47 protein-coding genes (1 of these 47 cut by a window edge) are annotated in these 53,125 nt (G+C 59.1%); 38 read left to right on the plus strand and 9 right to left on the minus strand.

The window, feature by feature from the left end; genetic code table 11:
- A protein-coding gene (locus J3364_RS15760) for a penicillin-binding protein 1A (protein ID WP_502882522.1) crosses the window boundary here: on the minus strand, positions 1-396 show its 5' end (the start). 2,058 nt of this gene lie to the left of the window's left edge; only the first 396 of its 2,454 coding nucleotides appear in the window; its start codon is at positions 394-396; its stop codon lies off the left edge, out of view.
- Positions 397-581: 185 nt separating this feature from the next.
- Between J3364_RS15760 and J3364_RS15765 the strand changes: the two genes are divergently transcribed.
- The 12 genes from J3364_RS15765 to J3364_RS15820 all read left to right on the plus strand — a co-directional run bounded on the left by J3364_RS15765 (position 582) and on the right by J3364_RS15820 (position 16,852).
- The gene (locus J3364_RS15765) at positions 582-1,649 is read left to right on the plus strand and encodes a pilus assembly protein PilM (RefSeq protein WP_203143898.1); all 1,068 of its coding nucleotides are present in this window, start codon (positions 582-584) and stop codon (positions 1,647-1,649) included.
- On the plus strand, positions 1,649-2,218 hold the full coding sequence (locus J3364_RS15770) for a PilN domain-containing protein (protein WP_349559222.1): 570 nt from the start codon (positions 1,649-1,651) through the stop codon (positions 2,216-2,218). The genes J3364_RS15765 and J3364_RS15770 overlap by 1 nt, the downstream gene beginning before the upstream one ends.
- A complete protein-coding gene (locus J3364_RS15775; RefSeq protein ID WP_349559223.1) occupies positions 2,215-2,829 on the plus strand; it encodes a type IV pilus inner membrane component PilO in 615 nt (204 codons plus the stop codon). The genes J3364_RS15770 and J3364_RS15775 overlap by 4 nt, the downstream gene beginning before the upstream one ends.
- A gap of 2 nt (positions 2,830-2,831) precedes the next feature.
- Positions 2,832-3,392 (plus strand): pilus assembly protein PilP, encoded by a 561-nt coding sequence (locus J3364_RS15780; RefSeq protein ID WP_349559224.1) that lies wholly within the window; start codon positions 2,832-2,834, stop codon positions 3,390-3,392.
- 65 nt (positions 3,393-3,457) lie between these two features.
- On the plus strand, positions 3,458-5,518 hold the full coding sequence (locus J3364_RS15785; protein ID WP_349559225.1) for a type IV pilus secretin PilQ: 2,061 nt from the start codon (positions 3,458-3,460) through the stop codon (positions 5,516-5,518).
- A gap of 129 nt (positions 5,519-5,647) precedes the next feature.
- On the plus strand, positions 5,648-6,214 hold the full coding sequence (gene aroK / locus J3364_RS15790; protein WP_203143910.1) for a shikimate kinase AroK: 567 nt from the start codon (positions 5,648-5,650) through the stop codon (positions 6,212-6,214).
- Complete coding sequence (aroB, locus tag J3364_RS15795) at positions 6,207-7,295, plus strand: 3-dehydroquinate synthase (RefSeq protein WP_349559226.1); 1,089 nt, start codon at positions 6,207-6,209, stop codon at positions 7,293-7,295. Before aroK ends, aroB begins: the two co-directional genes overlap by 8 nt.
- A gap of 30 nt (positions 7,296-7,325) precedes the next feature.
- Complete coding sequence (locus tag J3364_RS15800; protein WP_349559227.1) at positions 7,326-9,014, plus strand: AAA family ATPase; 1,689 nt, start codon at positions 7,326-7,328, stop codon at positions 9,012-9,014.
- A gap of 277 nt (positions 9,015-9,291) precedes the next feature.
- Complete coding sequence (gene gltB, locus J3364_RS15805; RefSeq protein WP_203143920.1) at positions 9,292-13,740, plus strand: glutamate synthase large subunit; 4,449 nt, start codon at positions 9,292-9,294, stop codon at positions 13,738-13,740.
- Positions 13,741-13,810: 70 nt separating this feature from the next.
- Positions 13,811-15,229, plus strand: a complete 1,419-nt coding sequence (locus J3364_RS15810) for a glutamate synthase small subunit GltD family protein (protein WP_349559228.1) — start codon at positions 13,811-13,813, stop codon at positions 15,227-15,229.
- Between the two features lie 49 nt (positions 15,230-15,278).
- Positions 15,279-16,349 carry a uroporphyrinogen decarboxylase gene (gene hemE / locus J3364_RS15815; protein WP_349559229.1) on the plus strand — a complete coding sequence of 357 codons (1,071 nt, stop codon included), beginning with the start codon at positions 15,279-15,281 and terminating at the stop codon, positions 16,347-16,349.
- A 131-nt stretch (positions 16,350-16,480) separates the two neighbouring features.
- On the plus strand, positions 16,481-16,852 hold the full coding sequence (locus J3364_RS15820) for a PilZ domain-containing protein (RefSeq protein WP_349559230.1): 372 nt from the start codon (positions 16,481-16,483) through the stop codon (positions 16,850-16,852).
- Between the two features lie 13 nt (positions 16,853-16,865).
- Here J3364_RS15820 and radA read toward each other — a convergent pair whose 3' ends face one another.
- Positions 16,866-18,251 carry a DNA repair protein RadA gene (radA, locus tag J3364_RS15825; protein ID WP_349559231.1) on the minus strand — a complete coding sequence of 462 codons (1,386 nt, stop codon included), beginning with the start codon at positions 18,249-18,251 and terminating at the stop codon, positions 16,866-16,868.
- 64 nt (positions 18,252-18,315) lie between these two features.
- Entirely contained in the window at positions 18,316-19,977 is a 1,662-nt protein-coding gene (gene ettA / locus J3364_RS15830) for an energy-dependent translational throttle protein EttA (protein ID WP_349559232.1), read from the minus strand.
- Between the two features lie 253 nt (positions 19,978-20,230).
- Here ettA and glyA point away from each other — a divergent pair, with 253 nt between their 5' ends.
- The 8 genes from glyA to J3364_RS15870 all read left to right on the plus strand — a co-directional run bounded on the left by glyA (position 20,231) and on the right by J3364_RS15870 (position 26,898).
- Entirely contained in the window at positions 20,231-21,487 is a 1,257-nt protein-coding gene (gene glyA, locus J3364_RS15835) for a serine hydroxymethyltransferase (RefSeq protein WP_203143929.1), read from the plus strand.
- 57 nt (positions 21,488-21,544) lie between these two features.
- Positions 21,545-22,063 carry a transcriptional regulator NrdR gene (gene nrdR, locus J3364_RS15840; protein WP_123634189.1) on the plus strand — a complete coding sequence of 173 codons (519 nt, stop codon included), beginning with the start codon at positions 21,545-21,547 and terminating at the stop codon, positions 22,061-22,063.
- 51 nt (positions 22,064-22,114) lie between these two features.
- Positions 22,115-23,218, plus strand: coding sequence for a bifunctional diaminohydroxyphosphoribosylaminopyrimidine deaminase/5-amino-6-(5-phosphoribosylamino)uracil reductase RibD (gene ribD, locus J3364_RS15845; protein WP_349559257.1), 1,104 nt, complete (start codon positions 22,115-22,117; stop codon positions 23,216-23,218).
- A gap of 64 nt (positions 23,219-23,282) precedes the next feature.
- A complete protein-coding gene (gene ribBA / locus J3364_RS15850; RefSeq protein WP_123634190.1) occupies positions 23,283-24,395 on the plus strand; it encodes a bifunctional 3,4-dihydroxy-2-butanone-4-phosphate synthase/GTP cyclohydrolase II in 1,113 nt (370 codons plus the stop codon).
- A 45-nt stretch (positions 24,396-24,440) separates the two neighbouring features.
- Positions 24,441-24,917: a 6,7-dimethyl-8-ribityllumazine synthase gene (gene ribH, locus J3364_RS15855; RefSeq protein WP_349559233.1), complete on the plus strand. Its 477-nt coding sequence runs from the start codon at positions 24,441-24,443 to the stop codon at positions 24,915-24,917.
- The gene (gene nusB, locus J3364_RS15860) at positions 24,917-25,393 is read left to right on the plus strand and encodes a transcription antitermination factor NusB (protein WP_123634192.1); all 477 of its coding nucleotides are present in this window, start codon (positions 24,917-24,919) and stop codon (positions 25,391-25,393) included. The genes ribH and nusB overlap by 1 nt, the downstream gene beginning before the upstream one ends.
- 25 nt (positions 25,394-25,418) lie before the next feature.
- The gene (gene thiL, locus J3364_RS15865; RefSeq protein ID WP_349559235.1) at positions 25,419-26,378 is read left to right on the plus strand and encodes a thiamine-phosphate kinase; all 960 of its coding nucleotides are present in this window, start codon (positions 25,419-25,421) and stop codon (positions 26,376-26,378) included.
- Entirely contained in the window at positions 26,371-26,898 is a 528-nt protein-coding gene (locus J3364_RS15870) for a phosphatidylglycerophosphatase A family protein (protein WP_123634193.1), read from the plus strand. The genes thiL and J3364_RS15870 overlap by 8 nt, the downstream gene beginning before the upstream one ends.
- 15 nt (positions 26,899-26,913) lie before the next feature.
- Here the strand turns inward: J3364_RS15870 and J3364_RS15875 are convergent, their stop codons facing one another.
- Positions 26,914-27,111, minus strand: a complete 198-nt coding sequence (locus J3364_RS15875; protein ID WP_123634194.1) for a DUF6316 family protein — start codon at positions 27,109-27,111, stop codon at positions 26,914-26,916.
- Between the two features lie 291 nt (positions 27,112-27,402).
- On the opposite strand from J3364_RS15875, the gene J3364_RS15880 reads away from it, so the two are divergent.
- Positions 27,403-28,095, plus strand: a complete 693-nt coding sequence (locus J3364_RS15880; RefSeq protein WP_349559236.1) for a DUF2057 family protein — start codon at positions 27,403-27,405, stop codon at positions 28,093-28,095.
- A gap of 88 nt (positions 28,096-28,183) precedes the next feature.
- Here J3364_RS15880 and J3364_RS15885 read toward each other — a convergent pair whose 3' ends face one another.
- Together J3364_RS15885 and J3364_RS15890 are read right to left on the minus strand one after the other, a co-directional pair.
- Positions 28,184-29,722: a WS/DGAT/MGAT family O-acyltransferase gene (locus J3364_RS15885; RefSeq protein WP_349559237.1), complete on the minus strand. Its 1,539-nt coding sequence runs from the start codon at positions 29,720-29,722 to the stop codon at positions 28,184-28,186.
- Positions 29,723-29,847: 125 nt separating this feature from the next.
- Positions 29,848-30,789: a LysR family transcriptional regulator gene (locus tag J3364_RS15890; protein ID WP_349559238.1), complete on the minus strand. Its 942-nt coding sequence runs from the start codon at positions 30,787-30,789 to the stop codon at positions 29,848-29,850.
- Between the two features lie 136 nt (positions 30,790-30,925).
- Between J3364_RS15890 and J3364_RS15895 the strand changes: the two genes are divergently transcribed.
- Positions 30,926-31,927 (plus strand): glutathione S-transferase family protein, encoded by a 1,002-nt coding sequence (locus J3364_RS15895; RefSeq protein WP_349559239.1) that lies wholly within the window; start codon positions 30,926-30,928, stop codon positions 31,925-31,927.
- Here the strand turns inward: J3364_RS15895 and ispB are convergent, their stop codons facing one another.
- On the minus strand, positions 31,928-32,896 hold the full coding sequence (ispB, locus tag J3364_RS15900; protein WP_349559240.1) for an octaprenyl diphosphate synthase: 969 nt from the start codon (positions 32,894-32,896) through the stop codon (positions 31,928-31,930).
- 319 nt (positions 32,897-33,215) lie between these two features.
- Here ispB and rplU point away from each other — a divergent pair, with 319 nt between their 5' ends.
- From rplU to proB, 4 genes are all read left to right on the plus strand, one after another.
- Positions 33,216-33,527: a 50S ribosomal protein L21 gene (gene rplU, locus J3364_RS15905; RefSeq protein ID WP_123634200.1), complete on the plus strand. Its 312-nt coding sequence runs from the start codon at positions 33,216-33,218 to the stop codon at positions 33,525-33,527.
- A 31-nt stretch (positions 33,528-33,558) separates the two neighbouring features.
- Positions 33,559-33,819, plus strand: coding sequence for a 50S ribosomal protein L27 (gene rpmA, locus J3364_RS15910; protein ID WP_123634201.1), 261 nt, complete (start codon positions 33,559-33,561; stop codon positions 33,817-33,819).
- A gap of 161 nt (positions 33,820-33,980) precedes the next feature.
- Positions 33,981-35,171, plus strand: a complete 1,191-nt coding sequence (cgtA, locus tag J3364_RS15915) for an Obg family GTPase CgtA (protein WP_349559241.1) — start codon at positions 33,981-33,983, stop codon at positions 35,169-35,171.
- An 80-nt stretch (positions 35,172-35,251) separates the two neighbouring features.
- Positions 35,252-36,376 (plus strand): glutamate 5-kinase, encoded by a 1,125-nt coding sequence (gene proB / locus J3364_RS15920; protein WP_349559242.1) that lies wholly within the window; start codon positions 35,252-35,254, stop codon positions 36,374-36,376.
- 75 nt (positions 36,377-36,451) lie between these two features.
- Here proB and rpsT read toward each other — a convergent pair whose 3' ends face one another.
- Positions 36,452-36,721, minus strand: coding sequence for a 30S ribosomal protein S20 (gene rpsT / locus J3364_RS15925; RefSeq protein ID WP_123634204.1), 270 nt, complete (start codon positions 36,719-36,721; stop codon positions 36,452-36,454).
- Between the two features lie 241 nt (positions 36,722-36,962).
- Here rpsT and murJ point away from each other — a divergent pair, with 241 nt between their 5' ends.
- From murJ to J3364_RS15980, 12 genes are all read left to right on the plus strand, one after another.
- Positions 36,963-38,543 (plus strand): murein biosynthesis integral membrane protein MurJ, encoded by a 1,581-nt coding sequence (murJ, locus tag J3364_RS15930; RefSeq protein WP_349559243.1) that lies wholly within the window; start codon positions 36,963-36,965, stop codon positions 38,541-38,543.
- Between the two features lie 98 nt (positions 38,544-38,641).
- Positions 38,642-39,592: a bifunctional riboflavin kinase/FAD synthetase gene (gene ribF, locus J3364_RS15935; RefSeq protein ID WP_349559244.1), complete on the plus strand. Its 951-nt coding sequence runs from the start codon at positions 38,642-38,644 to the stop codon at positions 39,590-39,592.
- A 54-nt stretch (positions 39,593-39,646) separates the two neighbouring features.
- The gene (ileS, locus tag J3364_RS15940) at positions 39,647-42,466 is read left to right on the plus strand and encodes an isoleucine--tRNA ligase (protein ID WP_349559245.1); all 2,820 of its coding nucleotides are present in this window, start codon (positions 39,647-39,649) and stop codon (positions 42,464-42,466) included.
- A 2-nt stretch (positions 42,467-42,468) separates the two neighbouring features.
- A complete protein-coding gene (lspA, locus tag J3364_RS15945; protein WP_349559258.1) occupies positions 42,469-42,987 on the plus strand; it encodes a signal peptidase II in 519 nt (172 codons plus the stop codon).
- A gap of 2 nt (positions 42,988-42,989) precedes the next feature.
- Entirely contained in the window at positions 42,990-43,442 is a 453-nt protein-coding gene (gene fkpB, locus J3364_RS15950) for an FKBP-type peptidyl-prolyl cis-trans isomerase (RefSeq protein WP_349559246.1), read from the plus strand.
- Positions 43,442-44,413, plus strand: a complete 972-nt coding sequence (gene ispH / locus J3364_RS15955) for a 4-hydroxy-3-methylbut-2-enyl diphosphate reductase (protein WP_349559259.1) — start codon at positions 43,442-43,444, stop codon at positions 44,411-44,413. The genes fkpB and ispH overlap by 1 nt, the downstream gene beginning before the upstream one ends.
- A gap of 173 nt (positions 44,414-44,586) precedes the next feature.
- On the plus strand, positions 44,587-45,129 hold the full coding sequence (locus J3364_RS15960) for a GspH/FimT family pseudopilin (RefSeq protein WP_349559247.1): 543 nt from the start codon (positions 44,587-44,589) through the stop codon (positions 45,127-45,129).
- Positions 45,126-45,647 carry a type IV pilus modification protein PilV gene (gene pilV, locus J3364_RS22620; protein ID WP_502882524.1) on the plus strand — a complete coding sequence of 174 codons (522 nt, stop codon included), beginning with the start codon at positions 45,126-45,128 and terminating at the stop codon, positions 45,645-45,647. Before J3364_RS15960 ends, pilV begins: the two co-directional genes overlap by 4 nt.
- Before the next feature lie 7 nt (positions 45,648-45,654).
- Positions 45,655-46,431 carry a PilW family protein gene (locus J3364_RS15965; protein WP_349559248.1) on the plus strand — a complete coding sequence of 259 codons (777 nt, stop codon included), beginning with the start codon at positions 45,655-45,657 and terminating at the stop codon, positions 46,429-46,431.
- Between the two features lie 10 nt (positions 46,432-46,441).
- Positions 46,442-47,014, plus strand: a complete 573-nt coding sequence (locus J3364_RS15970; RefSeq protein ID WP_349559249.1) for a pilus assembly PilX family protein — start codon at positions 46,442-46,444, stop codon at positions 47,012-47,014.
- A gap of 37 nt (positions 47,015-47,051) precedes the next feature.
- The gene (locus J3364_RS15975) at positions 47,052-52,274 is read left to right on the plus strand and encodes a PilC/PilY family type IV pilus protein (RefSeq protein ID WP_349559250.1); all 5,223 of its coding nucleotides are present in this window, start codon (positions 47,052-47,054) and stop codon (positions 52,272-52,274) included.
- Positions 52,275-52,285: 11 nt separating this feature from the next.
- Positions 52,286-52,741 carry a type IV pilin protein gene (locus tag J3364_RS15980; protein WP_349559251.1) on the plus strand — a complete coding sequence of 152 codons (456 nt, stop codon included), beginning with the start codon at positions 52,286-52,288 and terminating at the stop codon, positions 52,739-52,741.
- A 5-nt stretch (positions 52,742-52,746) separates the two neighbouring features.
- On the opposite strand, the gene J3364_RS15985 is transcribed toward J3364_RS15980, so the two are convergent.
- On the minus strand, positions 52,747-53,125 hold a 379-nt coding region (locus J3364_RS15985), incomplete at its 5' end, for a hypothetical protein (RefSeq protein ID WP_349559252.1).

A 53,125-nucleotide genomic window follows, 5' to 3' on the forward strand; every position in this document is an offset into this window, starting at 1 on the left:
ATTTTTTGCAACCTGCATTGTGATGGTACTGCCCCCGGAGCGGATCGAACCGGTGGTTACCAGTTCCACTGCAGCCCGCACCAGGCCTTTGATGTCGACCCCATTGTGCTCGTAGAATCGCGAATCCTCGGCGGCCAGGAAGGCATGTAACTGAAGGTTGGGGATCTGTTCGATTGTGATCGGAGCCCTTCTCTTTTCACCGAATTCTGCTATTAATCTCTTGTCGCTGGAATAGACCCGAAGCGGTGTCTGGAGCCGGATGTCGACAAGTTGATCGACAGATGGCAAACCCGGGCGCAGGTAAAGATAGAAACTTGAAAGCAGCATGGCGCCGATCGAAAGGCCGAAAAAAAACAGCCATGTACTAATGCGAGTAAAGCGGATCATTCGGGACATTTTTTCTGACAACTGTTAGATATAGGTCTATCATCTGAGAAATTGCTTTAGAAGGATAAGGCATCCTCAAAGTTCACTTTGCCTTTCTTCCAAGAAGAAATCGCATTGTAGACGCAAAGCAAAACAAATTCTCTTAAATAAAAAAGTCGTAACCGGGTGCATTAAACCAGGTATAGGGTGAGCGCGTGTTCGGATTGTTCGGTAAAAAGTCCAGTGCTGTGCTGGGTATCGACATCAGTTCAAGCTCGGTCAAGCTTCTGGAACTCTCCAGGCAGAGTGGCGAGCGGTACAGGGTTGAGAGCTATGCGGTAGAACCGCTGCCTGCCAACGCTGTTGTCGAGAAAAATATCACGGATGTGGAGGCCGTCGGTGACGCGTTGCGCAAGGTGGTGAGCAAGGCTCGCGCCAGCGCAAAGCAAACCGCGGTGGCTGTGTCTGGGTCGGCGGTCATTACCAAACTGATTCAGATGAATGCCGGCCTCAATGAATTTGAAATGGAAGACCAGATCGCGCTGGAAGCCGATCAGTACATTCCCTATCCGCTGGACGAGGTCGCCATCGACTTTGAAGTCCAGGGCCCTTCGGAAACCAATCCCGATCAGGTCGACGTCCTGCTGGCAGCCTGCCGCAAGGAAAACGTCGATATCCGGGAAGATGCGCTTTCCATCGCGGGGCTTTCCGCCAAAGTGGTCGATGTCGAGGCGTATGCCCTTGAGCGGGCCTACACGCTGGTCGAGCCGCAATTGGACTCACAGGGTGAGGAGTTGGTGGTCGCGATTGTCGATGTGGGCGCCACCATGACCACGCTGAGCGTTCTGGCTGACGGCAAGACTGTTTACACGCGTGAGCAGATCTTCGGTGGTAAGCAGCTGACCGAGGAAATCCAGCGCCGCTACGGCCTGTCCCTGGAAGAAGCCGGGCTGGCCAAGAAGCAGGGCGGATTGCCGGACGACTACGAGGTGGAAGTGCTGTCCCCGTTCCGGGAGGCGGTCGTCCAGCAGGTGGCCCGTGCGCTGCAGTTCTTCTTCGGCGCCAGCCAGTATAACGCGGTTGACTATGTCGTCCTCGCCGGTGGTACAGCGTCCATTCAGGGACTGACCGAGATGGTTGAGGAGAAAACGGGCACCGCTACATTGGTGGCTAACCCGTTCGCCGATATGGCCGTGGGCTCCCGGGTCAATGCGTCCGCGCTGAGCAACGATGCGCCGTCGCTGATGATTGCCTGTGGTCTGGCGATGAGGAGTTTTGACTGATGGCGAAGATTAACCTCAGACCCTGGCGCGAGGAACTGCGGGCGGAGAAGCAACAGCAGTTCGTCGTCATGATTGTGGGCGCGGGCATCATTGCTGCTGGCCTGGGCTTCCTGTGGAAGGGGCACGTGGACGACCAGATTTCCTACCAGGAATCCCGTAACGCCTACGTCCAGAATGCGATGAAGTCCCTGGACTCCCAGATCAAGGAAATTGAAGACCTGCGTCGCAAACGCGACGAGCTGATCGCCCGGATGAAGGTGATTCAGGACCTGCAGGGCAAGCGCCCTGTGATCGTCCGGGTGTTCGACGAACTGGTTAAAACCCTGCCCGACGGGCTTTTCTACACCGACCTCAAGAAAACCGGCGACAAGTTGCAGATTACGGGCATGGCGGAATCCAACAACCGGATCTCCAACCTGATGCGTCAGTTCGAGGATTCCGAGTGGTTCGCGAATCCCAACCTGACCAACGTGTCGTCCGCTGACAGCCGCCGCGCCGGCTACAGCCAGTTCAATCTTTCGGTGGACCAGAAAACGCCGGAGCCCGAAGAGGAGGGCAAGAAAAAATGAGCCTCGCGGACTCTCTGAAAAGCCTGAACGAATTTGACGTCAATGACCTCGATCTGAATAACGCCGGCATCTGGCCGATGCCGATCAAGATCATTGTCATGCTGTTGGTCTTTGGCCTGATCCTCGGTGGCGGCTACTGGTTCTTCGTCAAGGACGAATACAGCCAGCTCAGCCGGGTCGAAAAGAAAGAGGTAGAGCTCAAGGACCAATACGAGCAGAAGGCCTACAAGGTGGCCAACCTGGCGGTCTTCAAGAAGCAGATGGTCGAAATGGAAGAGACCTTTGGTGCGCTGGTCAAACAGTTGCCCAGTGATACCGAAGTGCCCGGTCTTCTGGAAGACATCACCAATACCGCCGTAGGCAATGGTCTTGAGCTTGATGAGATCAAGCTGCAGCCGGAGCAGAAGAAGGATTTCTACATCGAGCTGCCGATCAACCTCAAGGTACGCGGTACCTATCACGAGCTGGCTTCTTTTGTGAGCAGCATTGCCGGATTGCCGCGAATCGTGACCTTGCACGACTTTACCATCAAACCAACGGGAGGGGCCGACAGCCAGGTGCTTGAAATGCAGGTGCAGGCTCGGACCTACCGTTACCGGGCTGGGGAGTAAGCATGATGAGCAAGCATGCCTGTAAAGCCTGGACAACGGTCTGTTTGGCGACACTGTTAACGGCCTGTTCCCAGGGCAATGGCTTTTCCGATCTGGATCAGTTCATGTCGGAAGCGCGGTCCAAGCCGCGCGGTCACGTTGAGCCGCTGCCTGAGTTCAAGGCCTATGAGGCTTTCACCTATTCGGCGGCCGATCGCCGCTCACCGTTTGAGGTGCCGGTGGAAGTCCAGCTCACCATGGTGGATGAAAAGCCGCAGAGCGATATCAAACCGGATTTCGATCGTCCCAAGGAAGTTCTGGAAAACTTCCAGCTGACGAATCTGCGGATGGTCGGCACGTTGAAGCGGGCGGACAACAGTGGTGATCTGTATGCGCTGGTCAAGGACAACACCGGTGGGATTCATCGTGTCCACAAAGGCAACCATATGGGAGAGAACTACGGCCGTGTAGTCGGCGTCAACGAGACCCGTATCGAGCTGGTGGAAATTGTGCCCAATGGCAGCGGTGGTTGGGTTAAGCGGCCGCGAACCCTTGAACTGGACCAGGGCCTGGATCAGGGCTAAGGAGCGGCGACATGAATAATTCAAGAAATCTGTGTGTACAAAATAGGTTGGGGTCGAGGCTAACGATGTTCAGAAAAACTGTATTGATAATCGGCATGGCTGCTCTCGGCATGATGTCCGGCTTGGCGAACGCCGTCAGCCTGAATGATGTCGAATTCACGGCACTCCCGGGCGACGGGACTGAGGTGGTTCTGAAGTTCGATGGGACTCCGCCGCAGCCGACCGGCTATACGATCGAGCGTCCGGCCCGAATCGCGGTGGATCTCAAAGGGGTGGACAGTGCCCTGCAGAGCCGCAGCATCTCTTTGGGTAGCGGTAATGCCCAGAGCATGACGGTTGTCGATACCAAGGACCGGACCCGCCTGATCTTCAATCTGGTGGACCTGGTTCCCTACACCACGAACGTGGCCGGTAATACCATCACCATGAAGATTGGCGGTGGTGAAGATCAGGCGGCGACGTCCCAGACGACGCCTAGCACCCCGGTACAGTCCGCCGTTTCGTCGGCGTCGTCTCAGGACGCCATTTCCAACGTCGATTTTCATCGTGGCGCGGATGGCGAAGGTCAGATTGTCGTCAGTCTGTCCAACCCGAAAACGTCTGTGGACCTGTCCGAAACCGGCGGTCGAATCCGTCTGGTGATGGATGGCACGCAGGTCCCTGAATCGCTGCGCCGTCGTCTGGACGTCACCGATTTCGCGACTCCGGTCACGCGTGTGGACACGTTCATGCAGGGCGGTGATGCAGTTGTCGAGATTCGCCCGAAAGGCAACTACGACTATCTGGCCTACCAGGCCGGCAACGAGTTTACGGTGAGCGTTGAACCGTTGTCTGACGAAGAGGCGGAGAATCGTCGCGAAGAGAAGTTCCCGTACACCGGCGAGAAGCTGTCCCTGAACTTCCAGGACATCGAAGTTCGCTCGGTCCTGCAGTTGATCGCCGATTTCACGGGTCTGAACCTGGTGGCCAGTGACACGGTCAGCGGCAGCATTACGCTGCGTCTGCAAAACGTGCCCTGGGACCAGGCTCTGGATCTGATCCTGAAGACCAAAGGTCTGGACAAGCGTCAGATCGGTAACGTCCTGCTGGTGGCGCCGGCGGACGAGATTGCCGCCCGCGAGCGTCTGGAACTGGAAACGTCCAAGCAGATTGCCGAGCTGGCGCCGGTTCGTCTGGACATCATCCAGGTCAACTACGCCAAGGCGGCGGATATCGTGGCTCTCATTCAAGCTGACGAGGAACTGATTTCCGAAAGAGGGTTCGTTTCATCTGATCCGCGTACGAATACTATCAGTGTGCGAGAAACTGCCGATAAACTCGAGCAAATTCGGCGTTTAGTCTCAACTTGGGATGTGCCAGTCCGTCAGGTGCTTATTGAGGCGCGTATTGTTCGGGCTTCGACCGATTTGGCTGAGGAGCTCGGTGTGCAATGGGGGGTTGAAGGGCGAGGTAACGCCAATGGCGGTGATAACAATGTGGTGGTAGGTGGTACCCAGAGCGGTATCAGCAACATTTCTTCCGGTTCGCTGACCCTGCCGTCTGACAGTCTGAATGTTAATTTGGGGGTCGCGGACTCCAACGCCTCATCTATTGCCTTTGGCTACATCGGTACGGACTTCCTTGTGGATCTGGAGCTGTCTGCTTATGCCAGCGATGGCCAGGCGGAAATCGTAGCCCAGCCGAAGGTGGTGACAGCGGACCGCCAGACGGCGAAAATCAAGTCGGGCGAAGAAATTCCCTATCAGGAAGCCTCGTCCAGTGGCGCAACCTCCGTTTCCTTCAAAGAAGCGGCGCTGTCGCTGGAGGTGACGCCGCAGATTACGCCGGACGACAAGATCATCATGGATCTGGCGGTGAATCAGGATTCACGTGGACAAGAAACAGCCGGTGTACCGAGTATCGATACCAACGAAGTCACCACACAGGTACTGGTCCGCAACGGTGAAACAGTGGTTCTTGGCGGTATCTTCCAGTCCGAAAAATCCACCACCATTACCAAGACACCGTTCCTGGGCGATATTCCCTACCTTGGAGCGCTGTTCCGCAACAAGTCGGTGGTTGATGAGCGCAGCGAGCTGCTGGTCTTCATCACGCCGAAGATCCTGAAAGGCGACCTGATCGACTGATCACTGCCAGGATCCCAAAAGCCGTCTCGGATGAGGCGGCTTTTTTGTTTGTACCGAGGCGAACGGGCGCTTATCGCGGTATTGGCGCCTGTGCTATGCTCACCGCCCTGTATTGGATTGAGCAGAACTATGCCGTTGCCGGAACGTATTGTGCTCGTGGGCCCTATGGGAGCCGGGAAAAGCACGATTGGACGCCTGTTGGCCAGAGAACTGGGCTATCGCTTTATCGACTCCGACCGTCTGATCGAAGAGCGTTGTGGGGCCAATATTCCGTGGATCTTCGATGTCGAGGGCGAGAGCGGCTTTCGAACCCGGGAGAGCAATATCCTGGAGGAGCTGTCCCATGAAACCGGTGCTGTGATCGCGACTGGCGGCGGCGCGGTCATGCGCGAAGAAAACCACGCCAGTTTGCGTCGGGCTGCGTTGATCGTTTACCTCAAGACCTCTGTGGACCAGCAGTTTGAGCGCACCCGGCGTGATCGAAACCGCCCGCTGCTCCAGCATGACGATCCCCGCGCCGTATTGCAGGATCTGTTTGATCGACGGAATCCGATTTACAGCCAGCTTGCCGATATCGTGATGATGACGGATAAAAAGAGCCCGAGACTCGTCGTGCGCCAACTTATTAATCGCATCAAGCCACGGACGTCCCGCAAGAAACGGCACCTGAGGAAGGAAGGACACAAACATGCCTGACGTCGCACGCACGCTAACGGTCGATCTTGGTGAGCGCAGCTACCCGATCCTGATTGGCCAGGGGCTGCTTGGATCCGTGGACCTGTCTTCCCATGTCCGGGGTGATCGTGTCCTGATCGTGACGAATGAGACCGTGGCACCACTTTATCTGGAGCGCGCGACCGGATCGTTCCCCGGTAAGACGGTCGACAGCGTCGTTCTTCCGGATGGCGAGCGGTATAAGAACTGGGAAACGCTGAACCTTATTTTCGACGCCCTGCTGGAGAATCGGCATACCCGGAAAACGACGCTGGTTGCTCTGGGTGGTGGCGTGATTGGCGATATGACCGGCTTCGCGGCGGCCTGCTATCAGCGTGGCGTGCACTTCATACAGATTCCGACATCGTTGTTGTCGCAGGTGGATTCCTCGGTCGGCGGCAAGACGGGTATAAACCATCCGCTTGGCAAAAACATGATCGGCGCGTTTCATCAGCCGGAAGTCGTGCTGATCGATACGGATACCCTGGGCACCTTGCCGCCGCGGGAGCTGCCTGCGGGATTGGCGGAAGTCATCAAATATGGCCTGATTCGTGAGCCAGCCTTTCTGGAATGGCTGGAAGCCAATATGGCCGCCCTCCGGTCACTGGACGCCACCGCGATGGTTGAAGCGATTTACCAGTCCTGTGCCTGCAAGGCGGAGGTGGTCGCAGTGGATGAGAAGGAGGGCGGGTTACGTGCCATTCTCAATCTTGGCCACACGTTTGGCCACGCTATCGAAACCTTTACCGGGTATGGCACCTGGTTACACGGCGAGGCCGTCGGAACCGGCATGTTGATGGCGGCTGACCTGTCCTGCCGTCTTGGTTATCTCAGTGATGACGATTTGGAGCGTGTTGCCCGCATCCTGCAACGTGGCGATCTGCCGCTTGAGCCGCCCGCTGGAATGACGCCGGACGATTTTCTGGGGCTGATGGCGGTCGACAAGAAGAATGTCGATGGGGCGCTGCGGCTGGTTCTGCTGGAATCGCTGGGCAAAGCGGTCGTGACCTCGGACTTCCCCGCACAAAAGCTGGACGAAACGCTCGCCCGGTTTTGCAACTGAGTATCGCGAATTACGAACACGGAAGATGCCATGGCAGTTGACGAACAGTTGACCAGCGACCCCGGTGGTCTGTTTCAACGACTCCAGTCCCGCTATGGGCTGGGCCAGGATCCGCTTGCCATGGACGTGCCTTTCTACCCCGGAGGGCAGCGCGAGTATTCGCTGGAAACCCTGCGTCACCTGGCGGCATTCGGAGATATGGCCATCCTGGTCACCGGCGCCCGGGGTGCCGGCAAAACCCGCGTGCTGGCCGAACTGGTCCGTCACGAGTCCGATCGCCTCGATTTTCAGCGTCTGAGCACCACCGATCTGGCCAGCGAACAGGCTCTGGCCGATTGCCTGCTGGCGATTGCCCATCAGGGGCTGGCTACCGGGCGCACGGTCCGCGACGCGATTTACAACTTCTTCAAGTGGAGTGAGAAGGCGACTCTCCGGGGCCGCCGTATCATCCTGCTGGTCGATGACGCGGATCATATGGCGGCGCCGATGTTGCGGATGCTGGTGGCGGCGTTTACGCATGCGGATCGGGGGCAGGCGGCCGTCCCCGTGCTCTCCGGCTCGGATACCTTGCTCGATATGCTGGACAGCGAAGGGGGCGGTCTGCAGCATCAGGCTCACCAGATTCATCTGCGACCTCTGAATCGCGATGAAATTGCCGATTACCTTCGGCCAAGAATCGCCAAGGCCGGGGGTGATCCGGATGTGCTGTTAGCGGCGAGCCACCTGAAAAAACTGCATGAGTTGGGGCAGGGCAGTTTCGGTCGTCTCAAGCGAACCGCGCCCGCCGTCTGGCTGGACATGGCTGGCCATCAGCCGGCGGCAAGACGAAACCGCATGAGTCCGCGAAAACTGGTCATTCCGCTAGCGGTGTTGCTCTTGCTGGGCGGCTCATGGCTTATGGTGTCCTGGCAGTACGATGATGTGGTTGCACACCAGAACGACCAGCCGGCGCCCGTTGAGCGCAAAACCATAAGATTGGGGCCCGATGAGGAGTCCTGGCACCCAGAGGCTGAAACGACGTCTTCTCCACAACGATCGGCTCCCGATGTGTCGCTGAACGATCCGATATCGGCTTCCGAGGCCAAGGCCAATGAGGTTCCTACAGATGCGCCAGCCGGCGATGGGGCGCACGATCAATCGCCAGTCGCCGGGGACGAAGCGCTTGCGGCTGACGAGCCAAAGGCGGACGAGGTGGCTGCAGCGGACTCTGTCGCGGCGATAGCGCAACCATCCGAGGCTGAGTCAAAGGAAGTGCCGCAGCCGACCCCGGCTGATCAGGCCAATGTGGTGGCTGAGCCGGAGGCAGCACCGGCGGAGACATCCAACGAGAACAATCAACCACAACCGAATGCATCGACAGCTCAGGCTGACACAGAGGCAGCGGTCTCCGCCGACCAAACCGCCGATGAGACTCCCGGGCGGGCTTTCAAGCCGCAGGCACCTGATCGTTTCACGCCTGTCGAAGCACTTCGGGCCGGCGCAGGCCTGACAGCGCAGTTTATCGCAGGTTACGAGGAAAAGACGGCTCTCGACTTCCTGAGTGAGCACCCGGACATTGAGGGCATGGTCTACACCCGCTCTACAAGAAAGGGCAAACCGTGGTATGTTGTGGTGTACGGGCAATTCTCCAGTCGTAACGAGGCCCGTCAGGCCGTGAGCGATCTGCCACAGGGGTTGGCCGAGCACGACGTCTGGATTCGCTCGCAGTCCGGCCTTTGATGATGTGCCAGGGCCGTCAGGTCTGATTCGCAACTGGCGCAGCGTCGTTGCCAGGAAGTAAGCCGTCCCGGCACTTACGGTGCGGTTTTTATTCTTTTTTGTTCCAATCTCATCAATTTTATATTCCGTCAGTGCGTTAAAAATCGCTCAACGATTTGAGTACGTATTACTGCGCATGTAAAATGGCCAGCCCCCATTTTCAGTGTCAGTGGGTAATGTGCCTGGGCTCGGCACCTATCCTGTTGATTGAAAAGAATATTTTAGTGAGAGAACGCTTATGATGACAGGTTTGTATCATCCCGGTGAGTTCAGGGACAACTGTGGATTCGGCCTGATTGCCCATATGAAGGGCGATGCCAGCCACAAGTTGCTGCAAACTGCCATCGAGTCGCTGACCTGCATGACCCACCGTGGTGGGATTGCGGCGGACGGCAAGACCGGTGACGGCTGTGGCTTGTTGCTGCAGAAACCTGACGCATTCCTGCGCAAGGCCGCCAAGGCAAGTCTGGGCAAGACGCTCGGCGACCTGTACGGCGTTGGCATGATTTTCCTCGATCAGGACGAGAAGAAAGCCGAACGGGGCCGCAAGACCCTCGAAAAGCATCTTGTCGACCAGGGGCTGGAGATCGTCGGGTGGCGTGAAGTGCCGACGGACAGCAGTTGCCTCGGCCCCATGGCGATGGACTGTTTGCCGCGTATAGAGCAGGTGTTCGTTGAGCCGGCGGGCAAGGATGAGCCGGCATTCGGTATCAGTCTGTTCCTGGGGCGCCGCCACGCCGAGCGCGAGATGGCGGATGATCCCGAATTCTACATCTGCAGCCTGTCGCACAAGACGATCTCCTACAAAGGCCTGATGATGCCGGTGGATCTGCCCACCTTCTATCAGGATCTGGGCGACCCGGACCTGCATACGGCCATCTGTGTCTTCCACCAGCGCTTCTCCACCAACACCATGCCGCGCTGGCCGCTGGCGCAGCCATTCCGCTTCCTGGCGCACAATGGCGAGATCAATACCGTCGAGGGCAACCGGAACTGGGCGATCGCCCGTGCCTCCAAGTTCAAGTCGCCGGATCTGCCGGATCTGCAGACCCTGCAGCCGCTGGTCAACCGGACCGGTTCCGACTCCTCCAGTATGGATAACATGCTGGAAATCCTGCTGGCCGGTGGTGTCGACCTGTTCCGTGCGGTGCGGATGATGATTCCGCCCGCTTGGCAGAACGTCGACACCATGGATTCCGATCTGCGGGCCTTCTACGAATACAACTCCATGCACATGGAGCCGTGGGATGGTCCGGCTGGTCTGGTGCTGTCCGACGGTCGTCATGCCGTATGTATGCTGGACCGGAACGGTCTGCGCCCGGCGCGCTGGGTTATCACCAAGGATGACTTCATCACACTGGCGTCCGAAATCGGCACCTACAGCTACAAACCGGAAGACGTCGTGGCCAAGGGCCGTGTTGGACCGGGCCAGATGCTGGCGATCGATACCGAATCCGGCGAAGTCCTGCACACCAAGGATATCGACCAGCGCCTGAAGAGCGCACAGCCCTACAAGCGCTGGCTGCGCGAGAACGCCCTGCGGGTCGAGGCGACGCTGAACCAGGACACCCCGGAATTCAAACTGATGGAAAGCGACGAGCTGAAAATCCATCAGAAGATGTTCCATGTGTCCTTCGAAGAGCGGGACCAGGTGCTGCGCCCGCTGGCCGAAAGTGGCCAGGAAGCTGTGGGCTCCATGGGCGACGATACGCCGATGGCTGTGCTGTCCAGCAAGGTTCGCCACGCAGCTGACTTTTTCCGTCAGAAGTTCGCCCAGGTGACCAACCCGGCGATCGACCCGCTGCGGGAATCCATCGTCATGTCGCTGGAGACCTGCTTGGGGGCTGAGCGCAACGTGTTCGAGGAAACGCCGGATCACGCCAACCGGATTATCCTGTCCACACCGGTGCTGTCGCCGGCCAAATTCCTGCGCATCGAGAGCAACGACCGGCCGGGCTTTGAAGTCGAGCGGATCCGCCTGAGCTACCGTCCTGAGCTGGGGCTCAAGCAGGCCATTGAAGCCGTCTGTGACGAGGCCGAGCAGGCCGTGCGCAACGGCAAGGTGTTGTTGATCCTGAGCGACAAGGACCTCAAGGAAGGCGAACTGCCCGTCAACGCGATGATGGCAACCGGCGCCGTGCACCACCATCTGGTCCGCAAAGGCCTGCGTTCGGACTCCAACCTGATCATCGAAACCGGCTGGGCGCGGGATCCGCACCACTTTGCCGTGCTGTTCGGCTTTGGCGCGACGGCGGTTTACCCGTACCTGTCGTACCAGATCCTCAATGACCTGATCCGCACCGGTGAAGTCATGATGGATCCGATCGAGGCCAAGAATAACTACCGCAAAGGCATCAACAAGGGCCTGCTCAAGATCCTGTCCAAGATGGGCATCTCGACGATCACGTCTTACCGTGGTGCCCAGCTGTTTGAAGCCATTGGTCTGGCCGACGAAGTGGTCGACCTGTGCTTTTGTGAAGTGCCGAGCCGCATCCAGGGTGCCGGTTTCTACGATTTCCAGCAGGATCAGGAGCTGCTCGCCAGTAACGCCTGGAAGCAGCGTAAGCCCATCGCCCAGGGCGGTGTCCTGAAATACGTCCACGGGCAGGAATACCACGCGTTCAATCCGGACGTTGTGAACACCCTGCAGCGTGCGGTCATCGACGGTAACTACGGCACCTATCGTGAATACGCCGGCCTGGTAAACGAGCGTCCGGTGGCGACCCTGCGCGACCTGCTGACCTTCCGCAAGGACATCAAGGCGGTGGATCTGGACAGCGTTGAGCCGGTGGAAGCCATTTTCCCGCGCTTCGACTCTGCGGCCATGTCCCTGGGCGCGCTGTCGCCGGAAGCCCACGAGGCACTGGCGGTAGCGATGAACACCCTGGGCGGCCGTTCCAACTCCGGTGAGGGCGGTGAAGATCCCGCCCGTTACGGCACCGAGAAACGCTCCAAGATCAAACAGGTGGCCTCCGGCCGCTTTGGTGTGACCGCGGAATACCTGCGCAGCGCCGACGTCATGCAGATCAAGGTGGCTCAGGGCGCCAAGCCCGGTGAGGGCGGCCAGCTGCCGGGTGGCAAGGTCAACGAACTGATCGCCCGTCTGCGCTATTCCGTACCGGGAGTCACCCTGATTTCACCGCCGCCGCACCACGATATCTACTCCATCGAGGATCTGGCGCAGCTGATCTTTGACCTCAAACAGGTCAACCCGAAAGCGCTGGTGTCGGTCAAGCTGGTATCCGAGCCGGGTGTCGGTACCATCGCGGCCGGTGTCGCCAAGGCCTACGCCGATCTGATCACCGTCTCCGGTTACGACGGCGGTACCGCAGCCAGCCCGCTGACTTCGATCCGCTACGCCGGCTCCCCATGGGAATTGGGGCTGAGCGAAGCGCATCAGGCGCTGCGCGGTAATGACCTGCGCGGCAAGATTCGCCTGCAGACGGACGGCGGTCTGAAGACCGGTCTGGACGTGGTCAAGGCAGCCATCCTGGGTGCGGAAAGCTTCGGCTTTGGCACCACCCCGATGGTGGCGCTCGGCTGTAAATACCTGCGGATCTGTCACCTGAACAACTGCGCGACCGGTGTCGCCACCCAGAACGATCAGCTGCGTGAAGATCACTTCAAGGGCACCGTCGAAATGGCGATGAACTTCTTCCGCTTCGTGGCGGCGGAAACCCGGGAATGGATGGCCAAGCTGGGTGTCACCAGCCTGGAAGAGCTGGTGGGCCGGACCGATCTGTTGGAAGTCCTGCCGGGCGACACGCCGCGTCAGCAGAAGTTGAACCTGAATCCGCTGCTGCAGAACGATCACATTCCGGCGGACAAACCGCATACCTGTCAGGTGGAGCGCAACACGCCTTTCGATAAAGGTACGCTGGCTGAGCAGATGGTCAGTGACGTGAGCGAAGCGATCACCAATAAGGCCGGTGGCACCTGGCAATACCGCGTCACCAACTGCGATCGCTCCATCGGTGCCCGGATCTCGGGTGAAATCGCCCAGTTGCACGGCAACCAGGGGATGGTCGGCGCGCCGATCACGCTGGAGCTGACCGGCACGGCCGGGCAGAGCTTCGGCGTCTGGAACGTCGGTGGCCTGAACCTGATCCTCGAAGGCGATGCCAACGACTACGTCGGTAAAGGCATGACCGGCGGCAAACTGGTTATCCGTCCGCCGCGGGAAAGCAGCTTCAAGACCCAGGATACGTCGATCATCGGCAACACCTGTCTCTACGGGGCGACCGGCGGCAAACTCTACGCCGCGGGCACCACGGGTGAGCGTTTCGGTGTCCGGAATTCCGGGGCGCATGCCGTCGTTGAAGGCGTGGGTGACCACTGCTGTGAGTACATGACCGGCGGTCTGGTGACCGTACTGGGCAATACCGGCCACAACTTCGGGGCCGGTATGACGGGCGGTTTCGCCTACGTCCTGGACCAGCAGAACACCTTCGTGGACAAGTACAACCACGAGCTGGTGGAAATCCAGCGTATTTCCAGCGAAGACATGGAGCCGTACCGCAACCATCTTCGCAGCGTAATCCGTGAGCATGTGACGGAGACCCAGAGCGAATGGGCGGAGCACATCCTCGACAATTTCGATGACTATATTGGCCGGTTCTGGCTGGTAAAGCCCAAGGCGGCAAGCCTGCGCACCCTGCTGGCCAGCACTCGGGCGCGACCGGAATAACGGCCGCACGCGCCACATCGGCGGCGCCACCTGAACCCCGCATCGAAATTGAATACTTGAGAGTCGCGTGATGAAAGAGAGACTGAATAACGATTTCCAGTTTATCGAGGTTGGCCGTGTCGACCCGAAGAAGGTTCCGGCCAGTAAACGGAAAAAGGAATTCCAGGAAATCTACCACCCGTTCAAGCAGGAAGACGCTGCCAGTCAGGCGCATCGCTGCCTGCACTGTGGTAACCCGTACTGCGAGTGGAAGTGCCCGGTACACAACTACATCCCGAACTGGCTGAAGCTGGTGTCCGAGGGCAACATCCTGGAGGCGGCCGAGCTGTGCCACCAGACCAACTCCCTGCCGGAAGTCTGCGGCCGGGTTTGCCCGCAGGACCGTCTGTGTGAAGGGGCCTGTACCCTGAACGACGGTTATGGCGCGGTCACCATCGGCTCAGTCGAGAAGTACATTACCGACACCGCCTTTGCCCTGGGCTGGCGCCCGGACCTGTCTCACGTCAAGTGGACCGACAAGAAGGTCGCGGTGATCGGCGCCGGTCCGGCCGGCCTCGGCTGTGCCGACATCCTGGCCCGCAACGGCGTTAAACCGGTGGTCTTTGACCGCTACCCGGAAATCGGTGGTCTGCTGACCTTCGGTATCCCCGAGTTCAAGTTGGAAAAGAGCGTCATGGCGCGCCGCCGTGAGATTTTCGAATCCATGGGCGTCGAGTTCCGCCTGTCTACGGACGTGGGCACTGATGTGCTTCTGGAAGACATCATCGACGAATACGATGCCGTCTTCATGGGCATGGGCACCTACACCTACATGAAAGGTGGCTTCCCGGGCGAAGACCTGCCGGGTGTCTACGACGCGCTGCCGTACCTGGTGTCCAACGTCGACCGCCGTCTGGGCTTTTCCGCGACGGACAGCGAGTTCATCGATATGAAAGGCCAGCGCGTGGTGGTCCTCGGCGGTGGTGACACGGCGATGGACTGCAACCGCACCGCGATTCGTCAGCAGGCAGCCAGCGTGACATGTGCCTATCGTCGGGACGAGGCGAATATGCCAGGCTCCCGTCGCGAGGTGGCCAACGCCAAGGAAGAAGGCGTCAAGTTCATGTTCAACCGTCAGCCGATCGCCATCATTGGCGAGGACCGGGTCGAAGGCATCAAGGTCATCCAGACTCGCCTGGGCGAGCCGGACGAGAACGGTCGCCGTCGTCCGGAAGTGGTGCCGGGCAGTGAAGAGGTGATCCCGGCCGACGCCGTCCTGGTGGCTTTCGGTTTCCGTCCGAGTCCGGCGGAATGGTTCAACAAGCTGGATGTGAGCATCGACGATTCCGGCCGTGTGGCGGCACCGGAAGAGGCGGAGTACCCGTTCCAGACGTCCAATGCGAAGATCTTCGCCGGCGGCGACATGGTCCGCGGTTCGGATCTGGTCGTAACGGCTATCTGGGAAGGGCGCCAGGCGGCCGAAGGTATCCTCGATTACCTGGATGTCTAACGAGAGCAGCCGCAATACAACGGCACAGACAGATTGAATAAGGGGCATTATGTCAGCACTCATGAATGACCGGTTCCTGCGCGCACTTCAGCGCCAGCCGGTGGATCGCACACCGGTCTGGATGATGCGCCAGGCAGGACGTTACCTGCCGGAGTACCGGGCGACTCGCGCCAAGGCCGGCGATTTCATGAGTCTGTGTCGGAATGCCGAACTCGCCTGTGAGGTGACGCTGCAGCCCCTCGAGCGGTATCCATTGGATGCCGCCATCCTGTTTTCCGACATCCTGACCATTCCGGACGCCATGGGTCTGGGCCTGTATTTCGAGACGGGCGAAGGGCCCAAGTTCCGCAATACGGTGCGTTCGGCGGCCGACGTCGAAGCGCTGCCCACCCTGACGGCGGACACCGACCTGGACTATGTGGTCTCTGCGGTGGCTACCATTCGCAAGGCCCTGAACGGCAGCGTGCCGTTGATCGGGTTCTCCGGCAGTCCGTGGACGCTGGCCACCTATATGGTCGAAGGCGGCTCCTCCAAGGACTTCCGCGAAGCCAAGCGGTTGCTCTACAGCGAACCGGCGGTGATGCATGCGCTGCTCGGCAAGCTGGCGGATGCGGTGACCGACTACCTCAATGCCCAGATTCGTGCCGGCGCCCAGGCCGTGCAGATTTTCGATACCTGGGGCGGCGTGCTGCCGAGTTGGGCCTACACCGAGTTCTCACTGGCCTACATGAAACAGATCGTGGACGGCCTCATCCGCGAGCACGAAGGCCGCCACGTGCCGGTCATCCTGTTCACCAAGAACGGTGGGCAGTGGCTGGAGTCGATGGCGGAGTCCGGTGCTGACGCCCTGGGTCTGGACTGGACCACGGACATTCGCGAGGCCCGTGCCCGGGTCGGCGACCGTGTCGCGCTGCAGGGCAATATGGACCCGACCATGCTGTACGCACCGCCTGAGCGGATTCGCGAAGAAGTGGCGCACATCCTGGCGCGTTTCGGCGAGGGATCCGGCCATATCTTCAACCTTGGGCATGGCATCACGCCGGATGTCGATCCGAGCCACGCGGATGCCTTCATTCGCGCGGTCTGCGAGCTGAGTCCGCCTTACCACGGCGGCAAGTAGCCCGCGATCGAGGTGATTGGGTTGGTTGCCCCCGTATGCGGGGCTATAGTGATAGGTGAGCGTCGTTGAAGTGAACGTTAAAGTGCTTCAGCGGCCCTTGCCCTTGCTTGCAATAACAAGAGACTGTCACGGTGAGCCAATCGACTGAACGTCGCCGCTTTGAACGCATCCTGTTCGATGCACCCTGCGATATCCACGCCGGAGAGGACGTCTGGCACAGTGAAGTGCTGGATATCTCCATGAAAGGCGTGCTGGTGCGCCGTCCCGCAAACTGGACGGCCAAGCTGAAGCATCCGTTCGAAATCACCATCCACCTGAACGATCTGGACAGCGGTATTGTCATGGCCGTGGCGTTGCGCCATGTGGAAGGTGATCATCTGGGCTTCCAATGCCAGTACATCGACCTGGACAGTGCCTCTCATCTCAAGCGTCTGGTCGAACTCAACCTGGGCGACCCGTCGTTGCTGGATCGAGAACTGCGTCATCTGATCGAGAGAGACTGAGCGCTCGCTGCAGTCAGTTGGCGAGTTCGAGCAGGGCGTCCAGGGCTTCGCTCAGCTTGGTCACCGCGATCACCCGCATGTTTTCCAGCGGCTTGCGCGGCACGTTCGTCTTGGGCACCACGGCACGGATAAAGCCGTGCTTGGCGGCTTCGTAGATGCGTTCCTGGCCGCTGGGTACCGGGCGGATTTCGCCGGACAGACCCACCTCGCCAAAAATCACCAGATCCTGCGGTAATGCCTTGTCCCGGAATGACGACACGATCGCCGCCAGGATGGCCAGGTCGGCGCTGGTTTCGCTGACTTTGACGCCGCCCACCACGTTGACGAACACGTCCTGATCGGCCACGTGCATGCCGCCATGGCGATGCAGCACGGCCAGCAACATAGCGAGTCGGTTCTGGTCGGTGCCGACGGCGACCCGTCTTGGGTAGCTGCCCTGCGACAGGTCCACCAGAGCCTGAACCTCCACCAGCATCGGCCGGGTGCCTTCCCAGACCACCATGACCACACTGCCGGGTGCGGCATCCTCCCCGCGATTGAGGAAAATGGCACTGGGGTTTTTCACCTCTTTCAGGCCCTGTTCCAGCATGGCGAACACCCCCAGCTCGTTGACCGCGCCGAAGCGGTTCTTGATGCCGCGCAGGGTACGGAACCGGCTGTCACTGGAGCCTTCCAGCAGGATCGAGCAGTCGATCATGTGTTCCAGCACCTTCGGGCCGGCGAGGCTGCCGTCCTTGGTGACGTGGCCCACCAAAAACAGGATGGTGCCGGTCTGCTTGGCGAAGCGGGTCAGGTAGGCGGCGCTTTCACGCACCTGCGACACGCTGCCGGGCGCGGATTCCACGTCGCTAACGTGCATCACCTGGATCGAGTCCACCACCAGGATGCGTGGTTTTTCAGTCTCAGCCACCTGGATGATGCGCTCGACACTCGTTTCGGACAGCATCTTGAGGTCACTGGTCGGGACGCCCAGGCGCTTGGCCCGCAGAGCCACCTGTTGCATGGATTCCTCACCGGTGACGTAGAGCGCCGGGTACTGGCCCGCCAGATTGCACACCGTCTGCAGCAACAGGGTACTCTTGCCCGCCCCGGGATGGCCGCCCATCAGAATCGCCGAGCCTTCCACGAGACCGCCGCCCAGCACCCGGTCCAGCTCCTTCATGCCGGAGCTGATGCGGGATTGTTCGGTCAGGCTGACCGAATCCAGCGACTGGACGCCGGACAGGCTGCCGGCAAAGCCCTCGAAGCGTGATCCCCGATTGCCGCCGCCGCTCGAGCTGCTGACGCCGCGGACTTCGCTGATGGTGTTCCAGGCGGAGCAGGCGGAACACTGGCCCTGCCACTTGGAGTAATCCGCACCGCATTCGGTGCACACGTAGGCGGTCTTGGTCTTGGCCATGGTTGCTCGATCGTCGGGAAAAGGGGAGGGCAGCCGGTCGGGCGACCGGCTGCCGGCGCTGGGATCAGGCCAGCTTCTTGTACTTCATGCGCTGGGGCACCATCGCGGAGTCGCCCTTGCGCTGCTTGTGGTCTTCGTCGTATTCGGTGAAGTTGCCTTCGAAGAATACGGCTTCACTGTCGCCCTCAAAGGCGAGAATGTGGGTGGCCACACGGTCCAGGAACCAGCGGTCGTGCGAGATCACCAGCGCGGCGCCCGGGAAATTGAGCAGCGCCTCTTCCAGCGCCCGCAGGGTTTCCACGTCCAGGTCGTTGGTCGGTTCGTCCAGCAGGAGGACGTTGCCGCCTTCCTTCAGCAGCTTGGCCAGGTGCAGTCGGTTACGCTCGCCGCCTGACAGGTCGCCGACCCGCTTCTGCTGGTCGCTGCCCTTGAAGTTGAAACGGCCCACGTAGGCGCGGGATGGCGTCTGGTAGTTGCCCACCTGGATGATGTCCTGGCCGTCGCTCAGCTCTTCCCAGACGGTCTTGTCGCCGTCCAGGTCGCGCATCTGATCGACGTAGGCCAGCTTGACGGTTTCGCCAACGGTGATGGTGCCGGCATCCGGCTGGTCCACGCCGGCGATCATGCGGAACAGGGTGGATTTACCCGCACCGTTACCCCCGATGATGCCGACAATGGCGCCCGGCGGTACCCGGAAATCCAGGTTTTCATAGAGCAGGCGACCTTCAAAGGCCTTGCTCACGCCGTCGACCTCGATCACCTTGTCGCCCAGGCGCGGTCCGGGCGGAATGTACAGTTCGTTGGTCTCGTTGCGCTTCTGGAAATCCTGGGAGCTCATCTCCTCGAAACGGGCCAGGCGGGCCTTGCTCTTGGACTGGCGGCCCTTGGCGTTGCTGCGCACCCACTCCAGCTCGTGCTTGATGGTCTTCTGGCGGGCCACTTCCTGCTTGGCCTCGATTTCCAGTCGCTTCTCCTTGGCTTCCAGCCATTGGCTGTAGTTGCCTTCGAAAGGAATACCCTGGCCGCGGTCCAGTTCCAGGATCCAGCCGGCGACATTGTCGAGGAAGTAACGATCGTGAGTGATCGCTACCACGGTGCCGCTGAAGTCGTGCAGGAAGCGTTCGAGCCAGGCCACGGATTCGGCATCCAGGTGGTTGGTGGGCTCGTCCAGCAGCAGCATGTCCGGGCTGGACAGCAGCAGACGGCACAGGGCGACACGGCGGCGCTCACCACCGGACAGGTTGACCACCTTGGCGTCCCAGGCCGGCAGACGCAGCGCGTCGGCGGCGACTTCCAGTTTGCGCTCGATGTCGTGACCGTCGGCAGCCTGGATGAAGCTTTCCAGCTCGCCCTGCTTCTTGGCCAGGGCGTCGAAATCCGCGTCCGGCTCGGCATAGGCGGCATAGACCTGGTCCAGTTCCGCCAAGGCGTCGTGAACGCCTGAAACCGCTTCGTCGACGATTTCCTTTACGGTCTTGCTGTCGTCCAGTTCCGGCTCCTGCGGCAGGTAGCCGACGTTGATGCCGGGCTGCGGACGGGCTTCGCCGATGTAGTCCTGGTCGATGCCGGCCATGATACGCAGCAGCGTCGACTTACCGGCGCCGTTCAGACCCAGTACGCCGATCTTGGCGCCGGGGAAGAAGCTCAGGGAAATGTCCTTGAGGATTTCGCGCTTGGGCGGGACGACTTTGCCCACGCGATTCATGGTGTAGACGTATTGAGCCATTTTTAGGCAGTGTCCTCTGGTTGAATTGGGGACGGCCGGGGTGTGGATAACCGCGTCGGGACCCCGGAAAAGATCAGTTCTAGAAGGCGTACTACGGTAGCGAAACGGGGTGGTTTTGGCAATTCGGCTAGGCCTGTAACGTCGCCCGCGAAAAACCCGTATCATGCGGGTTAAAAGATGATTTAAGGCGGGCTTTTGGGCTAGAATACGGGCCCTCCAAATTTCTGATCAGCCATACAGGGGCAGCGCATCCATGTTTAACCGTGATATGAAAATCGCCGGCTTCGATGATGATGTCTGGAACGCCATCCAGGCAGAAACCGAACGGCAGGAAGCTCACATCGAGCTGATTGCGTCCGAGAACTACACCAGCCCGCGAGTCATGGAAGCGCAGGGCAGCGTCCTGACCAACAAGTATGCTGAAGGCTATCCCGGCAAGCGTTACTACGGCGGCTGCGAGCACGTCGACGTGGTCGAGGAACTGGCCATCGAACGCGCCAAGAAGCTGTTCGGCGCCGCGTACGCCAACGTCCAGCCGCACTCCGGCTCCCAGGCCAACAGTGCCGTGTACATGGCGTTGGTCAAGCCGGGCGACACCGTACTGGGCATGAGTCTGGCCCACGGCGGCCACCTGACCCACGGGGCTTCCGTCAACTTCTCCGGCAAGATCTACAAGGCCGTCCAGTATGGCCTGAACCCGGAAACCGGTCTGATCGACTACGACGAAGTCGAGCGTCTGGCTGATGAGCACAAACCGAAGATGATCGTGGCCGGCTTCTCAGCCTATTCACAGCACCTGGATTTTGCCCGCTTCCGCGCGATTGCGGACAAAGTCGGTGCCTACCTGTTCGTGGACATGGCCCACGTAGCCGGCCTGGTCGCCGCCGGCGTTTATCCGGACCCGATGCCCCACGCCCACGTGGTCGCCACCACCACCCACAAGACCCTGCGCGGTCCCCGTGGTGGTCTGATCCTGGCCTGTGCCGACGAAGACATCCAGAAGAAGCTGAATTCCGCCGTCTTCCCGGGTGGCCAGGGCGGTCCGCTGATGCACGTGATCGCTGCCAAGGCCGTGTGCTTCAAGGAAGCCATGGGCGATGAGTTCCGGGACTACCAGAAGCAGGTCATCAAGAACGCCCAGGCAATGGCCAGTGTCTTCGTCGAGCGTGGTTTCGATGTGGTCTCCGGCGGTACCGAGAACCACCTGTTCCTGCTGAGCCTGATCAAGCAGGACATTACCGGTAAGGACGCGGATGCCGCGCTGGGCAAGGCTCACATCACCGTCAACAAGAACGCCGTGCCGAACGACCCGCGTTCACCGTTTGTCACGTCCGGTCTGCGCATCGGGACTCCGGCGGTCACTACCCGTGGCTTCGGGGAAGGCGAGTGCCGTGACCTGGCCGGCTGGATCTGTGACATCCTGGATGACCTGGACAACGAGTCGACGATCAACCGCGTACGCGAACAGGTCGAAGATCTGTGCAAGCGTTTCCCGGTGTACGCCGGCTGAGCGTCGATACACTGAGCGGGCGCCTGCAGGCGCCCTGACGGGCTGGGAGTAGCCACCATGCATTGTCCGTTTTGCGGCGAAGCAGATACCAAGGTGATCGACTCGCGACTGGTTGCCGAGGGCGACCAGGTGCGGCGTCGCCGTGAGTGCCTGTCCTGCAAGGAGCGTTTCACGACCTTCGAGTCGGCGGAACTGGTCATGCCCCGCGTGGTCAAGCAGGACGGCACGCGCCAGCCTTTCGATGAGGACAAGCTGCGCTCCGGCATCATGAAAGCGCTGGAGAAGCGGCCGGTCAGTATTGAGGAAATCGAAGCGTCGCTGAACCGCATCAAGTTCCGGCTGCGTGCCCGGGGCGAGCGGGAGATCAAATCCATGGAGCTGGGTGAGGAAGTGATGACCGAGCTGCGCCAGCTGGATCAGGTCGCTTACGTCCGCTTTGCCTCCGTCTATCGCAGTTTCCAGGATATCAACGAATTCAAGGAAGAGATTGAACGTCTGACCGTCCACATGGGCGACAAGGCGGATGCGGTCGACGTCGCCAAGGCGCTGACGGCGCCCGACAAATCCAAAGACTGAAGGGCCGCTGCATTGAACTCCCGTGATGAGCAGGCCCGGACCGATGCCGCCATGATGGCTCGTGCCATTCAGCTGGCCTGGCGTGGACGTTTTTCCACCCATCCCAATCCCCGTGTGGGCTGCGTCATCTGCGTAGGCGACGAAGTCGTCGGTGAGGGCTGGCACGAACGGGCCGGCGAACCCCACGCCGAAGTACATGCCCTGCGCGCTGCAGGCGAGCGAGCCCGCGGGGCCACGGTCTATGTCACCCTCGAGCCTTGCAGCCATTATGGGCGTACGCCCCCTTGTGCCGATGCGCTGGTGAAAGCCGGTGTGAGCCGGGTTGTGGTAGCCATGACGGATCCCAATCCTTCGGTGGCCGGACGAGGCCTCAAGCGGTTGGGCGACGCCGGTATCGAGGTGGCGGAAGGTGTCCTGTCTACCGAAGCCGAATCGCTCAATCCGGGCTACCTTTACCGGATGCGCAGCGGCCGGCCGCTTTTCCGGGTGAAAGTGGCGGCCAGTCTGGATGGACGGACCGCCATGGCTTCGGGTGAAAGCCAATGGATCACCGGGCCCGCCGCCCGCCGTGACGTCCAGCGCCTGCGTGCCATGAGCGATGCCATACTGACCGGCGTGGGGACGATCCTCGCCGATGACCCATCGCTGACGGTGCGTCCCGATGACATGGGCGATCTGCACGAAGCGGTGCCTCCGGGGCCGCAGCCGCAGCGGATTATCCTGGATAGCCAGCTGCGCACGCCGCCGACCGCGCGGGTGCTGACTACCGGTCCGGTCTGGATTTTCTGCAGCGACGCGGTGGCCGACAGCGAAGCGGCCCGCAAACTGACCGCTCGTGGAGCTCGTATACAACCGCTGCCGTGTGTCACCGGGCGAGTGGATCTGTTGAATGTGGCCCGGGCTGTCGCCGAGGCGGGCATCAATGAGGTTCTGGTGGAAGCTGGACCAACGCTGGCCGGCGCCGTGGTGGCGGCGCAACTGGCGGATGAATTCTGGCTGTACCAGGCGCCGGTGTTCCTGGGCAGTGACGGTCGACCGACGGTGGATCTGCCACTGACCCGGATGGCCGACCGCAAATTCTGGAAGGTCCGTGACCGTCGCCAGATCGGTGATGATCTACGCTTGATCCTGACGCCGGCCGCTGTGGTTGCCTGAGGCCGCACAGTGGCCGGCGTCGGGTGACCGTGACCTGTTTTCTGAGCAAAGGGTGCAATCTGTTATGGCACTGAACACGATCGAAGAGATTATTGAGGACATCCGTCAGGGCAAGATGGTCATCCTGATGGACGACGAGGACCGGGAGAACGAAGGCGATCTGGTGATGGCGGCGGAATTCTGCACGCCGGAGGCCATCAACTTCATGGCTCGCCATGGTCGCGGCCTGATCTGCATGCCCATGACGCGCCAGCGTTGCGAACAGCTGGACCTGCCCCTGATGGTGCAGAAGAACGCGTCCGGCTTCGGCACCAAGTTCACGCTGTCGATCGAGGCGGCGGAAGGTGTCAGTACCGGTATTTCTGCGGCCGATCGTGCGCGCACCGTGCTCGCGGCAGCGGCGAAAGATGCGAAGCCCTCTGACATTGTGCAGCCGGGGCACATTTTTCCGCTGATGAGCGATCCGGGCGGCGTGCTCAGCCGGGCCGGGCATACCGAGGCGTCCTGTGATCTGGCGGCCCTGGCGGGTGCTGAGCCGACTGGCGTGATCTGCGAGATCATGAACGACGACGGTTCCATGGCCCGCCGCGAGGATCTGGAAACCTTTGCCCAGGAGCATGGCCTGAAAATCGGCACCATCGCCGACCTGATCCACTACCGCACCCTGCACGAGCGCACCATCGAGTGCATCGAGGAGCATGAGCTGGATACGGAGTACGGCGTATTCCAGCTGCACACCTATCGTGACACCATTCAGGGCGGCACCCATCTGGCGCTGACCATGGGCAATGTTCAGGAGGGCGAGCCGGTCCTGGTGCGAGTCCATATCACCGACACCCTGCGCGATCTGCTGGGCGCGCGGCGCACCGGTTCCCACAGCTGGCCCCTGCACCGGGCGCTGGAGAAAGTGGGTGCGGAAGGCCGCGGTGTCGTGGTCATCCTGAACAGTGGCGAAGACAGCTACAATCTGGACGACCGCATTCACGAATTTTTTGACGAAGGGCCCCGATCGGCCGCCAAGGGCAGTTCCGGTGTCTACTTCACCGTCGGCACGGGCTCCCAGATCCTGCGTGACCTGGGCGTGGGCAAGATGCGCCTGCTGAGTGCACCGATCAAGTTCTCCGCGATTTCCGGCTTCGACCTGGAAGTTGTGGAATACCTGCCCTTCAACCCATAAACCGCCGGCGTCCGTGGTGACGGGTCCGGGAAACAGGAGTTAGACATGTCTGGAATCAAGACGCTGGAAGGTGATTTCACCCAGTGCAGCGGGCGTTATGCGCTCGTCGTTGGCCGCTTCAATGCGTTCGTCGTAGAAAGTCTGGTCGACGGCGCGATCGACACGCTGCGCCGCTATGGCATCGCGGAGAGCGATATCACGGTCGTCCGGGTGCCCGGCGCCTATGAAATGCCGCTGGCGGTCAAGCGGGTCGCTGAAACCGGCGAGTACGATGCGATCATCGCCCTGGGCGCCGTGATTCGTGGGGGTACGCCGCATTTCGATTATGTGGCCGGTGAGGCCTCCAGCGGTCTGGGCGCGGTCAGTCTGGACACCGACGTACCGGTGGCCTTTGGCGTATTGACCGTCGATTCCATCGAACAGGCGATTGAGCGTTCCGGCACCAAGGCCGGTAACAAGGGCGCTGAAGCTGCCGTGACCGCGCTGGAAATGGTCAGCCTGTTCAAGAAGATAGGTGAGTGATGAGCGACCAGGAACCAACCGCGCCGGAAAGCCCCGGCAGCAGCGCCCCGAAAGCCGGTGAGCGCCGCCGTGCGCGCGCCCTCGTGATGCAGGCGCTCTACCATCGCCATTATTCGAAGAGCTCGATCAGCGACATCGAGGCGGAATTCATGGTGGACAACGACATGTCCAAGGTGGACTCCGCCTATTTCCGGGATCTGCTGCGCGGCATTCACCGCGAGCAGGACGATCTGGATCGCACCTTCGAACCGTTCCTCGACCGGCCGCTGGGTGAGGTGGATCCGATCGAGCTGGCGATCCTGCGCCTGGGCACCTACGAGCTCAAGCACCGCATCGACGTGCCTTACCGGGTCGTGATCAATGAGGGGATCGAGCTGGCCAAACGCTTTGGCGGTACCGAAGGCCACAAGTTCGTTAACAGCGTGCTCGACAAATTGAGTCGTCGCCTGCGACTGGCGGAGACCCGGCCACGCTGATCCGGCCGGGGCACTGGAGTTGATGATGGGCGAGTTCGAGTTGATCCGGCAGTATTTCCAGCCGGTAGCCCAGCGTACGGTGCATCCGGAGGTGGTGCTCGGAATTGGCGATGACTGTGCGATTCAGCGCATCAAGCCGGGGCAGGTTCTGGTGTTTTCGATGGACACCCTGGTGGATGGTATCCATTTCCCCCGGGGGTACGCCCCGGACCGGCTTGCCCGGCGCGCCCTGGCCGTGGCGGCCAGTGATCTTGCCGCGATGGGTGCTGAGCCGGTGTGTTTCACGCTGGGACTCACGTTGCCAGAGGCGAATCCCGACTGGCTGGATCCGTTTGCCGCAGCGCTGGCGCAAGCCGCTGAGGATTTCGGTCTGGCGCTGGCTGGCGGTGATACGACCCGCGGCCCCCTGACACTGACACTCCAGGTGCATGGCTCCGTGCCGGATGGCGAGGCGTTGTTACGCAGCGGCGCCCGGCCTGGCGACTTGGTGGCGGTCTCCGGCACCCTGGGGGATGCCGCTGCAGCCCTCGACTGTTTGAATAAGTCTGCTCCCAGCGAACAGCAGCAAGCACTTCTGCAAAAATATCATCAGCCGGAGCCCCGTCTGGATTTGGGGCAGGCCCTGCGTGGTCGTGCCAGTGCGGCGATCGATATATCCGACGGCTTGTTGGCCGATCTGGGGCACATTCTGCAGGCCTCCGGCTGTGGCGCCGTCATCGATGCCGCTCGAATTCCGTTGTCTCCCGCTTTGAATGCATTAGCCGGCGAGCAGGCGATCAACCACGCGTTGCGGGGCGGTGACGACTATGAACTATGCTTTGCGCTGCCTGCCCGACACTGGGATGCGGTGAAACAGAAAAGTCCCGTTCCCGTTCAGGTGATCGGGGAAATCGTTGCCGAGCCGGGCCTGACACTGACGAACGCCGACCAGGATGCGTCTCCGCTGCGGTCCGGTTATGAGCATTTCGGAGTCGCTAATGACTGATCCCTCGTTGCCCGAGGAGCCAGAACAGATCGAGCCCTTACTGCCACCGCATTTTCTGCGAGATCCGGTGCATCTGCTGGCCTTTGGTTTTGGGAGTGGCGCGATCAACCGGGCGCCGGGAACCTGGGGCAGTCTGGCCGCCATTCCGCTTTACTGGCTGCTGTTCTGGCTGCCGGGCCCGATGTACTGGGTTGCTGTTGCCGGGTTTTTCCTGCTTGGAATCTGGCTTTGCGGCAAAACGGCCGAGGATCTCAAGGTCCATGACCACGGCGGTATTGTCTGGGATGAATTTGTGGGCATGTGGATCGTTCTCGGGCTGCATCCACAGACGCTGGAGGGGGTCCTGATCGCTTTCGTTGCGTTCCGTTTCTTCGACGTGCTCAAGCCCTGGCCGATCAGTTGGATCGATCGGCATACGCCCGGCGGGCTCGGCATCATGATCGACGACGTGATCGCCGGGTTTATGGCGATGGCATTGGTCTATGTGGTCGATCAGACGCTGATACCGTTTGCCCTTTAATGCGGTGTTGGCGGGTCAGTGCATATCTTCGGGCAGCAGGCTGACCACATGCAGGAAACGCCGCAAACCGGTTTCCGCCCGGTCGCGGGAGGCGAAAGGACCGCTGTCAAAACCTTCCCTGGTGGTGAAGTACCATTGGCCGCCGACGCAGAAAAAGCGACTGCTGCGAAAGGGCACCGGGCCGGCTTCACCCGTGCGATTGTTGGTGTCCATCTGGCGTCTCCCTAACCCTCCGGTTGCGTTTTCTCGTTATTGTGTAATGGATGCCGATCCATTCAATTTAATGCAAATGGGTCCGATTTCAATCAAAAGTTTGCGACCGGTACGACAGGCGGTTGCCGGGGACAGGTCGCCGTCTTGCGCTCGGCTGAGGCAATCGTCAAAATGCCCCTTCGGCCGCCGCGCCTCTGGCGGGGCCACGGCCTTCCTTCACTGAATTATTATCGCGAGGTTTTCATGGCATCTGGTCAGAACGGACAGGGATTTTTCACGTGTTTGAAGCTAATGGCCGCACTGTTCGCCGTTGTCGCCATGGCGGGCTGCAGTACGAGCTCCTTCAAGCAGGTGCAAACCTGGGAAGGTCCTGAAGCGCAGCCGGGTCAGGTTGCCCTGTTGCACAAGCCCGGTTCTGTGCAGATCGTGTCCGTAAATGGTCAGGACATGGCCAACTACCTGACGGATGACCTGGAACTGACCTATCAGCTGCTGCCGGGCCAAAACACGGTGGTGTTCACCTACAAGACGATCTGGGCCAAGCAGGGTGTCGTGGATAATGGCGAGTCCAAGGTGCACGTGGTTGAGACGGATCCGCAGCAGGTCGTGATCAATGCCCGCGCCGGCGAGTCCTATCATTTTGTTCTGCCCAAGGCTGAAACCCGCAGCGAAGCGGAGCGTATCCGCCAGAACTTCCAGGCCAAGGTGGTGAATGAGCAGGATCGTCAGGTGGCGGTGTCCTCTGAGGTGGTGAAGCAAACACCGCAATTACCGACTTTGCCGGGTGCTCCGCAGACGGCGTCTTCTGCAACCGCTGGCGCGGCTGCCGGTGCCGCATCGGCCTCTTCCTCAACGACTCCGGCTCAGACGCCGGCGGTGCCATCGGCGGCGAATAACCTGCCGACACTCGAGGGTCTCAAGGTTCTCTGGGAGCGTGCCTCCACTGACGAAAAGAAAGACTTCCTGCGCTGGGCATTCCAGTAAGCGTTCCAGGAAGCGAAAAACCGGGCCTTGGCCCGGTTTTTTTATGCGCGTGATATTGGGCCAGACCCATGCCGATTCAGGGGCTTGCTCAATCGCGGAGCTTGCGAATGGATTTCTGGATGGCACCTTCAATCAGATGCAAGGTGTCGTCCAGAAGGGTCGAGCCGTGACCCGATCGTTCCAGCTCAGGCGGCATTTCGGCCGGCAGGTTCTCTGCCGCCGTTTCGATCGCCTGCAGGCTGTCCTCCACCAGGTCCACCAAACGATGACCGTCCGGCACCACATCCGGGCACAGCGTGAAGTTGAGGGTTAGTTGGCCTTCATAGCTGACGGCCACGATTACCAGGCCCATGCTGTCGAACAGCGGCGCGGAGTTGTATTGGTGGCTGAGTCGGGCGCCCTGCAGGTACAGCGGCACCTGCGGCCCCGGCACGTTGGTGATGGGGACGTTGAACACCGGCTGATAACGCTGGGCCAGCTGCAATTCGCTGTAGAGCCGCGCGGAAAGCGCAAGCATGGTTGACGGCACCAGTTCGGTCAGGCGGTCCGCGGCGATGGCTTCCTGGTAGGGTTCGGAGGCAACGGCATTCCAGTGGATTCGCCGGATTCGCGAGGCCGGGCAGGGCTGGTCAGTGGCCAGGTCGAGCAGCATGGCTGACATCTGGTTTCCCGTCGGGCGGCGCAGGCTTTTGGAACGCACCGACACCGGCGTCATGGCCACCAGCGAACGAGTCAGGTCGGCCTCATGTTCTTCCATGTAGCGGCGCAGCACTTCCGCGCACAAGCCCAGTACGACATCGTTGAGGGTCACGTCCCCAATGGCGACCTTGATGCTCTTCAGGCGCGAAAGGGGCAGGCTTTTGCCGAGGATTTGACGGTTGCCGGTGATCTGCCGATTGAACGGGCTGTGGGGAGCCGAGAATAGCGGCAGTGGCAAGGGCAGCTTGCGCAGCTGCTTCTGGATCATGCCGCGGGTGGTAGCCTCGACGGCGTTGGCCGCCAGTGACGCGATGCGGAACGGCTTGCGCAGGAGGTTGGTGCCGACCTGGAACAGTGCGCGCTGCTCGCTGGGTGCGGGCCGCGGGTGCCAGGGTTGTGGCGGACGAATCGGGTCAGGCGTGGGGCTGTACTCCAGCAGTTTGCCCATGATTTCCTCGCCGCTGAAGGCGTCGATGGCCGCATGGTGCAGTCGGACAATCAGGGCGAAGCCGCGGGCGTCCTCGCCCTCTTCCGGGGTGCCGGGCGTCCGCAGGCCATCCACGAACGTGATGTGCCAGAGCGGGCGATCCCGTTTCAGGGGTTCCTGCAGGATGCGCGAAGCGAGGGCCATCAGGCTGTCCTGGTCATTGCGGGCCCCCATCTTCACATACGCCAGGTGGCGTTCGATCGAGAAATTGGCATCGTCGACCCAGTAGGGGTGGCCCAGACGAAACGGAATGGGCTGCAGCTTTTCCCGGAAGAAGGGTACCACATGGAGTCGGCTGCGCAGATAGGACACGAAAGTGCTGAACGAGAGAGGTTTCTGGCAATCCTGGCCATCGAAGATGTAAATGCCGCCGATGTGCATCGGTGCGGTGTCGGACTCCAGGTAAAGGAAAGAGGCATCCAGTTCGGACAACTGCCGCATGAAAAACTCCCTGCGTTAACGGCCTGACAAAAAAATCGACGCGAGGCCATTTTGCGCTGCCCGCCTGATGGCGTCGAGTGTCATTGCGGGCTTTTTTATGGGCCTGTGAGGCCTTTCCGCTCAATCTACTGGGTGTGTGGGTCGATCCAGCGCCTGAACTGGTTGGGTTGGGACAGTCGGTCCCAGAACCACTTCAGCGCATTGCCCTGGCAGACCCGTTCCCCGGTCTGGCTTTCCTGGTGTCGGACCAGGTGGAGGACGACGGGTTGGCGTACGGCTTCCACGTCAATGGCAACCAGTTCGCCCCGGGCCAGCTGCTCACGCACCCGCGGTTCCGGCAGCCAGCCGACGCCCAGTCCGGCAGCCTGGGCCTGTATCTTCTGCTCGATGTTGCTGACGGTGATCGTACGCTGGCGGGAGAAAATGCCGGCGGTGGCCGGTTGCATGTGGCGCGCGGTATCGGCGGCGACAATGGCCGGGAAGCGGGCAATGGTTTCTTCACCGATGGGGCCGGACTCTCGGGTCAGCGGGTGATCCGGGGATACGGCATAGGTGAATGGCACCTGGCCCAGTATACGGGTGGTGAAGGGGCCGGCCGGACGGCTGACCGAGTCGGCGCCAAAGACCAGATCGACGCGCCGGCATTGCAACGCATCCCAGGCGCCGGCAAACACCTCTTCCACCAACTGGATCTCCACCGGCACGCCCAGGGCCTGAAAATCCTGGACGACCGGGAACAGGGCCTCGACGGGCAGAAGCGAGTTCACCGCAATCTTGATGCGGGTTTCCCAGCCCTGGGCAACCTGTTTGGTCGCGTGCGCCAGCGTATCGGCGGCGTCCAGCAGGGCCCGGCCTTTCTCGAGCAGGTAGCGCCCGGCCGGCGTCAGTTTGGCCCGGTGGCCGGAGCGGTCGAAAATCTCGATGTCCAGGTCGTCCTCCAGTTTCTGAACGGTGTAGCTGATGGCGGAGGGAACCCGGAACAGTTCCGTCGCCGCACCGGCAAAACTGCCCCGGCGGTCGATGGCGTCGAGGACCTTGAGGGCGTCGATCGTAATGGCGTTATGCATGTTCAGTCATTCTGATGGAGTTGGCCAGAAATCATCGTTTGAGTGGCGGTTAGTGTAGCCGTAATCTTCGGGGTAGAGCCAGCGTTAAGGCTTACAAGCCGACAACGAATCGACAGCACGTTTGATGGGAGGTTATATGGGACTGCTGGTAAACGGCCAATGGCAAGATCAGTGGTACGACACCGATAAGTCCGGAGGCAAGTTTGAGCGTGAGAGCGCCCGCTTCCGGAACTGGGTTACGGCAGACGGGTCGCCGGGCCCGACGGGTGAGGGCGGGTTTGCGGCCGAGTCCGGGCGTTATCATCTGTACGTGTCCATGGCCTGTCCGTGGGCGCACCGGACCCTGGTGTTCCGGGAACTGAAAGGGTTGGCCCCGCACATCTCGGTGTCGGTGGTGCATCCGCACATGCTGGAGAACGGCTGGGAGTTCCGGCCGGACGACCCTGCCCATCGCGATGATGTGAACGGCAAGCGCTTCCTGCACGAGGTCTACACGTCGGTCGCACCGGACTACACCGGCCGCGTCACGGTGCCGGTACTCTGGGACAAAACGCAGGGGAAAATGGTCAGCAACGAGTCCGCTGAGATCATCCGCATGTTCAACCAGGCCTTTGATGGCATCGACGGTGTGCGGTCCGACCTGGACCTGTATCCGGAAGCGCTGCGCCCCGATATTGATGCCGTCAACGAGCGGGTCTACGACACGGTCAACAATGGGGTTTACAAGGCAGGCTTTGCAACGGCGCAAGAGGCTTATGAGAAAGCCTACACGGCACTGTTTGACAGTCTGGACTGGCTGGATGACCGGCTTGCGACCCAGCGGTATCTGGTGGGGAATAGGCCAACGGAAGCGGACTGGCGCCTGTTCACGACGCTGGTGCGTTTCGACGCGGTCTACTACTCACACTTCAAGTGTAACCGCCAGCTGCTCGCCAGCTTCCCGAATCTTGCCGGCTATCTGCGGGACCTCTATCAGGTGCCTGGCGTCGCGGAGACGGTGGATCTGGAGCAAATCAAGCGGCACTACTACGTGAGCCAGCGGACCGTGAATCCGACCCAGATCGTGCCGGTTGGTCCAGCAGTCATGTTGGATGCGCCACATGGTCGGGAGGCGCTGGGGCCCGGTTTCCCGGGCTGATCAGGCTGTGCGGGCAACCGCAACTTCGGTCAGGAGCACCAGGGCGTCTTTTTGGGGAGAGGCGGGCAGATCGGCCACGCAGGCGCGAGCCAGGTCCGCTTCTTCCTGTGCGCGGCTGACGGTATAGTCCAGCGCGCCGGAGGTCTCGACGATTTCCAGGATGCGGGACAGCTCGTCCAGGCCGCCTTTGCGGATCGCCGAGCGGATCAGTTGGCTGTCCACATCGTTGGCATGAGCCATGGCGTGGATCAGCGGTAGCGTGGGTTTGCCCTCGGCCAGGTCGTCACCCACGTTCTTGCCCATTTCATCGGCTTTGCCGCGGTAGTCCAGCACGTCGTCAACCAGCTGGAAGGCCATGCCCAGGTGCTTGCCGTAAGCTTTCAGGCGGTTCTCGTCGTCGACGTCCGCGCCGGCCAGCAGGGCGCCACTGTGGGAGGCGGCCTCGAACAGCATGGCGGTCTTGTTGTGAATGACCGTCATGTACTGACTTTCCGAGATATCCGGGTTGCGCGTGTTCATCAATTGCAGAACTTCGCCTTCGGCAATCACGGCCGTGGCGTTGGACAGAACGTCCATGATCGGCATGCTGCCCAGCTCGACCATCATCTGGAACGCGCGCGAGTAGAGGAAATCCCCGACCAGAACGCTCGGTGCGTTGCCCCAGCGGGCATTGGCCGTGGCCTTGCCACGACGGAGGTCGGACGTGTCCACGACATCGTCGTGCAGCAGTGTGGCGGTATGGAGGAACTCAATAACTGCGGCCAGTTTGAGGTGGTCGTCCCGCTCGTAGCCCAGGGCGCGGGCTGTCAGCAGCACCAGCAGGGGTCGCAGGCGCTTGCCGCCACTTTCGACAATATACTGCGCGATCTTCTCGACCAGGGGGACATCGGAGGAGAGCCGGTGTGTGATCAGGTCGTTGACGCGGGCAAAATCGTCCGCGACGGTTTCATAGATACGCTGCGCTGTCATGCGGATGATCCGGTCATTATCGGGTAGGACGCGGCAATGCTAGGTATTGCTCCCGGGACTGTCAACTTGGGCGTCGGGTCCGTCGTCGCCGGATCCACTATGGCAGCATTGTCAGGGTCTGGAAATGGCGTCAGTCGACGCTTGTAAAGGACGGCCGCTTTTCGTACAATTGCGCGCCCTAACTCATCCCAACCTGCGCTCCCTGCTATAGGGTTGCCAGAGCGCTTCCCTTAGAACCAGGTGGATTAAAGAGCAGGGATGGGTCAATTGCCGGTCTGCAGACGGTTGGACGCAGGCCCGTTATACAGCGGAGAAGGTCATGTACGCAGTGATTGTCAGCGGTGGTAAGCAGCACCGCGTAGCGGAAGGCGAAGTCCTGAAGCTGGAAAAGATTGAAGTTGAAACCGGTGGCACTGTCGAGTTCGACAAAGTCCTGCTGGTTGCCAATGGCGACGACGTGAAAGTCGGCGCGCCGGTTGTCGACGGTGCTTCCGTGACTGCGGAAGTGGTTCGTCACGGTCGCGGTGACAAGGTCCAGATCATCAAATTCCGTCGTCGTAAGCACAGCATGAAGCGTCAGGGCCACCGTCAGTGGTTCACTGAAGTCAAGATCACGGGTATCAAGGGCTGAGGCTCTGAAACCCCATTAGAGGAGGCTAGTCATGGCTCATAAAAAGGCAGCAGGTAGTACCCGTAACGGTCGCGATTCCGAGTCGAAACGACTTGGTGTGAAGCGCTTCGGTGGTCAGGTCGTTAGTGCCGGCAGCATCATCGTTCGTCAGCGCGGCACCCGTTTCCACGCCGGCACCAACGTTGGTCTGGGTCGTGATCACACGCTGTTCGCCAAGTCGGACGGTGTTGTGAAATTCGAGGTCAAAGGCCCCGAGAGCCGCAAGGTTGTGAGTATCGTTCCAGCCCAGTAAGGGGCCGAACGTATACAGCCATTGCTGTTCACAAAAAGCCCCGCAGCTTTGAACGAAGCGTGCGGGGCTTTTTCGTATGGCCTGCCGATAACGGCGCTATAGAATGGTCATACAAAGGAGTTGATCAGAGGCTCCCAAAGTCATCCGGACAGGCAAAGAGCATGAAATTCGTAGATGAAGCGACAATTCGGGTTCAGGCGGGTAATGGCGGGCACGGCTGCCTGAGTTTTCGTCGCGAAAAATATGTGCCCAAAGGCGGTCCGGATGGTGGCGACGGCGGTGATGGTGGTTCGGTATACCTGGAAGCGGACACGGCGCTGAACACGCTGGTGGACTATCGTTTCCAGCGTTCCTACAAGGCGCAGACCGGTGAGGGCGGCTCGGGGCGTAACTGCTCGGGCAGCAAAGGCGAGGACCTGGTGCTCCAGGTACCGGTCGGAACGACCGTCGTCGACATGGATACCAATGAGGTGCTGGGTGACCTGACTCGGCCCGGTGAGCAACTGAAGGTGGCTCAGGGTGGATTCCACGGCCTCGGTAATACCCGCTTCAAATCGTCGATAAATCGGGCGCCGCGCCAGACCACCAACGGGACGCCGGGTGAGGTGCGTAACTTGCGCCTGGAGCTCAAGGTGCTGGCCGATGTGGGGTTGCTGGGACTGCCCAATGCCGGCAAGTCCACGTTTATTCGCTCGGTGTCCGCAGCGCGACCGAAAGTGGCCAACTATCCGTTTACCACGCTGGTGCCCAATCTCGGCGTGGTCAGTGTTCAGGCGCACCAAAGCTTTGTTGTGGCGGATATTCCAGGGCTGATCGAAGGTGCGGCGGAAGGCGCCGGTCTGGGGATTCGCTTCCTCAAGCACCTGGTGCGCACTCGCCTGCTGCTGCATCTGGTGGACGTGGCGCCTTACGACGGTTCCTTGCCGGTGGACAGCGTGCGCGCAATCGTCGGCGAGCTGCACAAGTTCAGTGAAACGTTGGCCGGTCGCGAGCGCTGGTTGGTGTTCAACAAGGTCGATATGTTGCCGGAAGACGAGCGCGAGTCGGTCTGTCAGGCGATCGTCGACGAGTTGGGCTGGGATGGCCCGGTTTTCCGCATCTCCGCACTCAGCGGTGAAGGCACCAAACCGCTGTGTCAGGCGGTGATGCGCTGGATCGAGATCCGCGCCGAAGAGGAGGCGGAGAATCCGGATCTGGCGGAGCAGGAATCCGCCATTCGCCGGCAGATGGATGAGGAGGCGCGGCAGCAGATCGATGCGATCAAGGCTGCGCGTCGTGCCGAGCGAGACAATGATGATTTTGATGACGACGACGATGATGACGGCGTCGAAGTCGTCTACGCGCCTGAGTAACCGGGGCTTTATTGTGTTGCGTCGCCACGGCCTTGGGCGAGCAGGGCGTTCAGTCGGGGATAGGGAGTAAGCGGAAGAGTATGTCAGAACGTCGACGGATGGAGCGGGCCCGGCGCCTGGTCGTGAAAATCGGGAGTGCCCTGCTGACAAACGATGGCAAGGGGCTGGATGTGCCGGTGCTGGCCGATTGGGTGGACCAGTTGGCGGCTTTGATCGATTCCGGCGTTGAAGTGGTTCTGGTGTCTTCCGGCTCCGTGGCCGAGGGCATGAGTCGTTTGGGCTGGTCAGAGCGCCCGCAGCATCTGCATGAGCTTCAGGCGGCGGCTGCCGTGGGGCAGATGGGGTTGGTGCAGACCTGGGAGGCGCAGTTCAAGCGTCATGGCCTGCATTCCGCGCAGGTTTTGTTGACCCACGATGACCTGTCCGACCGCAAGCGCTACCTGAACGCCCGGAGCACGCTGCGCACCCTGCTGGATTTGGGCGTGGTGCCGATCGTCAACGAGAACGACACCGTGGTCACCGACGAAATCCGCTTCGGCGATAACGATACCCTCGGCGCTCTGGTGGCGAACCTGGTGGAAGCGGATGGCCTGGTCATCCTCACCGATCAGGATGGTCTGTTCGATAGCGATCCCCGCAAACACGCCGACGCCCGTCTGGTCGACGAGCGCCTTGCCAGTGATCCGGAGCTGGATGTCATGGCGGCTGGCGGTGCCGGTATGCTTGGTCGGGGCGGTATGCAGACCAAGGTGCGGGCGGCGCGTCTGGCTGCACGTTCCGGTGCTTTTACGGTAATTGTCGGTGGGCGCCTGCCGCAGGTGGTGTCCCGCGTTCGAAGCGGCGACGTGCTGGGTACGCTGTTATTGCCTGAGCAGGGGCGAATCGCGGCGCGCAAGCAGTGGCTGGCCAGTCATCTGAAAACCCGCGGGCAACTGGTTCTGGATGCAGGTGCGGTGAAGGTGCTGTGCCAGGGTGGTCGCAGTTTGTTGCCGGTTGGGGTGCGCTCGGTGTCCGGGCAATTCCGTCGGGGAGAGATGGTGTCCTGTGTCGATGAGTCCGGGCGTGAGGTGGCGCGGGGGCTGGTCAACTACGATGCGGACGAGGCGCGGGCCATTGCCGGGCGTTCCAGTGACCGGATTACCGAAGTGTTGGGGTATGTCTCCGATGAGGAGATGGTGCACCGGGACAATCTCGTCATCGTGTGACCCTTTGTGTTGGAGTTATATCCGAGCATAAAAAAACCGGCCATCAGGCCGGTTTTTTTATGCTCAGTCTGCGGATCAGGCGCTTTTCAGGGCCTTGATCTTGGCGGACATGCGGCTCTTCAGGCGGGCCACCTTGTTCTTGGTGTAGATGCCTTTATTGACCATGCTGTCCAGGATCGGCTGGGCCGTGGTGAAAGCGGCTTGCGCTTCATCGTAGTTGCCAGCTTCGATCTTGCTTTGAACTTTCTTGACGTAGGTGCGCGACATGGAACGCAGGCTGGCGTTGTGCTTGCGGTTGTTCTCGTTCTGACGAGCGCGCTTACGGGCTTGGGGAGAGTTTGCCACCGTATAACTCCTGAAATTCGTTTCTGAAAAATAGCGGGCGCGCCTACAATCAGCGCCTCGAAATAAATGACGCGGAACTATGCCGTTTCGGGGGCTTGATGTCAAGTGAAATACGGCTCAAATCCCCGCTGTGCCGGGTGTGGTAGACTCCCCGTCGGCACGCGCTCTGGCTGCTGTTGCGGCGGTCATTTCGGCGTTTCCGTACTGCCTTTTCCTTTTGCCGTGACAAGGATCTCGCTTGATGGCCTCCGAGCCCGCTCCGAACGATTCCCAGAAATCTCCGCCAAAAGCGCCCGGCCTGTTGCGCTCATCCGGGGTGGTCGGTGTCATGACCATGCTGTCCCGGGTGCTCGGTCTGGTTCGGGATATGGTCATTGCCCGCTATTTTGGCGCCGGCACCGGAGCGGATGCCTTCTTTGTCGCGTTCAAGATCCCCAACTTCCTGCGCCGCCTGTTCGCCGAAGGCGCCTTTTCCCAGGCTTTTGTGCCAGTGCTGTCCTCGTATCGCGAGGCGCAGTCGATGTCGGATGTCCGGCGTCTGGTCAATGCGGTGGCTGGTACCCTTGGGCTTGTGCTACTGGGCGTCACGATTGTAGCGATGATCGGCTCGCCGCTGCTGACCTGGGTGTTTGCGCCGGGCTTTTCGGACGAGCCGGAAAAGTTTGCTTTGGCCGCCGATATGCTTCGGATTACTTTTCCCTACCTGCTTTTGATCTCGTTGACGGCATTTGCCGGCGCGATCCTGAACAGTTACGACCGATTCGCAGTGCCGGCGTTTACTCCGGTCTTGCTGAACCTGGTCATGATCGGGGCGGCGATCTTCCTGTCGCCGTTGATGGAAGCGCCGGTGATGGCCTTGGCGTGGGGCGTCTTCGTCGCCGGAGCCCTGCAGTTGTTTTTCCAGTTGCCGTTCCTGATGCGACTCGGGCTGATGCCGCGGCCCAAAGTCGACTACCGTCACGAGGGCGTTCGCCGGGTGCTACGGCTGATGGCGCCGGCCTTGTTCGGGGTTTCGGTCAGTCAGATCAACCTGTTGCTGGATACGGTGCTGGCGTCGTTCCTGCAAACCGGCAGTGTGTCCTGGCTTTATTACTCGGATCGTCTGTCAGAGCTGCCGCTGGGCGTGTTCGGCGTGGCGATCGGCACCGTGATCCTGCCCAATCTCTCACGCAAGCACGCCGCGGAGGCACCGGACCAGTTTGCAGCGACGGTGGACTGGGCGATTCGAGCGGTGTTGCTGATCGGCGTGCCGGCGGCACTGGCGCTCTGCCTGCTGGCTGAGCCCCTGTTGGCGACCCTGTTTCACTACGGCGAGGTGACCGATCGGGATGTGGTGATGTCGGCCCAGAGTCTGCGTGCCTACTCGCTGGGGCTGCTGGCTTTTATGCTGATCAAGGTGCTGGCGCCGGGGTTCTTCGCCCGCCAGGACACGCGGACGCCGGTACGGATCGGAGTCATCGCCATGGTGTCCAACATGGTGTTTAACCTGGCGCTGATCGTGCCTCTGGCTCACGCTGGTCTGGCCCTGGCGACCTCGCTGTCCGCCTGGCTGAACGCCACGCTGCTCTGGCGCAACCTGCGCCGGGAAGGGGCATGGCAGCGGCAGGCGGGGTGGCTTCGCTTCCTGGCACAGTTGGCGGCGGCCAACGCCGCGCTGGCCACGGTCATCCTCCTGCTTGGGACGCCGGTATCGCAATGGTTGGTCATGAGCGGGTTGGAGCGGGCACAGGCCATGGCGGTGCTCGTTGGCAGCGGCGTAGTGGCCTATTTTGTCGTGCTGGCGCTGGTCGGCGTTCGGGTCCGGCATTTCCGACTGCGTTGATCCGGGCGGGCCTTCGGCTTTCAGCACCTTATCCCGCTGCGGCAGATCGTTTATAATCGCGTGTTTTCTCACCACGACCCGCCAAAGGTGTGTAGTTCATGCGGCTCATCAGAGGCCTCACCAATCTGCGATCGCTGGCTGAACGGCCCGACTCGCCATTAAGCCAAGGCTGCGTTGCCACCATCGGCAATTTTGATGGTGTGCACGTTGGGCACCAGACGATTATCGAGCAAGTTAAAGCCAAGGCGGCCGAACTGGGCGTGCCAAGCCTCGTGATGATTTTCGAACCCCAGCCCCGCGAGTTCTTTCAGGGCAGTGACGCGCCGCCGCGGCTGACCGGCTTCCGTCAGAAGATCGAGGCCTTGAGCGATGAAGGTGTCGACATGGTGCTGTGCATCCGGTTTGATGAGCAGTTTCGTCAGTACTCCGGCATGGGCTTTATTGAGGACATCCTGATTGACGGTTTGGCGGTGCGTCATCTGGTGATCGGCGATGATTTCCGCTTTGGCTGTGACCGGGCCGGAGACTTCGCCCTGCTGGAACAGGTGGGGCGCGAACGAGGCTATGGCGTTGAGCGCACCGTCACGGTGGAAGTCGATAATGAGCGCGTCAGCAGCACGAGAGTCCGGAAGTGCCTTCGGGGCAACGAGTTGGCAACCGCTGAACGTCTGCTCGGGCGGCCCTATGCTATCAGCGGGCGCGTGGTGTACGGCCGGCAGCTGGGGCGCCAGCTAAACGCGCCGACGGCCAACATCCTGCTGAAACGGATGCCAGCCCTGCGGGGCGTCTACGTGGTGCGCACGCAATTGCCGGATGGCACCGACTGTGACGGCGTCGCCAATATAGGCCTCAGGCCCACGGTTGACGGGCGCCGGCCCTCACTGGAAGTGCACCTTTTTGACTTTGCTGGCACACTGTACGGCCAGCGTATACGCGTAGAATTCCGCCACCCGCTGCGGGATGAAATCAAGTTTGACTCTGTGGACGCGCTGAAAGCCCGGATCGATCAGGATATTGATGAAGCCCGGGCCTGGATTGCGGCACACTGACGCCTTGTTGAGACCCTTTCAACAGCACGATTCACCATTGACCGACAGAGCACTATGAGCGATTACAAGCATACCCTGAACCTGCCGGAAACCGGGTTTCCGATGCGTGGCAACCTGGCCAAGCGCGAGCCCGAGATGCTTCAGCGCTGGCAGGATGCCGATATCTACGGAACGCTCCGCGAAGCCCGCCTGGGCCGCGAGCGCTGGATTCTCCACGATGGTCCTCCGTACGCGAACGGCAGCATTCATATCGGTCATGCGGTAAACAAGATTCTGAAGGACATGATCGTCAAGTCCCGCAGCTTCATGGGCTACGACGCGCCTTATGTGCCGGGCTGGGACTGTCATGGTCTGCCGATCGAGCACAAGGTGGAGCAGGAAATCGGCAAGGCCGGCGTCAAGGTGGACTACAAGACGTTCCGTCAGGCCTGTCGCGACTATGCCGCCAAGCAGATCGAAGGTCAGAAGGCCGACTTCATCCGGCTGGGCGTGTTTGGTACCTGGGATAAACCGTACCTGACCATGGACCCGAAGGTGGAAGCCGACATTATCCGCGCCCTGGGCCGGATCGTCGAAAATGGCCACCTGGTTCGCGGCTATAAGCCGGTGTATTGGAGTGTTGTCGGTCAATCTGCACTGGCGGAAGCAGAAGTCGAGTATCAGGACAAAACCTCCACCCAGATCGACGTCCGCTTCACCATCGTTGATCAGGAGGCGGTACTGGGTGCCTTCGGCCAGCCCGGTGGCGACGGTCCGGTCTCGGTCGTGATCTGGACCACCACGCCCTGGACCATCCCGGCCAACCAGGCGGTGTCGCTGAACGCCGAACTGGAATACGCACTGGTGCAGCTCGATGCCGGCAACGGACCTGAGAGGATGGTGCTGGCCTCCGACATGCTGGAAGACATCATGACTCGCTGGGGCATCGAGGATTACAAGGTCCTCGCCACCTGCAGCGGCGCGGCGTTGGAGCAGCAGAAGCTCCAGCATCCGTTCTATGACAAACAGGTGCCGGTGGTTCTCGGTGATCACGTCACGACGGACGCCGGTACCGGTGCAGTGCATACGGCGCCAGACCACGGTATGGAAGACTTTGAAGTCGGCAAGGTCTATGGCATCGACACGCTGAACCTGGTCCAGGCCGATGGCACCTACACCAGTGCCGCCGGCGAATTTGCGGGCGTTCACGTCTACAAGGCGGACGATCCCATCTGCGAAGCGTTGGCGCGTGAAGGCAAGCTGGTGCGCAAGGAAAAATTCCAGCACAGCTACCCGCATTGCTGGCGGACCAAGACGCCGCTGATCTACCGTGCGACGCCGCAGTGGTTCATCAGCATGGACGTGAAAGGCCTTAAGGATAAAGCACTGGAAGCCATCAAGGGCGTCCGTTGGGTGCCGGCTTGGGGCCAGAACCGTATTGAGGCCATGGTCGAGCAGTCGCCGGATTGGTGTATCTCCCGTCAGCGGACCTGGGGCGTGCCGATCGCGCTGTTTATCCACAAGGAAACCCAGGAGCTGCATCCGAATACGCCGGAGCTGATCGAGGCAGTGGCCAAGCAGGTCGAAGAAGGCGGTATCGACGCCTGGTACGAACTGGATGCCGCGAGTCTGCTGGGTGCCGATGCAGATCAGTACGACAAGGTGACCGATACCCTGGACGTGTGGTTCGATTCCGGCGTCACGCACGCCTCCGTCCTGCAGAAGCGCGAAGATCTGGGGCAGTTCCCGGCAGACATGTACCTGGAAGGCTCGGACCAGCATCGCGGCTGGTTCCAGTCGTCGCTCAAGACGTCCATCGCCATCAACGGTGTCGCGCCGTACAAGCAAGTGCTGACCCACGGCTTCACCGTGGACGGCAAGGGCCGCAAGATGTCGAAGTCGCTGGGCAACGTCATCGCGCCGCAGGAAGTCATGAACCAGCTGGGAGCCGATATCCTGCGCCTGTGGGTGGCGGCGACGGACTACAGCGGCGAGATGACCGTGTCCAACGACATCCTCAAGCAGACCGCGGATGGCTACCGCCGGATCCGCAACACCGCACGCTTCCTGCTCAGCAACCTCACCGGGTTCGAGCCGGACAAGCACGCCGTTGCGCCCGAAGAGATGCTGGCTCTGGACCGCTGGATGGTGGACCGGGCGCTGACGATGCAGCAGTCCTTGAATGAGGATTACCAGAACTACGCCTTCCTCAAGGTTTACCAGAAGATCTACAACTTCTGTGAAGCGACGCTGGGCGGGTTCTATCTCGACATCATCAAGGATCGCCAGTACACCACCCAGGCGGACAGCCTGGCACGTCGATCCTGCCAGACCGCGCTGTTCCATGTGGCGGAGGCTCTGGTGCGCTGGATCGCGCCGATCCTGAGCTTCACCGCTGACGAGATCTGGCAGCACCTGCCGGGCGAGCGTGGCGAGAGCGTCTTCCTGGAAGACTGGTACAGCGGCTTGGTCGCGTTGCCGGCGGACCTGTCGATGGGTCGCGAATACTGGGATGACATCCAGGGCGTGAAAGAAGCTGTGAACAAGTGCCTGGAAGATGCCCGTAACCGGGGCGACATCAAGGGCTCCCTGAGTGCCGAAGTGACCCTGTATTGCGAGGGTGATCTCAAGGCCGATCTGGAAGCGCTGGGCGACGAACTCCGCTTCGTGCTGATCACCTCTGAAGCGACCGTGGCACCGATTGCGGAAGCCGGCGATGCCGAGCAGACCGGCCTGGAAGGGCTGCGGGTCCGCGTCGTGCCGACGGCTCACGCCAAGTGTGACCGTTGCTGGCATCACCGCGAAGACGTCGGGCAGCATGCCGATCATCCCAAGCTGTGCGGTCGCTGCATCGAGAACATCGAAGGCGACGGCGAGAAGAGGGCGTTTGCCTGATGATGGCGCAGACAGAGGAGATGGCCGTGACCCGCTCTCCGTTGCACTGGCTCTGGCTCGCGGCTGCGGTCATTGCGATTGATCTGGGCAGCAAAGCGATGGCGTCTGCCTCGCTTGGTTTAGGAGAGTCGATCCAAGTGCTGCCTTTTTTCAACCTGACCTTGCTGCACAATCCAGGTGCTGCATTCAGCTTTCTGGCAGGTGAGGATGGCTGGCAGCGCTGGTTCTTCGTCGCGCTGGCGGCGGTGGTCAGCGTGGTACTGATCCGTTGGCTGTCCCGCCTGGGCGCCGGGGAGCGATGGATGGCGGTGGCGATCGTCCTGATCCTGGGCGGCGCGATCGGCAACGTCTACGATCGTGTTGTGCACGGGTACGTCGTCGATTTTCTACACTTTTACTGGAACCAGTACCATTTTCCCGCCTTTAATCTGGCCGATACGGCCATTACGATTGGCGCATTGATGATGGTAGTGGACCTGTTTCGCAAATCGCCGGAACAGCCGGCCGATCAGGGAGAATAAGCATGACAGCGCTGCCTGTGGACAAGGGGACCCGTATCACCCTGAACTTTGCGTTACGGCTGCCGGATGGCAGCGAGATTGATTCCACGTTTGGCAAGGCGCCGGCGTCGCTGGAGCTGGGCGACGGCAATCTGCCGGAGAACTTCGAGGCACTCCTCGTGGGTATGAAGCCGGGCGAGCGGAAGACCTTCGAAGTGCCGCCAGAGCAGGCGTTCGGTCAGCATAATCCGTCGAACATCCAGACCTTCAAACGGTCCGATTTCGGGCCGGATATGGTGCTGGAGCGTGGCGCCGTGATTTCCTTCGCCGATGCGCGTCAGGGCGAGCTGCCGGGCGTGGTTCATCACGTGGAAGGCGATCAGGTGGAGGTGGATTTCAATCACCCCCTGGCCGGGCGTACACTGACCTTTGATGTGGAAATTGTCAGCGTGGAACCCGCGCAGATAGCACACTGATTCAGCAAGACAGGGCAACTATGCAGATTCGACTGGCCAACCCCCGTGGCTTCTGTGCCGGCGTCGACCGGGCAATCGAGATCGTCAACCGGGCACTGGACGTGTTCGGCGCGCCGATCTACGTCCGTCACGAAGTCGTCCACAACAAGTTCGTGGTCAGCAATCTGCGCGATCGTGGGGCCATCTTTGTCGATGAGCTCGACGAAGTGCCCGACGATCACCTGGTGATTTTCAGCGCCCACGGCGTGTCCCAGGCGGTGCAGAAGGAAGCCGCCCGTCGTGGTCTGAAAGTCTTCGACGCCACCTGTCCGCTTGTCACCAAAGTGCATATGGAAGTCATGCGCTACAGTCGCGACGGCCATGAATGTGTCCTGATTGGCCACGAAGGCCATCCGGAAGTGGAAGGCACCATGGGGCAGTACGACCGCAGCAACGGCGGCGACATCTACCTCGTGGAAGACGAGGCGGATGTCGAAAAGCTGGCTGTCCGCGATCCCAGTCGATTGGCCTACGTCACCCAGACCACCTTGTCCATGGACGACACCGCACGGGTCATCGACGCCCTGCGCGCCCGTTTTCCCGAGATCCAGGGACCACGCAAGGACGACATCTGCTACGCCACCCAGAACCGCCAGGACGCGGTCAAGCAGCTCGCCGGCGATTGCGACCTGATGCTGGTCGTCGGCTCCCCCAACAGCTCCAACTCCAACCGCCTGCGCGAACTCGCCGAGCGCATGGGCACCCCCGCCTACCTCATCGACGACGCGGCCCAGATCGACCCCGACTGGCTCAAAGGCCGCAACTCTGTCGGCGTCACCGCTGGCGCCTCCGCACCAGAAGTACTGGTGCACGACGTTATCCGCAAGCTCCAGGACCTTGGCTGTGAAGCGCCCGAGGAAGTGCCCGGGCGGGAGGAGAATATTGTGTTCTCTATGCCGAAGGAATTGCGGATTCCAGTCCGAGAAGTTTGACTTAACGCTGGAGACGTATCTCCCGAGCGCATTCGTCTAATCGAACGGATTGGTTTCATGGATGTTCACCATGGCTACCGTTTGTCTTTCCTGTTTGTCCGCTTGTCGGATCCCGGCTGAATTTGCCTGTTTGATTACCTAGAGTTAACGGTGTCAAAAAGGGATTGGGATTCATGCCTAAGCAAGCTGCGTTTACGCTCATCGAATTGTTAGTTGCGATAGCCATCATGGTCATTCTAGTGACTGTGGCGGTGCCGTCGTTTCAGTCGGTTATTGCAAGTAATCAGTTACTTGAAGCCAGAGATAGCATGCTATCGGCTATTCAGTATACAAAGGGAGAGGCTGTGGCCAGGAATCAGCCGGTTTCAGTTTGCCCCTCAACAGATGGTAGTACTTGCGGTGGATCGGGTGACTGGGCAGATGGTTGGATCGTCGTGACTGATACGAATGAAACCGGAGCTGTCGGTATAGGAACGATACTGCGGGTATTTGATGGGCCGGATGCATCTGCTGTATCCCTTCAGCATAACGGGGGTGGCGGAGCACTCAGCTTTATCCGGTTTTTGCCAAACGGGCTAGCTCAAAATATGGCTCCCCCGAGCCGCTATTTCGGATTTTGTGACCCGGATGGCGATGTTCAGCCCTATTCGCTGATTGTCGCCGTGACGACCGGTCAGGTACGTACTGGGACAGCTGCGGAGGCTAATTGTCCATGATAGTTCCAACATCAACGCCGCGATCCAGTCAGGCCGGTCTCACAATGATCGAGATACTGGTAGCAGTCCTCGTTTTAGCGGTCGGTTTGTTAGGGGTGGCTGGGCTCCAGGCGCTGAGCCTCAGGAATGCGACCTCTGTTCACTTTGATCAACAGGCGCAAAGCTACGCTGACGACATCATTAACCGAATAATGGCGAACAGGGACGCTGCGACGTCCGGCGACTATGCAGCGACCCCCCCTACGTCCGAGCCCTCGACAAACTGTTCCACGGAAACCTGTGGCGCGTCTCAAACCGCAACCTGGGATCTTTGGCAATGGAATGAGGCGCTGACCTCGGATGTTGGAGCACCGCCGCAGGCAGTCGGGAATGTCGATTGGAATAATGCAACCGGTGAATACACGATTTCCATTACGTGGGATGCAGCCAATTTGGGGGCCACGTATGTCGCCCCGACCTGCACTGCAGCTGATAACACGTCAGCTGGGTGTTACTTCACAGCTTACAGAGTGAGATAGCGATTTGATGTCTAAACAAAAAGGGCTGTCCCTGATTGAGTTGATGATCGCCATGACGCTGGGGCTAATATTAATGGCGGGCGTCGTCCGAATTTTTTTGAGCAGTAAGCAAACCTACACGGTCGTGACGGCTCAGTCGCAGGCTCAAGAAAACGCCAGGGTGGTTACTCACTTTCTGGGAAGAGGCCTCCGTCACGCAGGCTACTGGAGTGATCCCACCGTTGCCCGCGATTTTGACGATCGGCTTGGTTTTGGTGAGGACGAAGTCATCACTGCGACAAATAATGACGCTACCAACAATAGCGATACCGTAACGATTCGATATAACGGTGCGGCCGACGGCGCGATTCACACCTGCCTAAATGGGCAGCCTGATGAGACTGAAATCGCTGTTGATCGTTACTTTATTGCGCCTGCTTCTGGCTCAGAACAGGTGGCAGGATTGCGCTGCCAGAGCCAAATCTTTGCCATAGGTTCATCTACAGCCAAGTCGAATACCACTCAAACGCTGATTGTTGGCGTTGAGAACCTTCAGATTGAACTCGGTCTGGGTGACGAGATGCGAGTTAAGGAATATGTCAGTCCTGATGAAGTCACTGATTGGACGGAAGTCAAATCAATCCGGTATGCCGTCCTTGCAACATCGAATCAGGACACAGCGGGTCAGAAGGATACCAGGTCATATCAGTTGATCGATGGTGAAACCGTTAACGGGGCTGGCGATAAACGTTTGCGACTCGTGCAAAAAGACACAGTATTTCTCCGTAATTATCGAGGCAAATAGGCATATTTCGATGAGTGAAATTAAACGGATTCATAAGCCGTTAAAGCTAATGCGTCAGGAAGAAGGCGCCGCATTGCTGGTGAGCCTCGTCATGCTGCTGTTGCTCACGATTATCGGATTGAGCGCCGTGAATTTGACCACCATGGACACTCGAATCTCCGCCAATATGAAAGATCGAAGTATGGCTTTCGATGCTGCAGAAACGGCGCTGAATATTGCAGGCGATACGATCGAACCCGGAACGCCGACGCCAGATTCCTCTACCGCCGGCATGCTCTCCTCAAGCATGGCCGATAACTGGTGGAAGTCCGCCGATGAAACATGGTGGACCAATAATTCGGAAGCCGTCAGTGACTTCTCTGGTCGGAAGAATAGTACGAATGGCATTTCTTATGTCATTGAACAGCCAATTGAAATTGATTCAAACGGGGCCAATCAGCAAGTCAACGATTTAGGGATGGGGGGGATCAAACCCGTAACCCGATTCTATCGCATCACGTCTCGAGGACGAGGTCCTGGCGGTGCAGATGTGAATCTGCAATCCGTCTATGCACGCAAGGTATATAACAATGCCGTCAATTGATAAGAACTCAGCATTTCCGGCTCAGGAGGGCAGGGGCATGAAAATTCATCGTGGATTCAGCTTCGCAATGGCGTTTGTTGCCACGTTGTTGGCCGGTGGGTATGCGCCCCATAGTGCCGCTGCATCACTCAACTTGGCAAGCAAGCCCTTATTTCTTGGATCGACGGCTTCTCCGCTCCTGATGATGGTCATGGGGCGAAATCACAAGCTTTATTATGAAGCCTACAACGATGCCTCTGATTTGAATAACGACGGTAAGCTTGACGTCGGTTATAAGCCTAGTATCGATTACTACGGCTATTTCAATAGTTACGCTTGCTATGACTATGACACTGGGAATAATCGATTTGTACCGAAGAGTGTCAAGTCTGAAGCAGACAAGGCGGCGGGTATCAAAAGTTGCAATACTCGTGCTGATGGTTCGGGGGCTAATTATGCTGGCAGTTGGAGTGGTGACTTTTTAAACTATGTCACCATGGCGCGCATTGACGCATTGCGAAAAGTTTTTTACGGCGGTTATCGCTCTACTGACACGGCAGATATGACCGTTCTGGAGCGGACTCACATCCCGTGGGATGCGCACAGTTGGGCAAAAGAGTACCGGAGCCCTGAAAAAGACGGCTACTACATCGAAGCCTACACGCCATTAGCCCAGCCACCAGAAGGTAAGGGGCACCTGTTTGGTAATCTTTCCGAGTCAGCAAACAATCCCATTCTCAAGGTTTTGCCCAACACCAACTTTCGTCCTTGGGAGTGGGCGTCTATAGAGCGTCCAGTGTTGGCTGATAAGTGCGTGCCAGGCATCGGTGCCGGCAAGGTTAATTGTGAGACCTCAGCTGGTGACGATGGTTGGGAGTTGGCGGATTCTGAATTGTTTCAGAACTTGACTCTAAAATATTACACCACGTGTAAAAAATATTATGACACCGACAAGGAGGGGGACTCCCGAGACGACTGTAATTCTGTCGGATCTCCGGGGAGTGCAAGTGAATACGATAACTTCGTTGACAATTTTGAAAGATCAAACCGACAGATGGGTTCAACCCAGTCACTTGATGTTATCAAAGGTGGAAATATTGGATATGAGCATTATCTGTCCATCGTTAAGGGATCAATGGTTATTCCTAAAACCGGAGATTACACCTTTTCTGTTGATGGTGATGATGCAGTTGAGTTTCTAATAAAAAATTCGTCAGGTAGCACTATTGAAAAACGCATTAGCTGGTTTGGTGGGCACAGTGCCTGCTCTGACGACAATTGCCATAAGGACAAAAGTAAATCGGTCTATCTGTTGGCGGGAACTTACCAAGTTGAATTCCGGCATCAGGAATCTGGGGGGGGGGATAGTTTTCAACTTCTGCAGCCCAAGACGACAGCTTCATCGACGTTTGCCAGATATACCGTGCGTGTACAGGTTTGTGCTTCGGCAGCGTTGCTTGAAGACAACTGCAAAACTTATAGCGATGGAGCAGGGAATACTAGCTACAAGCCAACCGGATTACTTCATGACTACGGTGAAAATGACAGCATCCTTTTTGGGCTGTTAAGTGGCTCGTACGAAAATAACCTAGATGGCGGGGTTTTGCGTAAAACGATTGGCTCGTTTAAAGACGAGGTGAATAGTTCGGACGGTACCTTTACGGATATGAACGGTATTGTCAGCACGATGAATAAACTGCGAACAGTTAATTTTGAAAATGCCGGAACAGGGAAATCTCAATACAGTTGTGGCTGGATCACTACACGTCCAATTTCGGATGGCGAATGTGATATGTGGGGTAACCCTATCGCTGAGATGATGTATGAAACGGTTCGCTACTTCCAGGGAAAAAAGAGTCCAACAGCAGACTTTGAAATCAGTGACTCTGGCAACAACGATGCAGCCCTTGGTCTACCAAATGCAAAATGGGATGATCCCTATGATGAGGTGAATGGGCAGCCTTACTGTGCCAACCCGTACATGATGGTGTTGTCTGACATTAATCCGAATTATGACTCGGATAAGGTGCCGGGCAGCTATTTCTCGGATTTCTCTGGTGACCTCTCGCCAGCGATGAACGTGAAGACGCTAGCAGACACAATCACGGCACACGAAGCGGATGTGACTGGGATGCATTATATCGGTCAATCCGGTGATGATGCCGATAGTGCACCGACAGCAAAGAATATTAAGTCCCTTGGGACCATCCGGGGATTGGCTCCGGAAGAACCGACCAAATTAGGGAGCTATTATTCGGCGTCTGTAGCCTACTATGGTTGGCTAAATGATCTGTTTCCAAATAAGGGCTCGGATACAGATCCGACTCGAATTAATACTTTTGCGGTTGCTTTGGCCTCACCGTTGCCGAGGATTGAGATCCCGGTTGGCGACGGCCGTATTGTCACATTGGTTCCATTCGCCAAGTCTCCCGGTGGCAGTGGCATATCCTCCAAAGAGGGGGACTTCCAACCAACTAACCAGATTGTTGATTTCTATGTAGAGAGTATTACCGACACGGAAGGCAGTTTCCTCATTAACTTCGAGGATGTCGAGCAGGGTGCAGATCATGACATGGATGCCATCGCTCGATATAAATATAAGCTTGATGACGACGGCTCGATCACAATCTCGGTCAATTCGCTTTATGCTGCTGGTGGCATAGATCAGCATATGGGATATGTCATCTCGGGCACCAAGTCAGACGGCATTTACCTCGTCGTGCGAGACATAAAGGATGACGAGGAAAATGACTCGTCTACACCTGTTTACTATCTGGATATGCCTCCTGGCCGTGACCAGGGAGACAGTCGGGGTACTGATCAACTACCACTTTCCAGTACGAGAACATTCGAAGCCGGTAACTCAACCGCGGCTACGTTGTTGCAGGGCCCACTATATTATGCGGCCAAGTGGGGCGGGTTCATTGACCACAATGGCAATAATATCCCTGATCAGGCCGATGAATGGGACGTCAAAAATAATACGACCCAGGCTGAAGGTGCAGATGGCGTACCAGATAACTACTTCCTAGTCACGAATGCACTGGGATTAAAAAATCAGCTGAGTTCGGCCTTTGACGTTATATTGGAAAGAGAAGCATCCGCTTCGACAGTAACTGTCAATTCAGGCGAGTTGAATACTGACTCCCTTCTGTTCCAGGCGACCTTTAATGCAAAAAACTGGTCGGGCAATGTAGATGCATACCCGATCGACTCGTCCGGTGTGGGAAGTGCAGTTTGGAATTTACAGAATGTTCTCAGCAGTCAGTACTCGTCGAATAACGCTTTCGACGATAAGCGGCAGGTCGTTACTTATAACGCGGAAGTTGGTGTTGGTGTGCCATTCCGTTGGCCCGTGGATCCGGAAAACCCGAGTGATACCGAAATAAGCTCGGTTCAAGTTAAGGCCCTTCGGGGTGGTGTCACTGACAATCCGGACGAGTATGGTAGTAAAGTGCTGGATTACATCCGTGGAGATCAGAGTCAGGAGACTGCGGGGACGACCTATGATTTCCGCGAACGGAAGGATGGGATAATAGGTGACATTGCTAACTCAGATCCTCTTTTCGTCCCCGCTCCAGCATTTTTCTATCCTGATGACTGGCCGGGCAATGCTCCAGAGGACTCGCACAAGTATTCTGATTTCCGAAAGGCGCTAAAGGATCGTGATGCTGTGCTTTATTTTGGCGCTAATGATGGGATGTTCCACGCAATCAATGCGTTTGAAGGTGTGTCCGGAGACGGGGTAAACAGTGGAGGACAGGAACTGCTTTCCTACGTTCCGTCCATGGTTTACGGCAATTTGGCGTATCTCAGTAGTCCCAACTACGTCCATAAATATTACGTTGACGGTCCATCGACCTATGCCGACGCTTACTTTTCAGGTGATGAGCGCTGGCATACTGCGTTGGTTGGAAGTCTGCGTGCTGGTGGGCAAGGGCTATTCGCCCTTGATATCACCGACCCAAGAGGCGTGACTAATCTTGGATACCCCTCCTTTAATGAGGATGATGCTGATAGTTTGGTGCTTTGGGAATTCTCGGATAGTGACGATGCGGACCTAGGGTACACATATGGTGAGCCAGTTATCGTGCGGATGGCCAATGGAAAGTGGGCCGCTGTATTCGGAAACGGTTACAACAACACGGCCGCCGATGGGCATGTTAGCGCCACAGGCAACGCTGTACTCTATATTGTCGACATCGAAACAGGCGAGATAATCCGCAAGCTGGATACTGGTGCAGGCCTTGCAGATGATGCACAAAATCGCCCAAATGGCTTGGCAACGCCTAAGGTTGTCGATTTGAACGGAGACGATATCGCGGACTCGATATATGCGGGTGATTTGCAGGGCAATATGTGGAAGTTTGATGTATCTAGCGGCAATGCTGATGACTGGGGGATTGCCTACGGAACCGATGACAGTCCACAACCGCTGTTCGTTGCAAAAGACAGTAATGGAAACCGGTTGCCTATTACATCGGCCCCTGCCGTTGGTTCACACCCCAATCGTACGACGGGTAGTGACGATGTTTTGGTCTATTTTGGAACGGGGAAATACATCGAGACAACCGATAATGACCCTGACGACCAAAATACTCAGTCGTTCTTTGCGATATGGGACGACGGTTTAAGTTATGGCGCTACCCGAAGTCAGTTGCTGCAGCAGAAAATTGAGGCTGAGGCCACCACTGGAGACTACAGCTATCGACAGATCAGTGACAACGAGATTCGCTGGACGGCTGAAGAAGATGAAGAGGGCAATGTGTTGCCGGCTCATCGCGGCTGGTTCATAGATCTAATCAACACTGAGGATGGCAACACGGATAATAGAGGGGAGCGAGTCATATACGAGCCTACCATCCGTAATGATCGGATCATCTTCACGACACTCGAGCCAAGCAAGGATCAATGCTCGGCTGGTGGATCCGGTTGGTTGATGGAATTGTCGGCGCTCAGTGGTTCCAGGTTGGCGGACTCGCCTTTCGATACCAATAATGATGGCCAGTTTGATGAGAAGGACCTCATCGACTTCGAGGAGGATGATAAGAACTGCGATGGGGATGATTGTGCCAAGAACAATTTGGCCGGCGGTGGTCGTAAAAAGAACGAAGGCGGCATCCCAACAACGCCAGCTATTTCAGACGTACCTGGATCCTGTGCAGCTGGCCAATGTACTGAGAAGAAGTTCATTGGTACATCAAACGCGAAAATCGATGTTGTCACAGAGTCTGCGAAAGCATCCACACAAGGGCGCCAGAGCTGGCGGGAAGTTAATTGATGAGGCGAACAATGACCCATTACCACAAGAAAAGCTGGGGTAGCATTGCGCCCCAGCGCGGTTTTTCACTAATAGAGCTGGTCGTTGTGGTTGCGATCATTGGTATTCTTGCCGCGATTGCCATTCCATCTTATCAGCGCTATGTCCAGAAAACGCATCGTGCTGACGCGAAGGCTGCGCTTAAGGAATTGGCGCAGTCTATGGAGGAGGCCTACGCCCGAAACTACTCGTTCAAGGGGCTGGCTGACGGTGGCAGTGATACCGGGACGCCGAACAACGCCGTCCTGCGTGGAACCAGTGCGGATTTTTATAACTTGACGATCAGCAGTGCAACGGCGAATACCTACACGCTCAAGGCAACGCCGACAGGCGTTCAAGCGGAAGACCGCTGTGGCACGCTGTCGGTCGACAATGTTGGCGTAGAGAAAGCCGTGAAAGGAGGGAGTGTCGTTAACGACTGCTGGTAATGTAATTATTGGCAATCAATAGATGCTCCCGGAGATCGTTCATCGATACCGTTGTGATCATAGTCCAGGGAGGTTCGTACTCGGCCGGCGAAAGAAATAATTAACGCCCTGGCTCCCTTTTGCGATCTCGGGTTACAAATTTCCAGGGAACCCGCCGAGCCGTTTGCGGTACCTATGGCATTCCACTGGAATTGCGGGCGACTGGTGGGGATTTTCAGCACACTCCAGTCGCCCATGTCCAGAGATAGAGTGCGAATTCGTCGCCCCTGCAAAAGTAAAAACCTGAACAAAGGCAATGAGTTGGCCTGACTTCGGGGTATAATATCCATCATAAATCTCCCCGTTTCGTCCAAAAACCGGAAGAAAGCCCCATGATCCCACGGG

This window comes from Marinobacter sp. NFXS9 (assembly GCF_040148665.1).
Taxonomy (GTDB): Bacteria; Pseudomonadota; Gammaproteobacteria; order Pseudomonadales; family Oleiphilaceae; genus Marinobacter_A; species Marinobacter_A mangrovi.

Bases quoted from the DNA above. Each gene is read 5' to 3' on its own strand.
- J3364_RS15770 (WP_349559222.1), top strand. From the start codon at position 1,649: ATGGCGAAGATTAACCTCAGACCCTGGCGCGAGGAACTGCGGGCGGAG.
- J3364_RS15775 (WP_349559223.1), top strand. From the start codon at position 2,215: ATGAGCCTCGCGGACTCTCTGAAAAGCCTGAACGAATTTGACGTCAAT.
- J3364_RS15780 (WP_349559224.1), top strand. From the start codon at position 2,832: ATGATGAGCAAGCATGCCTGTAAAGCCTGGACAACGGTCTGTTTGGCG.
- J3364_RS15785 (WP_349559225.1), top strand. From the start codon at position 3,458: ATGTTCAGAAAAACTGTATTGATAATCGGCATGGCTGCTCTCGGCATG.
- aroK (WP_203143910.1), top strand. From the start codon at position 5,648: ATGCCGTTGCCGGAACGTATTGTGCTCGTGGGCCCTATGGGAGCCGGG.
- aroB (WP_349559226.1), top strand. From the start codon at position 6,207: ATGCCTGACGTCGCACGCACGCTAACGGTCGATCTTGGTGAGCGCAGC.
- J3364_RS15800 (WP_349559227.1), top strand. From the start codon at position 7,326: ATGGCAGTTGACGAACAGTTGACCAGCGACCCCGGTGGTCTGTTTCAA.
- gltB (WP_203143920.1), top strand. From the start codon at position 9,292: ATGATGACAGGTTTGTATCATCCCGGTGAGTTCAGGGACAACTGTGGA.
- J3364_RS15810 (WP_349559228.1), top strand. From the start codon at position 13,811: ATGAAAGAGAGACTGAATAACGATTTCCAGTTTATCGAGGTTGGCCGT.
- hemE (WP_349559229.1), top strand. From the start codon at position 15,279: ATGTCAGCACTCATGAATGACCGGTTCCTGCGCGCACTTCAGCGCCAG.
- radA (WP_349559231.1), bottom strand. From the start codon at position 18,251: ATGGCCAAGACCAAGACCGCCTACGTGTGCACCGAATGCGGTGCGGAT.
- ettA (WP_349559232.1), bottom strand. From the start codon at position 19,977: ATGGCTCAATACGTCTACACCATGAATCGCGTGGGCAAAGTCGTCCCG.
- glyA (WP_203143929.1), top strand. From the start codon at position 20,231: ATGTTTAACCGTGATATGAAAATCGCCGGCTTCGATGATGATGTCTGG.
- nrdR (WP_123634189.1), top strand. From the start codon at position 21,545: ATGCATTGTCCGTTTTGCGGCGAAGCAGATACCAAGGTGATCGACTCG.
- ribD (WP_349559257.1), top strand. From the start codon at position 22,115: ATGATGGCTCGTGCCATTCAGCTGGCCTGGCGTGGACGTTTTTCCACC.
- ribBA (WP_123634190.1), top strand. From the start codon at position 23,283: ATGGCACTGAACACGATCGAAGAGATTATTGAGGACATCCGTCAGGGC.
- ribH (WP_349559233.1), top strand. From the start codon at position 24,441: ATGTCTGGAATCAAGACGCTGGAAGGTGATTTCACCCAGTGCAGCGGG.
- nusB (WP_123634192.1), top strand. From the start codon at position 24,917: ATGAGCGACCAGGAACCAACCGCGCCGGAAAGCCCCGGCAGCAGCGCC.
- thiL (WP_349559235.1), top strand. From the start codon at position 25,419: ATGGGCGAGTTCGAGTTGATCCGGCAGTATTTCCAGCCGGTAGCCCAG.
- J3364_RS15870 (WP_123634193.1), top strand. From the start codon at position 26,371: ATGACTGATCCCTCGTTGCCCGAGGAGCCAGAACAGATCGAGCCCTTA.
- J3364_RS15875 (WP_123634194.1), bottom strand. From the start codon at position 27,111: ATGGACACCAACAATCGCACGGGTGAAGCCGGCCCGGTGCCCTTTCGC.
- J3364_RS15880 (WP_349559236.1), top strand. From the start codon at position 27,403: ATGGCCGCACTGTTCGCCGTTGTCGCCATGGCGGGCTGCAGTACGAGC.
- J3364_RS15885 (WP_349559237.1), bottom strand. From the start codon at position 29,722: ATGCGGCAGTTGTCCGAACTGGATGCCTCTTTCCTTTACCTGGAGTCC.
- J3364_RS15890 (WP_349559238.1), bottom strand. From the start codon at position 30,789: ATGCATAACGCCATTACGATCGACGCCCTCAAGGTCCTCGACGCCATC.
- J3364_RS15895 (WP_349559239.1), top strand. From the start codon at position 30,926: ATGGGACTGCTGGTAAACGGCCAATGGCAAGATCAGTGGTACGACACC.
- ispB (WP_349559240.1), bottom strand. From the start codon at position 32,896: ATGACAGCGCAGCGTATCTATGAAACCGTCGCGGACGATTTTGCCCGC.
- rplU (WP_123634200.1), top strand. From the start codon at position 33,216: ATGTACGCAGTGATTGTCAGCGGTGGTAAGCAGCACCGCGTAGCGGAA.
- rpmA (WP_123634201.1), top strand. From the start codon at position 33,559: ATGGCTCATAAAAAGGCAGCAGGTAGTACCCGTAACGGTCGCGATTCC.
- cgtA (WP_349559241.1), top strand. From the start codon at position 33,981: ATGAAATTCGTAGATGAAGCGACAATTCGGGTTCAGGCGGGTAATGGC.
- proB (WP_349559242.1), top strand. From the start codon at position 35,252: ATGTCAGAACGTCGACGGATGGAGCGGGCCCGGCGCCTGGTCGTGAAA.
- murJ (WP_349559243.1), top strand. From the start codon at position 36,963: ATGGCCTCCGAGCCCGCTCCGAACGATTCCCAGAAATCTCCGCCAAAA.
- ribF (WP_349559244.1), top strand. From the start codon at position 38,642: ATGCGGCTCATCAGAGGCCTCACCAATCTGCGATCGCTGGCTGAACGG.
- ileS (WP_349559245.1), top strand. From the start codon at position 39,647: ATGAGCGATTACAAGCATACCCTGAACCTGCCGGAAACCGGGTTTCCG.
- lspA (WP_349559258.1), top strand. From the start codon at position 42,469: ATGGCGCAGACAGAGGAGATGGCCGTGACCCGCTCTCCGTTGCACTGG.
- fkpB (WP_349559246.1), top strand. From the start codon at position 42,990: ATGACAGCGCTGCCTGTGGACAAGGGGACCCGTATCACCCTGAACTTT.
- J3364_RS15960 (WP_349559247.1), top strand. From the start codon at position 44,587: ATGCCTAAGCAAGCTGCGTTTACGCTCATCGAATTGTTAGTTGCGATA.
- pilV (WP_502882524.1), top strand. From the start codon at position 45,126: ATGATAGTTCCAACATCAACGCCGCGATCCAGTCAGGCCGGTCTCACA.
- J3364_RS15965 (WP_349559248.1), top strand. From the start codon at position 45,655: ATGTCTAAACAAAAAGGGCTGTCCCTGATTGAGTTGATGATCGCCATG.
- J3364_RS15970 (WP_349559249.1), top strand. From the start codon at position 46,442: ATGAGTGAAATTAAACGGATTCATAAGCCGTTAAAGCTAATGCGTCAG.
- J3364_RS15975 (WP_349559250.1), top strand. From the start codon at position 47,052: ATGAAAATTCATCGTGGATTCAGCTTCGCAATGGCGTTTGTTGCCACG.
- J3364_RS15980 (WP_349559251.1), top strand. From the start codon at position 52,286: ATGACCCATTACCACAAGAAAAGCTGGGGTAGCATTGCGCCCCAGCGC.